The sequence below is a fragment of the Nocardia sp. NPDC041819 genome (assembly GCF_055590505.1).
Window position 1 is genome coordinate 947982 of sequence record NZ_JBVJAP010000002.1, and the last position, 54124, is coordinate 1002105.

60 protein-coding genes (2 of these 60 only partly in view) are annotated in these 54124 nt (G+C 69.2%); 36 read left to right on the top strand and 24 right to left on the bottom strand.

Annotation, left to right across the window (positions count from 1 at the left end; genetic code table 11):
* A protein-coding gene (puuE, locus tag ACZ6DL_RS11160) for an allantoinase PuuE (RefSeq protein WP_466050360.1) crosses the window boundary here: on the top strand, positions 1 to 526 show its 3' portion. The gene continues 425 nt to the left of window position 1, outside the view; 526 of the gene's 951 nt are visible here — the last part of the coding sequence; the start codon falls outside the window, past its left edge; its stop codon occupies positions 524 to 526.
* A gap of 74 nt (positions 527 to 600) precedes the next feature.
* On the opposite strand, the gene ACZ6DL_RS11165 is transcribed toward puuE, so the two are convergent.
* Positions 601 to 1041, bottom strand: coding sequence for a MarR family winged helix-turn-helix transcriptional regulator (locus tag ACZ6DL_RS11165; protein ID WP_466050361.1), 441 nt, complete (start codon positions 1039 to 1041; stop codon positions 601 to 603).
* Between the two features lie 70 nt (positions 1042 to 1111).
* Between ACZ6DL_RS11165 and ACZ6DL_RS11170 the strand changes: the two genes are divergently transcribed.
* From ACZ6DL_RS11170 to ACZ6DL_RS11195, 6 genes are all read left to right on the top strand, one after another.
* A complete protein-coding gene (locus tag ACZ6DL_RS11170; protein ID WP_466050362.1) occupies positions 1112 to 1948 on the top strand; it encodes an alpha/beta fold hydrolase in 837 nt (278 codons plus the stop codon).
* 432 nt (positions 1949 to 2380) lie between these two features.
* Positions 2381 to 3670, top strand: a complete 1290-nt coding sequence (aceA, locus tag ACZ6DL_RS11175; protein WP_062968103.1) for an isocitrate lyase — start codon at positions 2381 to 2383, stop codon at positions 3668 to 3670.
* Positions 3671 to 4054: 384 nt separating this feature from the next.
* The gene (locus tag ACZ6DL_RS11180; RefSeq protein WP_040870526.1) at positions 4055 to 4924 is read left to right on the top strand and encodes a 3-hydroxybutyryl-CoA dehydrogenase; all 870 of its coding nucleotides are present in this window, start codon (positions 4055 to 4057) and stop codon (positions 4922 to 4924) included.
* Positions 4925 to 5315: 391 nt separating this feature from the next.
* The gene (metE, locus tag ACZ6DL_RS11185) at positions 5316 to 7622 is read left to right on the top strand and encodes a 5-methyltetrahydropteroyltriglutamate--homocysteine S-methyltransferase (RefSeq protein WP_466050363.1); all 2307 of its coding nucleotides are present in this window, start codon (positions 5316 to 5318) and stop codon (positions 7620 to 7622) included.
* Positions 7623 to 7725: 103 nt separating this feature from the next.
* Positions 7726 to 8148 (top strand): VOC family protein, encoded by a 423-nt coding sequence (locus ACZ6DL_RS11190; protein ID WP_466050364.1) that lies wholly within the window; start codon positions 7726 to 7728, stop codon positions 8146 to 8148.
* Positions 8148 to 8714, top strand: coding sequence for a TetR/AcrR family transcriptional regulator (locus ACZ6DL_RS11195; protein WP_466050365.1), 567 nt, complete (start codon positions 8148 to 8150; stop codon positions 8712 to 8714). The genes ACZ6DL_RS11190 and ACZ6DL_RS11195 overlap by 1 nt, the downstream gene beginning before the upstream one ends.
* Here ACZ6DL_RS11195 and ACZ6DL_RS11200 read toward each other — a convergent pair.
* The 3 genes from ACZ6DL_RS11200 to ACZ6DL_RS11210 all read right to left on the bottom strand — a co-directional run bounded on the left by ACZ6DL_RS11200 (position 8695) and on the right by ACZ6DL_RS11210 (position 12459).
* A complete protein-coding gene (locus ACZ6DL_RS11200; RefSeq protein ID WP_466050366.1) occupies positions 8695 to 10038 on the bottom strand; it encodes a tetratricopeptide repeat protein in 1344 nt (447 codons plus the stop codon). The genes ACZ6DL_RS11195 and ACZ6DL_RS11200 overlap by 20 nt on opposite strands.
* A gap of 104 nt (positions 10039 to 10142) precedes the next feature.
* On the bottom strand, positions 10143 to 11333 hold the full coding sequence (locus ACZ6DL_RS11205; RefSeq protein ID WP_466050367.1) for an AI-2E family transporter: 1191 nt from the start codon (positions 11331 to 11333) through the stop codon (positions 10143 to 10145).
* Between the two features lie 73 nt (positions 11334 to 11406).
* A complete protein-coding gene (locus ACZ6DL_RS11210; protein ID WP_466050368.1) occupies positions 11407 to 12459 on the bottom strand; it encodes an NAD(P)-dependent alcohol dehydrogenase in 1053 nt (350 codons plus the stop codon).
* A 160-nt stretch (positions 12460 to 12619) separates the two neighbouring features.
* Here ACZ6DL_RS11210 and ACZ6DL_RS11215 point away from each other — a divergent pair, with 160 nt between their 5' ends.
* Positions 12620 to 13744 carry a S1C family serine protease gene (locus tag ACZ6DL_RS11215; protein ID WP_466050369.1) on the top strand — a complete coding sequence of 375 codons (1125 nt, stop codon included), beginning with the start codon at positions 12620 to 12622 and terminating at the stop codon, positions 13742 to 13744.
* A 6-nt stretch (positions 13745 to 13750) separates the two neighbouring features.
* Here ACZ6DL_RS11215 and ACZ6DL_RS11220 read toward each other — a convergent pair whose 3' ends face one another.
* From ACZ6DL_RS11220 to ACZ6DL_RS11230, 3 genes are all read right to left on the bottom strand, one after another.
* Positions 13751 to 14317, bottom strand: coding sequence for a vitamin K epoxide reductase family protein (locus ACZ6DL_RS11220; RefSeq protein WP_466050370.1), 567 nt, complete (start codon positions 14315 to 14317; stop codon positions 13751 to 13753).
* Complete coding sequence (locus ACZ6DL_RS11225) at positions 14314 to 15093, bottom strand: DsbA family protein (protein ID WP_466050371.1); 780 nt, start codon at positions 15091 to 15093, stop codon at positions 14314 to 14316. The genes ACZ6DL_RS11220 and ACZ6DL_RS11225 overlap by 4 nt, the downstream gene beginning before the upstream one ends.
* Positions 15094 to 15273: 180 nt before the next feature.
* Complete coding sequence (locus ACZ6DL_RS11230) at positions 15274 to 15849, bottom strand: TetR-like C-terminal domain-containing protein (RefSeq protein ID WP_466050372.1); 576 nt, start codon at positions 15847 to 15849, stop codon at positions 15274 to 15276.
* A 94-nt stretch (positions 15850 to 15943) separates the two neighbouring features.
* Between ACZ6DL_RS11230 and ACZ6DL_RS11235 the strand changes: the two genes are divergently transcribed.
* Together ACZ6DL_RS11235 and ACZ6DL_RS11240 are read left to right on the top strand one after the other, a co-directional pair.
* Complete coding sequence (locus ACZ6DL_RS11235; protein ID WP_466050373.1) at positions 15944 to 17281, top strand: carboxylesterase family protein; 1338 nt, start codon at positions 15944 to 15946, stop codon at positions 17279 to 17281.
* 159 nt (positions 17282 to 17440) lie between these two features.
* The gene (locus tag ACZ6DL_RS11240) at positions 17441 to 18304 is read left to right on the top strand and encodes an LLM class flavin-dependent oxidoreductase (RefSeq protein WP_466050374.1); all 864 of its coding nucleotides are present in this window, start codon (positions 17441 to 17443) and stop codon (positions 18302 to 18304) included.
* Positions 18305 to 18324: 20 nt separating this feature from the next.
* Here the strand turns inward: ACZ6DL_RS11240 and ACZ6DL_RS11245 are convergent, their stop codons facing one another.
* From ACZ6DL_RS11245 to ACZ6DL_RS11260, 4 genes are read right to left on the bottom strand one after another with little or no spacing between them, the layout of a single operon-like run.
* Positions 18325 to 19170: a polyphosphate kinase 2 family protein gene (locus ACZ6DL_RS11245; RefSeq protein ID WP_466050375.1), complete on the bottom strand. Its 846-nt coding sequence runs from the start codon at positions 19168 to 19170 to the stop codon at positions 18325 to 18327.
* A 34-nt stretch (positions 19171 to 19204) separates the two neighbouring features.
* Positions 19205 to 19930: an ESX secretion-associated protein EspG gene (locus ACZ6DL_RS11250; RefSeq protein WP_357034572.1), complete on the bottom strand. Its 726-nt coding sequence runs from the start codon at positions 19928 to 19930 to the stop codon at positions 19205 to 19207.
* Positions 19927 to 20589, bottom strand: coding sequence for a hypothetical protein (locus ACZ6DL_RS11255; protein ID WP_466050376.1), 663 nt, complete (start codon positions 20587 to 20589; stop codon positions 19927 to 19929). The genes ACZ6DL_RS11250 and ACZ6DL_RS11255 overlap by 4 nt, the downstream gene beginning before the upstream one ends.
* A gap of 41 nt (positions 20590 to 20630) precedes the next feature.
* A complete protein-coding gene (locus ACZ6DL_RS11260) occupies positions 20631 to 21023 on the bottom strand; it encodes a hypothetical protein (RefSeq protein WP_393232828.1) in 393 nt (130 codons plus the stop codon).
* Between the two features lie 183 nt (positions 21024 to 21206).
* On the opposite strand from ACZ6DL_RS11260, the gene ACZ6DL_RS11265 reads away from it, so the two are divergent.
* The 5 genes from ACZ6DL_RS11265 (at position 21207) to ACZ6DL_RS11285 (ending at position 24420) form a co-directional block, all read left to right on the top strand.
* Positions 21207 to 21953, top strand: a complete 747-nt coding sequence (locus ACZ6DL_RS11265; RefSeq protein WP_466050377.1) for a GntR family transcriptional regulator — start codon at positions 21207 to 21209, stop codon at positions 21951 to 21953.
* Between the two features lie 61 nt (positions 21954 to 22014).
* Positions 22015 to 22206, top strand: a complete 192-nt coding sequence (locus ACZ6DL_RS11270) for a hypothetical protein (RefSeq protein ID WP_062968136.1) — start codon at positions 22015 to 22017, stop codon at positions 22204 to 22206.
* A 430-nt stretch (positions 22207 to 22636) separates the two neighbouring features.
* The gene (gene sigM / locus ACZ6DL_RS11275; RefSeq protein ID WP_466050378.1) at positions 22637 to 23233 is read left to right on the top strand and encodes an RNA polymerase sigma factor SigM; all 597 of its coding nucleotides are present in this window, start codon (positions 22637 to 22639) and stop codon (positions 23231 to 23233) included.
* A 29-nt stretch (positions 23234 to 23262) separates the two neighbouring features.
* Positions 23263 to 24045: a helix-turn-helix domain-containing protein gene (locus ACZ6DL_RS11280; protein WP_466050379.1), complete on the top strand. Its 783-nt coding sequence runs from the start codon at positions 23263 to 23265 to the stop codon at positions 24043 to 24045.
* 219 nt (positions 24046 to 24264) lie between these two features.
* A complete protein-coding gene (locus ACZ6DL_RS11285; RefSeq protein ID WP_466050380.1) occupies positions 24265 to 24420 on the top strand; it encodes a hypothetical protein in 156 nt (51 codons plus the stop codon).
* Here the strand turns inward: ACZ6DL_RS11285 and ACZ6DL_RS11290 are convergent.
* The 4 genes from ACZ6DL_RS11290 to ACZ6DL_RS11305 all read right to left on the bottom strand — a co-directional run bounded on the left by ACZ6DL_RS11290 (position 24372) and on the right by ACZ6DL_RS11305 (position 28668).
* Positions 24372 to 25028 (bottom strand): class I SAM-dependent methyltransferase, encoded by a 657-nt coding sequence (locus ACZ6DL_RS11290; protein ID WP_466050381.1) that lies wholly within the window; start codon positions 25026 to 25028, stop codon positions 24372 to 24374. The two genes, ACZ6DL_RS11285 and ACZ6DL_RS11290, sit on opposite strands and share 49 nt — an antisense overlap.
* A 34-nt stretch (positions 25029 to 25062) precedes the next feature.
* The gene (locus ACZ6DL_RS11295; RefSeq protein WP_466050382.1) at positions 25063 to 26313 is read right to left on the bottom strand and encodes a saccharopine dehydrogenase family protein; all 1251 of its coding nucleotides are present in this window, start codon (positions 26311 to 26313) and stop codon (positions 25063 to 25065) included.
* A gap of 37 nt (positions 26314 to 26350) precedes the next feature.
* Positions 26351 to 27763 (bottom strand): ABC1 kinase family protein, encoded by a 1413-nt coding sequence (locus tag ACZ6DL_RS11300; RefSeq protein ID WP_466050383.1) that lies wholly within the window; start codon positions 27761 to 27763, stop codon positions 26351 to 26353.
* Positions 27764 to 27984: 221 nt separating this feature from the next.
* Entirely contained in the window at positions 27985 to 28668 is a 684-nt protein-coding gene (locus tag ACZ6DL_RS11305; RefSeq protein WP_466050384.1) for a TetR/AcrR family transcriptional regulator, read from the bottom strand.
* Positions 28669 to 28885: 217 nt separating this feature from the next.
* On the opposite strand from ACZ6DL_RS11305, the gene ACZ6DL_RS11310 reads away from it, so the two are divergent.
* The 5 genes from ACZ6DL_RS11310 (at position 28886) to ACZ6DL_RS11330 (ending at position 33022) form a co-directional block, all read left to right on the top strand.
* Positions 28886 to 30220 carry a DUF445 domain-containing protein gene (locus ACZ6DL_RS11310; RefSeq protein ID WP_466050385.1) on the top strand — a complete coding sequence of 445 codons (1335 nt, stop codon included), beginning with the start codon at positions 28886 to 28888 and terminating at the stop codon, positions 30218 to 30220.
* 104 nt (positions 30221 to 30324) lie between these two features.
* Positions 30325 to 30831, top strand: coding sequence for a helix-turn-helix domain-containing protein (locus tag ACZ6DL_RS11315; RefSeq protein ID WP_357034552.1), 507 nt, complete (start codon positions 30325 to 30327; stop codon positions 30829 to 30831).
* Complete coding sequence (locus tag ACZ6DL_RS11320) at positions 30828 to 31514, top strand: heparin-binding hemagglutinin (protein ID WP_466050386.1); 687 nt, start codon at positions 30828 to 30830, stop codon at positions 31512 to 31514. Before ACZ6DL_RS11315 ends, ACZ6DL_RS11320 begins: the two co-directional genes overlap by 4 nt.
* Positions 31515 to 31595: 81 nt before the next feature.
* A complete protein-coding gene (locus tag ACZ6DL_RS11325; protein WP_040870424.1) occupies positions 31596 to 31886 on the top strand; it encodes a DUF2516 family protein in 291 nt (96 codons plus the stop codon).
* A gap of 92 nt (positions 31887 to 31978) precedes the next feature.
* Positions 31979 to 33022: an alpha/beta fold hydrolase gene (locus tag ACZ6DL_RS11330; RefSeq protein WP_466050387.1), complete on the top strand. Its 1044-nt coding sequence runs from the start codon at positions 31979 to 31981 to the stop codon at positions 33020 to 33022.
* Positions 33023 to 33046: 24 nt separating this feature from the next.
* Here the strand turns inward: ACZ6DL_RS11330 and purU are convergent, their stop codons facing one another.
* On the bottom strand, positions 33047 to 33937 hold the full coding sequence (gene purU, locus ACZ6DL_RS11335) for a formyltetrahydrofolate deformylase (protein WP_466050388.1): 891 nt from the start codon (positions 33935 to 33937) through the stop codon (positions 33047 to 33049).
* 155 nt (positions 33938 to 34092) lie between these two features.
* Between purU and ACZ6DL_RS11340 the strand changes: the two genes are divergently transcribed.
* Together ACZ6DL_RS11340 and ACZ6DL_RS11345 are read left to right on the top strand one after the other, a co-directional pair.
* A complete protein-coding gene (locus ACZ6DL_RS11340; RefSeq protein WP_466050389.1) occupies positions 34093 to 34344 on the top strand; it encodes a FitA-like ribbon-helix-helix domain-containing protein in 252 nt (83 codons plus the stop codon).
* On the top strand, positions 34341 to 34757 hold the full coding sequence (locus ACZ6DL_RS11345) for a PIN domain-containing protein (RefSeq protein ID WP_466050390.1): 417 nt from the start codon (positions 34341 to 34343) through the stop codon (positions 34755 to 34757). Before ACZ6DL_RS11340 ends, ACZ6DL_RS11345 begins: the two co-directional genes overlap by 4 nt.
* 67 nt (positions 34758 to 34824) lie before the next feature.
* On the opposite strand, the gene ACZ6DL_RS11350 is transcribed toward ACZ6DL_RS11345, so the two are convergent.
* Positions 34825 to 35376, bottom strand: coding sequence for a GNAT family N-acetyltransferase (locus ACZ6DL_RS11350; RefSeq protein WP_466050391.1), 552 nt, complete (start codon positions 35374 to 35376; stop codon positions 34825 to 34827).
* Between the two features lie 155 nt (positions 35377 to 35531).
* On the opposite strand from ACZ6DL_RS11350, the gene deoC reads away from it, so the two are divergent.
* A complete protein-coding gene (deoC, locus tag ACZ6DL_RS11355) occupies positions 35532 to 36200 on the top strand; it encodes a deoxyribose-phosphate aldolase (protein ID WP_466050392.1) in 669 nt (222 codons plus the stop codon).
* Positions 36201 to 36283: 83 nt separating this feature from the next.
* Here the strand turns inward: deoC and ACZ6DL_RS11360 are convergent, their stop codons facing one another.
* A complete protein-coding gene (locus tag ACZ6DL_RS11360) occupies positions 36284 to 37006 on the bottom strand; it encodes an LmeA family phospholipid-binding protein (protein ID WP_466050393.1) in 723 nt (240 codons plus the stop codon).
* A 99-nt stretch (positions 37007 to 37105) separates the two neighbouring features.
* On the opposite strand from ACZ6DL_RS11360, the gene ACZ6DL_RS11365 reads away from it, so the two are divergent.
* Positions 37106 to 37714 carry a hypothetical protein gene (locus ACZ6DL_RS11365; protein WP_062968373.1) on the top strand — a complete coding sequence of 203 codons (609 nt, stop codon included), beginning with the start codon at positions 37106 to 37108 and terminating at the stop codon, positions 37712 to 37714.
* Between the two features lie 11 nt (positions 37715 to 37725).
* Here ACZ6DL_RS11365 and ACZ6DL_RS11370 read toward each other — a convergent pair whose 3' ends face one another.
* The 3 genes from ACZ6DL_RS11370 to ACZ6DL_RS11380 all read right to left on the bottom strand — a co-directional run bounded on the left by ACZ6DL_RS11370 (position 37726) and on the right by ACZ6DL_RS11380 (position 39630).
* Positions 37726 to 38532: a class I SAM-dependent methyltransferase gene (locus tag ACZ6DL_RS11370; protein WP_466050394.1), complete on the bottom strand. Its 807-nt coding sequence runs from the start codon at positions 38530 to 38532 to the stop codon at positions 37726 to 37728.
* Positions 38502 to 39023 (bottom strand): DUF2505 domain-containing protein, encoded by a 522-nt coding sequence (locus tag ACZ6DL_RS11375; protein WP_062968166.1) that lies wholly within the window; start codon positions 39021 to 39023, stop codon positions 38502 to 38504. The genes ACZ6DL_RS11370 and ACZ6DL_RS11375 overlap by 31 nt, the downstream gene beginning before the upstream one ends.
* Positions 39024 to 39144: 121 nt before the next feature.
* The gene (locus ACZ6DL_RS11380) at positions 39145 to 39630 is read right to left on the bottom strand and encodes a DUF2505 domain-containing protein (RefSeq protein ID WP_466050395.1); all 486 of its coding nucleotides are present in this window, start codon (positions 39628 to 39630) and stop codon (positions 39145 to 39147) included.
* Between the two features lie 200 nt (positions 39631 to 39830).
* On the opposite strand from ACZ6DL_RS11380, the gene ACZ6DL_RS11385 reads away from it, so the two are divergent.
* Together ACZ6DL_RS11385 and ACZ6DL_RS11390 are read left to right on the top strand one after the other, a co-directional pair.
* The gene (locus tag ACZ6DL_RS11385; protein ID WP_466050396.1) at positions 39831 to 40925 is read left to right on the top strand and encodes a UDP-N-acetylmuramate dehydrogenase; all 1095 of its coding nucleotides are present in this window, start codon (positions 39831 to 39833) and stop codon (positions 40923 to 40925) included.
* An 83-nt stretch (positions 40926 to 41008) separates the two neighbouring features.
* Entirely contained in the window at positions 41009 to 42232 is a 1224-nt protein-coding gene (locus ACZ6DL_RS11390; RefSeq protein ID WP_466050510.1) for a L,D-transpeptidase, read from the top strand.
* A 6-nt stretch (positions 42233 to 42238) separates the two neighbouring features.
* Here the strand turns inward: ACZ6DL_RS11390 and mscL are convergent, their stop codons facing one another.
* Both mscL and ACZ6DL_RS11400 read right to left on the bottom strand, forming a co-directional pair.
* Complete coding sequence (gene mscL, locus ACZ6DL_RS11395; RefSeq protein ID WP_396988076.1) at positions 42239 to 42712, bottom strand: large conductance mechanosensitive channel protein MscL; 474 nt, start codon at positions 42710 to 42712, stop codon at positions 42239 to 42241.
* 139 nt (positions 42713 to 42851) lie between these two features.
* Positions 42852 to 43586: an SDR family NAD(P)-dependent oxidoreductase gene (locus ACZ6DL_RS11400; protein ID WP_393232879.1), complete on the bottom strand. Its 735-nt coding sequence runs from the start codon at positions 43584 to 43586 to the stop codon at positions 42852 to 42854.
* Between the two features lie 73 nt (positions 43587 to 43659).
* Between ACZ6DL_RS11400 and ACZ6DL_RS11405 the strand changes: the two genes are divergently transcribed.
* The 8 genes from ACZ6DL_RS11405 to ACZ6DL_RS11440 all read left to right on the top strand — a co-directional run bounded on the left by ACZ6DL_RS11405 (position 43660) and on the right by ACZ6DL_RS11440 (position 52492).
* The gene (locus ACZ6DL_RS11405) at positions 43660 to 44481 is read left to right on the top strand and encodes an alpha/beta fold hydrolase (protein ID WP_466050397.1); all 822 of its coding nucleotides are present in this window, start codon (positions 43660 to 43662) and stop codon (positions 44479 to 44481) included.
* Between the two features lie 77 nt (positions 44482 to 44558).
* Positions 44559 to 46004 carry a D-inositol-3-phosphate glycosyltransferase gene (gene mshA, locus ACZ6DL_RS11410; protein WP_466050398.1) on the top strand — a complete coding sequence of 482 codons (1446 nt, stop codon included), beginning with the start codon at positions 44559 to 44561 and terminating at the stop codon, positions 46002 to 46004.
* 5 nt (positions 46005 to 46009) lie between these two features.
* Complete coding sequence (locus ACZ6DL_RS11415) at positions 46010 to 46504, top strand: type III secretion system chaperone family protein (protein WP_466050512.1); 495 nt, start codon at positions 46010 to 46012, stop codon at positions 46502 to 46504.
* A gap of 79 nt (positions 46505 to 46583) precedes the next feature.
* Positions 46584 to 47474 (top strand): ROK family protein, encoded by an 891-nt coding sequence (locus ACZ6DL_RS11420; RefSeq protein WP_466050399.1) that lies wholly within the window; start codon positions 46584 to 46586, stop codon positions 47472 to 47474.
* An 81-nt stretch (positions 47475 to 47555) separates the two neighbouring features.
* Positions 47556 to 48293: a phosphoglyceromutase gene (locus ACZ6DL_RS11425; protein ID WP_040870406.1), complete on the top strand. Its 738-nt coding sequence runs from the start codon at positions 47556 to 47558 to the stop codon at positions 48291 to 48293.
* A gap of 217 nt (positions 48294 to 48510) precedes the next feature.
* Positions 48511 to 50568 carry a CocE/NonD family hydrolase gene (locus tag ACZ6DL_RS11430; protein ID WP_466050400.1) on the top strand — a complete coding sequence of 686 codons (2058 nt, stop codon included), beginning with the start codon at positions 48511 to 48513 and terminating at the stop codon, positions 50566 to 50568.
* Positions 50569 to 50755: 187 nt separating this feature from the next.
* On the top strand, positions 50756 to 51175 hold the full coding sequence (locus ACZ6DL_RS11435; protein ID WP_040870403.1) for a YciI family protein: 420 nt from the start codon (positions 50756 to 50758) through the stop codon (positions 51173 to 51175).
* Positions 51176 to 51190: 15 nt separating this feature from the next.
* Positions 51191 to 52492, top strand: a complete 1302-nt coding sequence (locus ACZ6DL_RS11440) for an RNA polymerase sigma factor (RefSeq protein WP_466050401.1) — start codon at positions 51191 to 51193, stop codon at positions 52490 to 52492.
* Between the two features lie 11 nt (positions 52493 to 52503).
* Here the strand turns inward: ACZ6DL_RS11440 and ACZ6DL_RS11445 are convergent, their stop codons facing one another.
* Positions 52504 to 53163, bottom strand: coding sequence for an NADPH-dependent F420 reductase (locus ACZ6DL_RS11445; RefSeq protein WP_466050402.1), 660 nt, complete (start codon positions 53161 to 53163; stop codon positions 52504 to 52506).
* Between the two features lie 90 nt (positions 53164 to 53253).
* Between ACZ6DL_RS11445 and ACZ6DL_RS11450 the strand changes: the two genes are divergently transcribed.
* Complete coding sequence (locus tag ACZ6DL_RS11450) at positions 53254 to 53661, top strand: winged helix-turn-helix transcriptional regulator (RefSeq protein ID WP_466050403.1); 408 nt, start codon at positions 53254 to 53256, stop codon at positions 53659 to 53661.
* 141 nt (positions 53662 to 53802) lie between these two features.
* Positions 53803 to 54124: the 5' end (the start) of a sensor histidine kinase gene (locus ACZ6DL_RS11455; protein ID WP_062968188.1), read on the top strand. It continues 914 nt past the right edge of the window; only the first 322 of its 1236 coding nucleotides appear in the window; its start codon is at positions 53803 to 53805; its stop codon lies beyond the right edge, outside the window.

A 54124-nucleotide genomic window follows, 5' to 3' on the forward strand; every position in this document is an offset into this window, starting at 1 on the left:
CTATCAGCTCACCGATCGCGATACCGAACGGGCACAGATGGCCGAGGCGGTGCGCGTCCTGACCGACCTGACCGGCGCGGCGCCGCTGGGCTGGTACACCGGCCGCGATTCGCCGCACACCAGGGAATTGGTCGTCGAGCACGGCGGTTTCCGCTACGACGCGGACTCCTACGCCGACGACCTGCCCTATTGGGTGCGTGTACACGGTCGCGACCACTTGGTGGTGCCCTACACGCTGGACACCAACGACATGCGCTTCGCCTCACCCGCGGGCTTCCCCACCGGCGAGCAGTTCTTCGCCCACGTACGCGACGCCTTCGACGTCCTCTACCGCGAAGGCGCCGAGGGCAGCCCGAAAATGCTCTCGATCGGCCTGCACTGCCGCCTCATCGGCCGCCCCGCCCGCACCGCCGCCCTCGAACGCCTACTGGACCACATCCAGTCCAACGACCAGGTCTGGATCACCCGCCGCATCGACATCGCCGACCACTGGCACGTGACCCACCCCCCACCCGCCTCCCCCTGACCCGATCGTTCACCCCGACGAGCGGCACATGGCGTGGCGAAACGCGAGTAGGGCTCTCGCTGATGTGCCACTCGTCAGGCGCGGGGGCGTGGTTCGCGGGGGCGTAGGTGGCGGGTGAGCGTCGCGAGCGCGTCGAGCACCTCGCGCACGGCGGCCGGGTCGTCGTCGGCCAGCGCTGCTGCCACCGCGTCGTCCACGGGTGCTGCTCGCACTTCGGCGACTCGTGGTGAAGCCTGCGCGGCCGCGCGGACCAGGGTGCGTCGGCGGTCGCGCGGGTCGACATCGGAGGTGATCGAGCCGGCCTCTTTGAGGCGGGCCACCGCGGTGGACACCGCACTCTGGGGAAGACCGGTGCGGCCGGCGATCTCGCCGACGGTGCTGTCGGGGTGTTCGAGGATGTCGCTCGACACGACGAGCACGGGTCGGTGGCCACCGCCGAGTCCCGCTGTCGGCAAGGCGTCCTCGCCGATCTTCATCAGCGTCCGGCCCAAGAGGAACAGTTCGACTCCGTCCACGAGGGAACAATACATCAATAAAGATGCATCACTCTTGATGTATCGAATTTGATGGATTACCGTCGGTGGCATGAGCACGATTTCCACCGGCACCCTCGAGGTCCCCGGAGCCGACCTGTACTACGAAGTTCGCGGCAGCGGTCCGATGTTGCTGATCGCGCAGAGCGGGGAGGGGGACGCGCGGCGCAGCGAGGATCTGGTCGCGCACCTCGAGCGGCGCTTCACCGTCGTCACCTACGACCGGCGCGGACTGTCGCGCAGCGTGCTGCGTGATCCCCTCGGGCCCACCTCGGTGGCGACGCACGCCGACGACGTGTTCCGCCTGCTCTCGGCGTTGACCGACCAGCCGGTGCGCATGCTCGGTTGCAGCATGGGAGCGGCCATCGGCCTGCACCTCGCGGTTCGGCATCCGGATCGGCTGCACACCCTCATCGCGCACGAGCCCGTCACGCCGTGGCTGCTCGCCGCCGCCGACCGCGCCGATCAGCTCGCCGAACTCGAAGACTGCCAGCGAGTCTTCGCCGAGCACGGCTGGCAAGCGGCGCTCGCGCCGATGGTGCGGACGCTGGGGATAGATCCGCGGAACCAGGATCGGGAACCCGGCGTCACCGCGCCTCCGCTCGGACCGGAGCGCGCCGCGAACTTCGAGTACTTCCTGGAGTACGACTTCACCGCGATCCGCGCCGACCAACTCGATGTCGCGCCGCTGCGGCAGTCGCCGGTGCGCATCGTTCCGGCCTGCGGGCGCACCACACCGCGGCAGGTCTTCGACTACAAGGCCGCACGGGAACTCGCGGCTCTGTGCGGCGAGCCGGCGGTGGAATTCCCCGGCGGGCACAACGGGAACCTGACCCACCCAGCCGCGTACGCCGCCAAGGTGTGTGAGGTCCTCGGGGCGCCGGAGTAGGCGGTTCGGCGCGCTCGTGGGTGGCCCTCCGCGCGTCGGCCCGCTCGCCGACGGGTGGCGTGGCCCACACGAAAGGCACCCGCCAGGACTTGTGAAGGTGCTCACAGTGGGGAATCCCGACCCCTGGCGAGGGAGGGCCGCCCGCCGATCGCTAACAGTACAAGCGTTACGCTAAAACCGCACGTCAGCGCTACCGGCCAGTAGATTGCACCTTTGCAATTCGGTGGCAAATTTTGCAGAGTTAGCAAAGGTGTCGGAAAACCTAGCTGAGATTCACACTAACAACAGGTAGACGCCCATTTCTCCGTGTGCCATCGTGTGAAAGTACACCCCAAGGGCCTAGCAAGCCTGCAAATTGCCGCTCCAGCAGTACGAGCTGCCTCGTAGCTCGGGACCGGGCGGCATGGACCGAACGAAGAAGTGGAGTCACAGATGTCGACCACCGGCACCCCGAGGACCGCCGCGGAAATCCAGCAGGATTGGGACACCAACCCCCGCTGGAAGGGCGTCACCCGTAACTACACCGCGGAGCAGGTGTCGAAGCTCCAGGGCACCGTCGTCGAGGAGGCGACCCTCGCCCGCCGCGGTTCGGAGATCCTCTGGGATCTCGTCAACAACGAGGACTACATCAACTCCCTCGGCGCTCTCACCGGCAACCAGGCGGTCCAGCAGGTCCGCGCCGGCCTGAAGGCCATCTACCTGTCGGGTTGGCAGGTCGCCGGTGACGCGAACCTGTCCGGCCACACCTACCCCGACCAGTCGCTGTACCCGGCCAACTCGGTTCCGTCCGTGGTCCGCCGCATCAACAACGCGCTGCTGCGCGCCGACGAGATCGCCAAGGTCGAGGGCGACACCTCCGTCTCCAACTGGCTGGCGCCGATCGTCGCCGACGCCGAGGCCGGCTTCGGTGGCGCGCTGAACGCCTACGAGCTGCAGAAGGCCATGATCGCCGCAGGCGCCGCCGGTGTGCACTGGGAAGACCAGCTGGCCTCCGAGAAGAAGTGCGGCCACCTGGGCGGCAAGGTGCTGATCCCGACCCAGCAGCACATCCGCACCCTGACCTCCGCGCGTCTGGCCGCCGACGTCGCCGACGTGCCGTCGGTGATCATCGCCCGCACCGACGCCGAGGCCGCCACCCTGATCACCTCGGACGTGGACGAGCGCGACCGCGAGTTCCTGGACGGCACCCGCACCCCCGAGGGCTTCTTCGGTGTGAAGAACGGCATCGAGCCCTGCATCGCGCGTGCCAAGGCCTACGCCCCCTACGCCGACCTCATCTGGATGGAGACCGGCGTGCCGGACCTCGAGGTCGCGCGCAAATTCGCCGAGGCCGTCCGTGGCGAGTTCCCGGACCAGCTGCTGGCCTACAACTGCTCGCCGTCCTTCAACTGGAAGGCCCACCTGGACGACGCGACCATCGCGAAGTTCCAGCGTGAGCTCGGCGCGATGGGCTTCAAGTTCCAGTTCATCACCCTGGCCGGCTTCCACTCGCTCAACTACGGCATGTTCGACCTGGCCTACGGCTACGCCCGCGAGGGCATGACCGCCTTCGTCGACCTGCAGGAGCGCGAGTTCAAGGCCGCCGCCGAGCGTGGCTTCACCGCGATCAAGCACCAGCGTGAGGTCGGCGCGGGCTACTTCGACACCATCGCCACCACCGTGGACCCGAACACCTCCACCGCGGCGCTCAAGGGCTCCACCGAAGAGGGACAGTTCCATTAGGCCGCGCCTCCGCGCGGCGTGTTCGCGGCCCCTGTGAGTCTCGTGTCCGAGCGCCCGCTGCTCGCGCCTGCGGCGCATGCGCATCGGACACTCGGACACGAGACGGGCCGCGAACGGCGCTCGATGGCCTCGCGCGTGGGCGGTTGCGTAAGCAGCCGAACTCACGAACGGATGCCTACCACTGGTGCTCGCTAGGGAAGTGAGGTTCCCGACGTGAAAACCGCCGATCCTCTACTCCGGTAGGGGTGTACTGCCCTCCCCGCTGAACAGCCCCGGCGGGGAGGGCATCCCTATACCTTGGACCATCGAAGGACGCGCTCACACCGGAGCGACACCTTCGCAGACCAGCCACCCCAGAGCCAGACAACCCAGCAGGAGCGGGACGTGAGCAGCGAAAAGATCCAACGCGTCGGCATTATCGGCGCCGGCCAGATGGGCGCAGGAATCGCGGAGGTGTGTGCCAGGGCGCACGTCGACGTGCTGGTGTTCGAGCAGACCCGGGAACTGGCCGCGGCCGGTCGCGCGCGCATCCTCCGGTCCCTCGATCGCGGCGTGAGCAGCGGCAAGATCACCGAGCGCGAGCGCGAACAGGCCGCCTGGCGTCTGCGGTTCACCTCCGACCTCGGCGACTTCGCCGATCGCCAGCTGGTGGTCGAGGCGGTGCTGGAGGACGAGAAGGTCAAGACCAGCATCTTCGCCGAACTCGACAAGGTCGTCACCGACCCCTCCGCCGTACTGGCCTCCAACACCTCGTCCATCCCGATCATGAAGATCGCGGTCGCCACGGCGAACCCCGAGCGCGTGGTCGGCATGCACTTCTTCAACCCGGTGCCGGTGCTGCCGCTCGTCGAGCTGGTCACCACGCTGAAGACCAGCGAGTCGGTCTCCGTACGGGCCGAGGCCTTCGCGGGCGAGGTGCTCGGCAAGCAGGTCGTGCGCTCGGCCGACCGCTCCGGCTTCGTGGTCAACGCGCTGCTGGTGCCGTACCTGCTGTCGGCGATCCGCATGGTCGAGTCCGGCTTCGCCACCAAGGAGGACGTCGACAAGGCGATGGTGCTCGGCTGCGCCCACCCGATGGGCCCGCTGGCGCTGACCGACCTGGTCGGCTTGGACACGGTCAAGTCCATCGCCGACTCCATGTACGGCGAGTTCAAGGAGCCGCTGTACTCGGCCCCGCCGCTGCTCATGCGCATGGTCGAGGCGGGACTGCTCGGCAAGAAGACCGGCGCGGGCTTCTACCAGTACCGGGCCTGATTGCAGCGCCTGCGGCGCTGCGTGTTCGCGGCCCCTGGAAGTCTCGCGTCCGAGCGTCCGCTGCTCGCGCCTGCGGCGCATGCGCAACGGACACTCGGACGCGAGACGGGCCGCGAACGGTGCTCGTAGGACTCGCACCCGGCGGGTCAGGCAGGCGAGTTCCGAACGATTGACCGACGCCACGGTGCGCGACCGGTGAGAAACGACACCGGCACACCTCGATGCGGAGTCGACCAGAAGTTGGTGTTGCCGAGCCGGTGACGGCAATCGGCATAAGCTGCACAACAGCCGGGCCATGTCGACGGCTCGGCTGGGTATCCAGAGCGCAGCGCTGGATCGTCCCGTCGATCTCGGCGGGCCGCGCAGGTGATCGAAAGGGGTTGTCCCGCTCATGGTGAACGTGACCGACGGCTACGGGTCGAGCATTCTCGGCTATCCCAGGATCGGGCCGCACCGCGAACTCAAGCGGGCGCTGGAGGCCTACTGGCACGGTTCGCTCGACCGCGAAGAACTGCTGGCGGTGGGTCGCGAGATCCAGGAGACCCAGTTCAACGAACTGGCCGCCACCGGCTTGACCCAGGTGCCGGGCAACACCTTCTCCTTCTACGACCACGTGCTGGACAACGCGCTGCTGTTCGGTGCGGTGCCCCGGCGGTTCGAGCCCTACCGCGACGGACTGCACCCGCTGGACTTCTACTTCCTGATGGCGCGCGGCCGCCCGGATCTGCCGCCGCTCGAGCTGGTCCGGTTCTTCGGCACGAACTACCACTACCGCCAGCCGGAAGTGGACGCGGGCACCGAGTTCTCGCTGCACCCCGAGGCGCTGCTCGACGAATTCGACCGCGCGAAGGCGGTCGGCATCGAACTGCGGCCGGTAATCATCGGCCCGGTGTCGCTGCTGCTGCTGTCCAAGGCCGGGCACATCCCCGGTGAGTCCGGCGGATTCGACACCCTCAGCCTGTTGGACAAGCTGCTACCGGTCTACGAGGAACTGTTCGAGATCCTCGCCAAGCGTGGCGCCACCTGCGTGCAGCTGGACGAGCCCGCGTTCACCAGCGAGCGCACGCCCGCCGAGCTGGCCGCGTTCGAGGCCGCCTATCACCGCTTGGGCAAGGCCCCGCTGCGCCCGCGCATCCTGGTCACCGGACAGTACGGCGATTTCGGCGAGGCGCTGACCATCCTGGCGGGCACCAATATCGAGGCGATCGGTCTCGACCTGGCCAGCTACCGGATGCGCCCGGAGGATCTCGCCAAGGTGCCCGGCATCCGCCGCAAGCGCCTGTACGCGGGTGTGATCAGCGGTCGCAACGTGTGGCGCGCGGACCGCTACGTCACGCTGGAATACCTCAACGAACTGGCCAAGGTGTGCCCGGACCTGGTCGTCTCGACCGGGACCACGCTGCTGCACGTGCCCTACGACCTGCTGATCGAATACGACATCGAGGGGCACGTCGCCGACCGGCTCGCGTTCGCGAAACAGAAGGTGGGCGAGGTGGTCTCGCTCGCGAAGGCGCTCACCGAAGGCCCGTCGGACAAGTGGCGCAAGCGCCCCACCGAGGTGCACTTCAAGCAGAAGCACGCGGTGCGGCAGCGGGTCTACGCGGTCACCCCGGACATGCGCTCGCGGGAGCCCTACGAGGTGCGCCGCGAAGCCCAGCAGCGCAAGCTGAACCTGCCGCCGGTGCCCGCGACCACGCTCGGTTCCTTCCCGCAGACCGACCGCATCCGCCAGGCGCGCTACGAACTGGGTGAGGGCCGCTTGTCCTACGAGGAGTACCGCAAGCGGATCGAGGCCGAGATCGAGGCGACGATCCGGTTGCAGGAGGACATCGGCCTCGATGTGCTGGTGCACGGCGAGCACGAGCGCAACGACATGATCCAGTACTTCGCCGAGCTGCTCGACGGCTTCGCGACCACCCGCTTCGGCTGGGTGCAGGTGTACGGATCCCGTTGTGTGCGGCCGCCGATCATCTACGGCGATGTGTCGCGCCCGGCGCCGATGTCGGTGGAGTGGATCAGCTACGCGCAGTCGCTGACCGACAAGCCGGTCAAGGGCATGGTCACCGGGCCGGTCACCATGATCGCCCGATCCTTCGTCCGGCAGGACCAGCCGCTGCACGAGACCGCCGACCAGGTGGCGCTGGCCATTCGCGACGAGGTGGTGGACCTGGAGAAGGCGGGTATCGCGATCATCCAGGTCGACGAACCGGCGATCCGGGAGATGCTGCCGCTGCGCCCGGAGGGCCGCGCCGAATACCTGCGCTGGGCGATCGGCGCGTTCCGGTTGGCCACCTCCGGGGTGCAGGCCGAGACGCAGATCCACACGCACATCGGATATTCCGGCCGTGCCGAGGTGGTGGAGGCGATCGAGGCACTCGACGCCGACGTCACCGCCATCGTGGCGACCCGCTCGATCGAGTGGGTGCTGCGGGCGCTGAGGGAGGACTGCGCCTCCGGGCACGGGCTCAGTCACGGCGTCGGCCCCGGCGTGTACGAGAGCCGGTCCGCGCGCATCCCGGACATCGACGAGCTGGACGAACTGCTCACCGCGGCAGCCGAAGCGGTGACGCCGCAGCGGTTGTGGGCCAATCCGGACGGCGGTCTGAAGACCCGGCATTACTGGCAGCTCGAGCCGTCGTTGCGCAACATGGTCGCCGCGGCGCGCCGCGTCCGCAGGCGGGTGGAGTCCACCGACTGAGGCGCAACCGCGCGCCGAGGGCCGTCTTCGTTCGACCGAACGCGGACGGCCCTCGGTCTGTCTCGCCTTATTTCAGTACGGTACGTACTGTAATATTCGCGTTATGCGCACCGATGACAACTGGCCCGACACCCTGCGCGTCGCACAGGTCCGGATCGCCCGCCCCACCGACCGGCTCGACGAGGTGGTGCGCTTCTACGTCGACGGACTCGGGCTGCGCGAGCTCTACCGATTCCAGAACCACGCCGGTTACGACGGGGTGATGCTCGGATTGCCCGGAGCCGGATACCACTTGGAATTCACCACGCATGTGGACGGCAGTCCCGGCGAAGCGCCGAGCGAGGAGAACCTGTTGGTGCTCTATTTCGCGGGTGAGTCGGACATGTACGACGTGGCACAGCGGCTCGGTGAGTTCGGCGTCGATCCGGTGCCTGCCGAGAACCCGTACTGGGCGGCCAACGGCGGCTTGACCTTTCCCGATCCGGACGGCTGGCGGGTCGTCCTGATGCCGCGGCCGGTCTTCTGATGGCGGGGCGAACCCGCGACGACCGCATCGACGCCGCGGTGCTCGGCGCCGCGCGTGAGTTGCTCGACGAGGTCGGGTACGCCGACCTGTCCATCGGTCAGGTCGCGGGCAGGGCGGGCCTGCACCGGCCCGCGATCTACCGCAGGTGGCCGTCGAAGCGGCACTTGGTGGTCGACGTGGTGGCCGGTCTGCTCGGCCTGCGACCGACTCCGGACACCGGCGACCTCCGCGCCGACCTGACCCGCGCCATGCGCGATCTCGTCATCGCACTGCGCGACACCTCGCTGCACCGGGTGCTGCCCGCGCTGGTCGCGGACCTGGCCGGCGACGAGCAGTTGCGCGCCCACTTCTTGGCCACCGTCTTCGAACCGCGGCGGCAAACCACGGCGACGGCCCTGCGCGCGGCCATCGCGCGCGGCGAAGTGGACCCCGGCATCGATGTGGATTTCGTGCTGGACTCGGTCGCCGCGCCGATCTACTACCGCGCGTTGTTCGGACACCTGCCGCTGACGGACGAACTCGCCGAACAGTCGGTCGCCGCGGTACTCAGCGCGATCGCCCGCTGACGGGAGGCAGGGCGCTCAACGTAGCGAGCAGGTCGGTGGCGGCGTCGGCCACCGCGTCGGCCTCGGCGACGGCCAGCGCGGCCGCCGTGGCGGCCCGCACGCGCGGCAGCAGCGCCAAGCAGTCCGCGGCCGCGGCGCGGTCGGCCGGGGTGAGTTCGGCGTCGTCCTCGGCGGCGGATTGCCATGCCGCGGTGGCGATCACCTCGTGCAGCCAGTTGAGCAGTTCCACCCGCAGCGGTTGCGGCTCGCGCAGCCAGGCGCGGGCGTAGGTCACCTCCGTGCGCTCGTGCAGCAAGGCGCCGAGCACGACTTCGGCGGCGGGCGCGGTGACGGAGTAGATCGACCCCTGATGCAGGACGGCGGAGAACAGGAAGACGACCCCGCGCACCTGGTCGTCGACATCCGCGCCGATCAGATCGGCGAGCATGGCCGGAGCGTCGCCCGCGGACCCGTGGGCGTGCGCGAGCGCCGCCCAGTCCGTCTCGCGCAGCACGGTCGCGGCGCGCTCGTGGTAGGTCGGAGCGAGCGCGGCCGCCGCCCGGGTGCGGGCTTCGGCATCCGCCGAATCCAGCGCACGCTGGAACGCCGCCAGCGCCACGTCCGGTTCGCCGAGCCGCTCGCTGAACACCCCGACCTCGAAGCTGGCCCGTGCGGCGACCGCGGGATCGTCCGATTCGGCCATGGACCGGCTGATTTCCCTGGCCCCCGCCCAATCGCCCGCCTCGCCGAGATGCTGCACCAGATCGCCCGCGACGATCAGCGCCTGATCCCCGGGCCAGTCGTCGATCACGGAGCGGTAGGCGGCCTTCACGCCCGCGAGGTCGTCCTCGGTGCGCAGAAGGTAGGCCAGGTTGGACAGCGCCAGCCGGGCGATATCGCCGGGTCCGGCGTCGATGGCGTTCTGGTAGGCCGTGCGCGCCGCGTCCGAGTCGCCGCGCTTGGCCCGCGAGTAGCCGAGATTGATCCAGGCCCGTGGTGCGGCGTCGGCATGGCCGGACGCGGCGGCGCGCTCGTACATCGCTTCGGCCGCTGCGGTGTCGCCGCGCTCGGCCAGCAGCAGGCCGAGGTTGTAGGCCGCGCGCGGCGCCGCGTCTTCGTGGCCGGAGTCGACCGCGACGTGGTAGGCGCCTTCCGCGGCAGGCTTGTCACCCGACGCGCTGAGCAGCCCGCCCAGCTCCGCGGCGGCCAGCGGCGCCCAGTTCGGATGACCGGAGGCGATCGCGATCTGGAACGCCTCGCGCGCGGCCGCCAGGTCGTTGCGCCTGCGGTGCATCTTGCCGAGGTCGAAGGCGAGGTCCGGCGGCCGCTTCAGCATTGTTCCCATCCAGCCTCGGCACCGAGTGGTGCGAATCGTTTCCGAGAAGTTCTACATCGGCGCGCGATCCCTGGCTACCCATGGCGTGGGATACGCCGGTCACCGGCGTGGACTCAGTCCGCGGGCGGGTTGTGACGGCCCGCCAGGCGGAGGGTCAACTGCCGTGCGAACTTTCGGCGCCGCTTGCGCGGACTCGTGCGCTCGATGTCGGCCTCCACGTCCGTGGGGACGTCGTAGCGGCGGATGTAGGCGCCGGCGAACGCCTGCACCGTCGCGGTGACCGGGATGGCCAGCAGTGCGCCGGTCGCGCCGCGCAGCGCGGCGCCCGCCAGCACCGCCCCGAACGCGACGGCCGGGTGCATGTCCAAGGTGGAGGCGGTGATCCGCGGTTGCAGCACGTAGTTCTCGAATTGCTGGTAGAGCACGATGAACCCGAGAATCCACAGCGCGGTGCTCGGGCCGTGCACGAGCCCGACGATCACCGGCAGCGCGCCGGCGAGATAGGTGCCGACCGTGGGGATGAACTGGGAGACCACGCCAACCCACAGCGCGAGGGCGAACGCGGACGGCACGTCGAGTACCCGCAGCATCACGTAGTGCGCCAGCGTCGAGACGAGGGCGAGCAGCCCGCGCGAGAAGATGTAACCGCCGGTCTTCGCCACCGCGATGTCCCACGCGCGCAATATGTGTCGCTGGCGCCGTGGCGGCAGCAGCGAACAGACGGCCGTGCGGATCCTGGGCCCGTCGGCGGCGAAGTAGTAGGTGAACAGCAGAATGCCGAGGCCCTGGAAGAGCGCGCCGAGCGCGGCGGTGCCGATGCCCCACACGTTGCCCGCCAACCCGGTGAGGTAGCCCTCCAGGGTCGAGCTCCAGTCGGTGGCGTACTTCTGGATGTCGGTACTGGACAGATCCTGATGGAAGGTTTGGTTGATCCACTCCACGCCCCGGTCGGCGTATTCGGGGGCGTTCTTCACCAAGGTGGTGACCTGCTCGACCAGCAGGGCGCCCAGCGTCCAGAGGAAGCCGAAGACGAGGGCCGCCAGGACGAGGAACACCAATCCGGTCGCGGGACCACGCCGCATGCCGCGCCGTGCCAGCCAGTTCACCGCGGGCTCGATCGCGAAGGCGAGGAACAGCGAGACCAGCAGAACCGTCAGCAGGCCCTGTAGCCGCTCGAGCACCCAGAAGGCCGCCAGCAACCCGGTGATCGTCGCCGCGGCGAGCAGGAACGCGCGCGGCAGCCACGGCGGCATGCCGCGGTCGCCGTCGGCGGGTGGCGTCTCGTCGTCGTCCTGCACAGACACACCGCCAAGGTACCCACGCCGCGACCGGTTCGCGGCCGGACTTCGCGGGGCCGCGCCGGTACGGCGAGCAGGCTCACATGGTCGAGACGTCGATGACGAAGCGGTAGCGCACGTCGCTGGCCACGACCCGGTCGTAGGCGCCGTCGATCTCGTCGGCGGCGATCAGCTCGATCTCCGCGCCGATGCCGTGCTCGGCGCAGAAGTTCAGCATCTCCTGGGTCTGCGCGATGCCGCCGATCATCGAGCCCGCCAGCGAGCGGCGGTACCCGGCGAGGTTCAACGGCTTGACGCTCATCGGGTTGTCGGGGAGGCCGAGGATCACCAAGGTGCCGTCCAGGTTCAGCAGCCGCAGGTAGTCATCGATCGGCAGGTCCGCCGACACGGTGTTGAGAATCAGGTCGAATCGGCCGCGCAGCTCGCGGAAGGTCTGCTTGTCGCTGGTCGCGTAGTAGGCGCTCGCGCCGAAGAGCTTGCCGTCGTCCTGCTTGCTCAGCGAATGGCTCAGCACGGTCACCTCGGCGCCCATGGCGGCCGCCAGCTTCACCCCGACGTGGCCGAGCCCGCCCATGCCGATGACCGCGACCTTCTTGCCCGGTCCGGCGTTCCAGTGCCGCAGCGGCGAGTACAGCGTGACGCCCGCGCACAGCAGCGGCGCGGCCACATCCAGGCCGATCCCCTCGGGGATGGCGACCACGAAGTTCTCGGTCACCACGATCTGCGTGGCGTAACCGCCGAGGGTGTGCCCGCCGGGCTGCACCGCCGGGTCGACCGTGCTGTTGTAGGTCATGGTCGCGCCCGCGGTGCAGTACTGCTCCTCGTCGGCCAGGCAGGGCGCGCAGACCCCGCAGGAATCGACCATGCAGCCGACGCCGACGCGGTCGCCGACCTGATGCCTGCTCACCGCGGCCCCGACCGCGGCGACCACACCCGCGATCTCGTGGCCAGGCACGCAGGGGTAGCGGGTTCTGCCCCACTCGTTACGGGCGGTGTGGATGTCGGAGTGGCAGATGCCCGCGAATTCTATGTCGATCAGCACGTCGTGCGGGCCCAGGTCCCTGCGCTGGATCGTGACCTTCTCGAACGAGCCATCAGGGGTGGACAGGGCGTAGGCGGCGGCTGTGCTCATGAGGACATGCCTACCGTCGCATGGGTGCGATTGCCAACCGTGACCCGAAAAAGACCCGCTCACGGCACCTTTTCCGGCGCGGTCGCCGGATCGATGATCTTCGGCGGCGTTCTCCGGCGACAATGGATTCGGTGAGCGGTTCGGCCGAGGCGGGAGTGCCATGGACGAAGAACGGCAACAGTGGACCGGAGCGCGGCGCACGCCGCGTGGTGGCCGGGTGTTCGTGCTCGCCGTCACCCTCGTGCTCGCGGTCGCCGCGTTCCTCGGATATCGCGGCGAACCGGCCGGTAGCGACCGGACCGGCCCCGCCGGGACCGCGGCCCCGGTCGCGTTCGCTCCGCCCGAGCCGCTTGACCTCGGGCTCGTCACCGCGGCGGTGCGACCGGCGCTGGTCAACATCAATGCCTCGACCGAGCGGTCCGGGCCCGGCGCGGCGGGATCCGGCATCGTCCTCACCGCCGACGGCGAGGTGCTCACCAGTCATCACGTGGTCAAGGGCGCCGACACCGTGACCGTCACCGACGTGGGCAACGGCAAGGTCTACGACGCGGAGGTGCTCGGCTACGACGCCGAGGCCGACATCGCGCTGCTCGACCTGGCCGCGGCCAGCGAACTGCCCACCGCGACCATCGGCACGTCGGCCGGACTGCGCGTGCGCGAGGAGGTCCTGGCGATCGGCAACGCGGGCGGGACCGGCGGCACGCCGACCGCGGTGCACGGCCCCCTCACCGACCTGGACACCGCGATCGTGGCGGTCAACGCCGCCGATCTGTCGCGCAAAGCGCTAAACGGGATGCTGGAGGTCGCGGCGGCGGTCACGCCGGGACAGTCCGGGGGAGCGCTGGTCGATCGGAAGGCCGCCGTGGTCGGCGTCATCGCGGCGGCGTCGGGCGAGGGAGCGCGGGCGGCCGACCACCCCGCGAACGGCTACGCGGTGCCGATCGACGCCGCGATGCGGGTGGTCGATCAGATTCGATCCGGCACCCCGACCGACACCGTGCACATCGGACCCACTGCCACTCTCGGCGTGCTGGTCTCCAACGCACTGCCGGCCGGTACCGGAGCCCGAGTGGACGCGGCGCTGTACGGGTTGCCCGCCCATGCCGCCGGTCTGGCCGCCGGTGACGTGATCACCTCGATCGACGACCGCACCGTCACCAACGCGCAGTCCCTGCGCAGTGCGCTGAACACGCACAAGCCCAACGACACCATTCGCTTGGGCATCACCGGCGCGAGTGGCCGGCGCACGGTACCGGTGGCGCTGGTCGCAGGCCCGCCGAACTGATCCGGATCAGACCAGCGACAGCCAGTAATCCTGGAAGCGCAGGAACACCAGCAGCAGCACGACCGCGAAGAACAGCGCGACGAGCGTCCAGCGCCATTCGGCGAGCACGCCGAGCGGACCACGGGAACGCCCCCACAGCTGATCGGTGCTCACCGCGAGCAGCGGCGTGATGATCGCCCAGACCACCATGCAGTACGGGCACAGCGCGTTGATCCGGTACAGGCTCTCGAAGATCAGCCAGCAGACGAAGGCGAGCCCGAGCAGGTTGCCCAGCCACAGCCCACCCCAGACCCAGCGCGGGAAGCCGACCCCGGCCACCGACAGCGCGGCCAGCGTGACGACGACCGTGAACCCGACGATGCCCATCAAGGGGTTGGGGAACCCGAAGACCGCGGCCTGGTCGGTCACCATCACCGACCCGCAGGACAGGATCGGGTTGATGCTGCACGACGGCGTGTAACCGGGATCGGTGAACAGCTTGAACCGTTCCACGGTCAGCGCCACCGCGGCCAGCCAGCCGGCCAGCCCGCCGACCAACAGGACCCAGGCCGCCCGGGGCCCCGCGGTGATCATCGGCCCGCGGCGGCGCTGATCAGGGGTGCGAGAGCGCCGTTACCGAAGATCTCCTGGCTGGACTCGACCTTCTTACCGTCGACGAACACCGAGGGCGTCGACTGGATGCCGCTGTCGAGCACTTCCTTGGTGCGGGCCTGGATGTACTTGTCGTACTTGTGGTCGGTGATGCACTGGGCGACGGCGTCATCGGTGTAGCCCGCGCTCTTGGCGATCTGGACCAGCTGGTCGTCGGACAGACCCGCGCCGCCCTCCGGTGGCTGCTGTGCGAACATCGCCTTCAGCCAAGCCTGGTACTTCGACGGGTCGGCTTCGGCGACGCAGTAGGAGGCGCTGCCGGCGCGCGAGGAGTACCGCGTGGTGGAGGCCTTGTCCAGGAAGGCGATCACGTTGTATTCGACGGCCGCGGTGCCGTCGGCCACCGCGTCCTCGAGCACCTGTCCGTTGGCCGCCTCGAAGGCCTTGCAGGCGGGGCACTGGAGGTCGGCGACGACGCGCACGGTGACCTTCGCGTCCGGCTTGCCGATCCGGATGGCGCCGTTGTCGGTGATCGAGGCGGGCACGGGGCCCGCGTTCGTGGTGCCGGTCGCCGCGATGGACGGGGTGGGGCCGGGATCGTCGTTGCGGGCCTTCTTCACCGCGATGCCGATGCCGATCGCCGCGATCAGCGCGACGAGCACGGCGGCGACGGCCACCTGGATCAAGATCTTGCGGTTGCGGTCGGCGCGTTCCGCCGCCAGCAGCGGGTTCGACTTCCCACCCTGGTTTTTGCTCACCGTGCGCTCACCACGCCTTTCGCTCGCCGGACGGTTCCTGCCGCCACGATCGTAGATCCGCAGGCCACCTACCCGCGTGATCGGCCCACAGTGGTCATCATGGTCGGCTTTCCTGAGAGATTCCGAAACATTCGTCCCGCCACCGGTGATACCGGCCGGATCACCCCGGCGGCGGCATGGTCAGCGCGGTTCGATGCCGGTGAGGATCAGATCGACGGCGTGACGGGCCAGGCCGGGCGGCAGCTCGCCGCCGAGCTGCGTGACGTGCAGATGGACCAGGCCGCCCAGTGTCAGCATGGTCAGCCGGGGGTCCACCGTCGCCGCCACGTCCCCGCGGGCGATACCGCGCCGGACGATCTCTTCCGACGACGACAGCCGCCGCAGCCAGAATTCGCGCCGGATGGCCTCCACCTCGGGATCGGACTCGGCGATCACGGTGCCGCGGATCAGGGCCCGGCCCGACGGAGTCTCCGCGAAGCGAATGAGATCGGTCATGAACCGCTCCAGATCGCCGCGCAAGGAACCGGTGTCCGGGAGCTGGATCTGTTCGCCCACCCGGGACAGCAGCGCGTCCAGGAGCAAGCGGGGCAGCGATTTCCACCGACGGTAGATCGAGGTCTCGTGCACGCCCGCGTCCGCGGCGACATCGGCGATCCGCACGTCGCCGATGCCGGCCGACTCGATGCGGGCCAGCGTCGCGTCGAGCACGGCCTTCTGTAACCGCGCACCGCGGATCTGTGCGGGGGAATCGCCCATGCGGCGATTATCGCAAGTCATCTTGCGTTTCTTCGATGTGGGGCCTTAGCGTGGTGCTATCGCAAGTCGACTTGCGATGGAAGGCGGGAGTGGCATGGAGCAGGTGGTGGCGTCCTCGGGACGCTGGCGTGGCGAGGCTCGCGGTGCGGTCGCGGTGTTCCGCGGGATTCCCTACGCGCGGGCCGAGCGATTCGGCGCGCCGGAGCCGGTCGAAGCCCATGACGGGGTCTACGACGCGACGCGCCGGTACGCCATCGCACCGCAGTTGCCGGGACGGCTCGAGGGTGTGATGGGGCGGGCGGAGGCCCTGGAGCAGTCGGAGGACTGCCTCGCCCTCACCGTCACCACCCCCGTGAGCGCCGAACCGGGCAGCTGTCCGGTCCTGGTGTGGCTGCACGGCGGCGCCTATCTCGCGGGCAGCGGGCAATGGAACCTGTACGACGCGGACCGGCTGGTGCGGCAGACCGGCATCGTGGTGGTGTCGGTGAGCTACCGCCTCGGCGTGCTGGGCTACCTCCGCGCACCGGGTGTCTCGGCGGGAGACCTCGGTCTGCGCGACCAGATCGCGGCGCTGTGGTGGGTGCGGGAGCACATCGGAGAGTTCGGCGGCGATCCGGAACGCGTCACCGTATCGGGACAGTCGGCGGGCGCGCAGTCGGTCGTCGCGCTGCTGGGGATCGCGGAAGCGAGGCCGCTGTTCGCCCAGGCCATCGTGCAGAGCGCACCGTTCGGCGTCGGCTTCCAGAGCCATCGGCGCGCCGAGCGGGTCGGGGCGATGTTCCTCGCCGAACTCGACGCCGATCCGCGCACCGCTCCGGTACCCGACCTGCTCGCCGCGCAGGGACGTACGGTCCGCCGGGTGGCCGGGCCCGCCGCGCTGAACCCCGCGCCGCCCTTCTTGCCCGTGGCCGACGCCGGCCCACTGCCCGACCGGCACGCTTGGCGGCGAGCGGTACGAGACGCGGCCACCGATCTGCCGGTGGTGCTCGGGTGCACGGCCGAGGAGTCGCGAGCGTTCTACGGCGGCCCGCATCCGGTTTTCGGCAGGTTACGGCGACTGCCGGTGACGGGCGCGCGGCTCGACGCGGCGGTACAGCATCTCATCGGGCGAAAGGCGTTCGAGCACGGGTTGTTTCGTTTCGCCGACGAATTGGCCGATGCCGGGGCGCGGGTGTACTGCTACCGCGTGGAGCAGCTTCATCCCGCGAATCCGTACGGCGCATGCCACTGCATCGATCTGCCGCTGCTGTTCGCCGACGGCGACACCTGGCGCGACGCTCCGATGCTCGCGCCCCTGACCGCCGCGCAGATCGACGCGCTCGGCCACCGAACTCGGGAGTATTGGGGCGAATTCGTGCGCACCGGACGGATCGCCGACGCCGGCTGGACGCCCCACCGTCCCGGCTCGCGTATCGTCCGTCAGCTGCCCTGAGCAGGCACACGCGTAAGCGGCGCCCCCGCGGCGTCGGCCTGCCTCGTCGCCTGTGAGCAGGCGGCCACCGTGCGACCGGACCGACTTCCGGCACGATGCCGCCGCACGCCGTCGCGCGATTGATCCGCCTCCGCCGAGCACAACCGGTAGGAAGATGGGATGACTGTTCTAGGTGCCGTGTTCCGCCCGCAAAACCCGCCCGAACTGTTGCGCGAGGCGGCCCGCATGGCCGAGGCGACGGGTCTGGAAGAGCTGTGGTTGTGGGAGGACTGCTTCTTGGAGAGCGGAATCGCCAGCGCGGCAGCCGTGCTCGCCTGGACCGAACGGGTGCGAGTCGGCATCGGGCTGCTGCCCGTGCCACTGCGCAACGTCGCGCTCACCGCGATGGAAGCGGCGACGCTGCACCGGCTGTTCCCCGACCGGCTGATACTCGGTGTCGGGCACGGCGTGCAGAGCTGGATGGCGCAGGTCGGCGCGCGCGTCGAATCGCCGGTGACCTTGCTGAGTGAACATTTGGCCGCGTTGCGCGCGCTACTGTCCGGTGAGCAGGTCACGGTCTCGGGTCGCTACGTGCGTCTCGACGCCGTCGCACTGGACTGGCCGCCCGGGACGCCGCCGAAGGTCTACGCGGGTGCGCGCGGGCCGCGCTCGATCCGGCTGTCCGGGGAGCACGCCGACGGCACGCTGCTGGATTCGATCGCCGACGCCGACGGCGTCCGCGCCGCACGCACGCTGATCGAGGAGGGGCGCGCCGCGTCCGGCCGTACCGACCGCCACCACGTGGTGGCGAACCTGCTGGCGGTCACCGGCTCGGATGCCGAAGCTCGCTTGGCCGCCGAACGCACTCCCGAGCATGCGCCGGGGGCGGGAGTGGCGGGTGACGCGCAGGCGATCGCCGCGGCCGTGACCATGCTGGCCGAAGCAGGCGCGGACACCGTCGTACTCCAGACCACCGCCGACGATCCGGATCCCGCCGCTTACCTCCGGTTCGTCGCCGAGGAAGTCCGGCCCCTGGTCGCCTGAGCACCACGTGCGCGAATGACCTACGCCTGCGCCAGGCGCCGCTTCTGCTGCTCGACGTCGAACGTCGGCAAGGGCCAGTCCAGGTCCAGCCGTTCCAGGGCCGCGATCAGCAGTTCGGTGACCGCGAGCCGGGAGAACCACTTGCGGTCGGCGGGCACCACGTGCCAGGGCGCGTACTCGGTGGACGTGCGGTCCAGCATCGCCTGGTAGGCCTCCTGATAGGCGGGCCAGTACGCGCGCTCGTCGATGTCGGCCGGGTTGAACTTCCAGAACTTGTCCGCGCGTTCCAGCCGCTCGGCCAGCCGCCTCTTCTGTTCGTCCAGCGAGACGAACATGGCCACCTTCACCAGCGTGATGCCCTCGTCCACCAGTTCCCGCTCGAACGCGTTGATCTCGTCGTAGCGTGGCTCCCACACCGTCGGCGGCACCAGGTTGTGCACCCGCACCACGAGCACGTCCTCGTAGTGCGAGCGATCGAACACGCCGAGCTGACCCGCGCGCGGCAGCGCCTCGCGGATGCGCCACAGATAGTGATGGCGCTGCTGCTCTTGCGTCGGCACGCCGAACGCGGCGTGATCGACGCCCTGTGGGTCGACCGAACCGATGACGTGCCGGACGATGCCACCCTTGCCCGCGGTGTCCATGCCCTGCAAGACGAGCAGCACGCTGCGCCGGTCGCCGGAACGGCCGTTGGCGTACAGCTTCTCCTGGAGATCCGACAGCACCTGGCTGCGTTCGGCGAGCAGTGCGACGCCCGCCTTCTTGCCGCCGGTGAACCCCGGCGTCGCGGAGGTGTCCAGCTCGGCTACTCGCAAGCCGTCGGCCTTCATGGCCTCGGCCGGACCCACCGTCCACTGTTCAGGCATAGCCCCACCCTAACCACGCGGTGGTTCGCCCCGGTCACACTTGCGCGAGCCGCAGCAGCTGGGTGGCGAACTCCTCGTCCGACACGGGAGCGAGGGTGAGATCGTGCGCGGTGGTGAGCAGGTAGCGACCGTCGCCGGTGAAGTCCAGCCAGGTGCGATGGCGGGTGGGCGGGGACATCGGGTTCTCGGGCTCCACCGTGACGGTGATGAAACCGCGTCCGTCCACCGGCTTGCGCAGTGTCTGACGGAATTTCGCCGCGCCGCGATGGCCGTTGGTGACGAACGGCTCGGTGCGGTCGGGGCTGAGCACGGCGTCCTGCGGCTCGCGCATCGGGGCGAGCTTGCCCGGCCGCGCCGAACCGATGATCTGCACCAGGCGTTCGCCTATGGCACGGGCATGGCACATCTGTACGGTCACTCGGTCCGGGGTGGCGACCAGGATGCCCGCGTGGTTGTGCACCACCGCGGCGAACGCGAGAATCCGTTCGGTCTCGCTTTCGCTCCCATTGCGCGCGAGCGCCGAGCGTTCGCCGGAGACGGTGATGGTGGTCGCGTCGTTGCGCGCGCAGAGCACCAGCGCGGCGGCCAAATCGGGCTCGGCCTGCCGGGCGAAGCGCTGCGGCAAACGCAAGGCGTGGTACTCCGATTCGGTCCGCGCCGTGGCCGAGGGGACCATGTTGACCGGGTAGGGCCTACGGTCCAGGCTCGTTTCGTTCGTCCAGACATGCGTGAATTCGTCCGGGGTCAGCACCCATTTCACCGTGCGCCGCCTCCGCGGACGGAACTCGGATCGCCGGATGCGTTGTCGGCCGCCGAACCTTCGTGCGGCCGGGGGAATCGGGGAACACAGTCGCCGGTGGCCGGCATCGTCGGGGTATAGACGTAGGTCATCGTGTCCCGGACATCCGCCTCGATGTCTGCCGCCGCACTATCGTGTTCCATCCTACGTTTTCCACCGTAAACCGCTTCGGCGGCCGGGTCCGCCAGCGGCCGATACCGCTGCGGCGGCGCGATCGCGCCCCGGACCGTTTGCGCGGCATCGCTATTCAACTCCATCAGCCGAGCGACCGCCCGGCACACGTCCTGCGCGTCCCCGCCCGCGCGGACGAACTGCCTGGTCGCGCCTACGGCGGCGTCGGCTGCGCGGCCGGACCAGCGCGCGAATTCCCGGTTGGTGGCATCGGAGAAGGCTTGGAACGCGTCGGCCACCGCGGCCGCGTTGGCCTGCCATGCCTCGGCGATCCGGCCGAGCGCCGCCGGGTCGAGCGCTTCGTGCACCAGATCCCAGATCTGCTGATGGGTATAGGCGCCGAACAGTTCCCGATCCGGCGCGTAGGCCGGATCGGTCGCCCCGTCGGCGAACCCGGCCAGCTCCTGCCGGATGTCGTCGGCGGCGGCGCGTGCCGCGGAGTCTGCCATCCGTCGTCCCCCTCAGTCGGTCCCGGCGCGCGGGTGCGTGCTCAACTGGGCTCCAGGTATTCGGCGATCAGCCGCAGCGCGGCCTGATTCGCCGCCTCCGCGTCGGCCAGCCGGTTGGCCGCGGCGAGATACGCCGCCTTGAACAGCAGCGCAGTCTCCTGGAACGCCGCCAGGGTGTCCAGGTACTGCCGGCCTTTCGCGGCGAAACCGCGGGACAGGCCCTGTCCGGTGGGCAGGTCGGGAAAGCCGGTCACCTCGGTGACGAGGTGTTCACCGGCCATCGCGCGACGTAGATCGTCGACCAGCTGGTCGCACGCGGCGGCCAGATTCTCCGCGACCGCCGTATCCAGCTCGAACTTCTCGCCCCCGCCCGCGCCGACGGCCGCCGCGTACAGCTCTCGCGCCGTCCCCTGTCCGGTATCGGGTACCGCCACGTGGAAGCCCCCTTCCGCTCGGTCCTGTTCGTACCGCGCTGTACTGGATCCGCACTTTACCGCTCGGTTCAGCCCGGCGGACCGCCTCGGTATGCGCCTTGTGCCGAGCCAACGGAACTCGCATCCGCCGTTGTTACACTGACCAGCGGTCGGAGGGGCGGTATCCGCAGGGGAAGGCGACCGGTGGCCGAAAACGACGACGTAGTCCCGAAATACCTGCAGATCTCGGGTCATCTCCGTGCGCTGATCGAACGCGGTGAGCTGGCGCCCGGCGCCGAGGTGCCCTCGGAGCGGGAGCTCGCCGCACGCTGGAAGGTGGCCCGGCCCACCGCCGCCAAGGCGCTGAATACGTTGCGCCAGCAGGGGATCGTCCGGTCCCGCCGCGGATCGGGCACCTATGTGGCCGAACAGCCTGTGTTGCTGCGGGAGAGTGCGCCCCGGTACGGACCGTCTTCGCCCAAGAGCCGGTCGGTGTCCGTGCTGCGAGCCGGAGTGGTGGAGGGGCCGCGGGAGGTCACCGACCCGCTCGGGCTGCCCGATCCCAGTTCGGTGATCGTGCGAAAGACGTTGCATGAGGACATATCCGGATATGCCCGACTGGCCACCTGCTGGTATCCGGGCGGTTTCGCCGAGACCGCAGCCCTGTTGCTCGAATCCGAGGCGGTGCCCGGTGGAGTCGCACGGTATCTGGAAGACGCGACCGGACGCGCTCTCACCGTCGTGCGCGAGAGTGTCGGCGCCCGGCTGGCCACCGACGACGAACGCCGCCACCTCACGCTTCGGCACCCGGCGGCGGTGCTGGTCGTGCGCCGCCTCGGTCTGGACGCTCAGGGCGTCCCGCTCGAGTACCGCGAGACCGTCCACCCGCCCGGCCGGTGGATCATGCCGCACGAGTATTTCACCAGCTCAACGGCCGATTCCCGCCGTTGACACCCCGCTGCCACAACTGGCATAGTCCACTTGTCGGAAGTGTCGAAGGGTGGGAGGGGCGATGTCCGATCGGTTGACCGTCGGCGGCTGGGTGATCGTGGGAGAGCAATGCTCGGTCCGCCTGGCCCCGGTACCGCGCGACGACTACCTCGCGTTCGTCTTCGAAAGCAGCGGAACCGAATTCGAATTGGCCCTGGCTCCCGCGATCCTGCACCGCATGGTCGATCTCGGCTCCGGGCCGCCGGTGCCGTGACAGCCGGTGCCGGGATGTCACTTCAGCCGAGCGCACCTTCCGCTCCGGCAAACCTTCGGGCATGCCCGTGCGCGTCGCAGCAAACACCAGCCGTAGCAGGCGGAGGTACCTGAGAACCGGGTATGGCTGCCGAATAACTGTCACTCACCAGTGCCTATGTCAATCTTCGCACTATAAAAGAACTTTGAGATTTTCGGCGCTGAGATTTCTCGCCGGAGGCAGTTAGGCTCAGGCAACGCACTGCCGAGCCGCACAGGGTGGCCTCGGGGCAGGGCAGAGGATGTGACATGGCAGCGGCGGAATCGATCGGTGAAATGCGCTGTCAGAGGGGTTGGCATTGTCATCGAGTCTGAACAGAGGATCGCACAGCGGGACGTCGCGGCCGGTTACGTGCCATGAGCGCTCGTTCGTTCCCGACGAGTACACCGATGTGGAGTTGCTGCGGGCCCACGTGCGGGGCCGGCGGCACGCGTTCGCGGCGTTGCTGCGCAGGCACAACGATCATCTGTGGCAGATCGCGTTGCGTACGTCCTACACGCGAGAGGATGCGGCCGATTCGCTGCAGGATGCGTTGCTATCGGCTCATCGCACGGCCGCCTCGTTCCGGGCCGAGGCAGAGGTGCGCAGCTGGTTGCATGCGATCGTGGTGAACGCCTGCCTGGACCGGATCCGGCGCAACACGGCCAGGCGGGTGTTGTCGCTGTCGGTGGAGACGATACCCGAGCCGGCGAACGCCCGCGACGAGATCGCAGAGCTGGAGACGTCCTTGGTGATCGACCGCGCGTTGTTCTCGCTACCGCCGGATCAACGGACGGCGCTGGTCGCGGTCGATATGGAGGGATACAGCGTGGCCGAGGCGGCCGCACTGCTCGGTGTTCCCGAGGGTACGATCAAGAGCCGCTGCGCTCGCGCGCGGCGGCGGTTGAAAGAGAGCCGAGACCTTGTTTCGCTCGGCGCCCGATCGCCCAACGCTGCCGGTACCGCGCCGGGCGAGGAATGTGGGTCGGCCTTGGCGGCTGCGGGCTGATGGCGACGAGACCATCAGGAGTGAGCGCTATGCGCAGTGGCGAGTCGAACTTCGCCCGCTTGCTACGTACGTGGCGAAAAGACCATGGTTTGACACTGAAGACCGCGGCGAAGCGCAGCAATGTGTCGTCGCAGGCTCTGTGGTTGCTGGAAAGCCGCAATCACATACCGACTCTGCCCATCATCTCCGCTGTCCTGGACGGACTGCGCGTGCATCCGTGGCGTCGGCCCGCCTTCTTGGCCCAGATGCCGCAGCAGCAACTGCTCAACCAGCTGCGCTGGAACCTGCCGAAGACTGTGCCGCCGAGTGACCAGGTCGGCCTGGACCAGATAGGCGATCCGGCCTGTTACCACGATCCCGGGTTCGATCTATACGCGGCCAATTCCCTCTTCCTCGAGGTATTTCCCGGCCTCGAACCACCGCAGCCCGAGACGATCGGCCGCTCCAATCTGCTGACCTACGTGGTGACCGATCCCCGCGCCAAGATCGCGATCCGTAATTGGCGTCAGCGCGCAGCGGTCATGGTGGACGCGTTCTTGACTGTGGCGCCCGGACGGATACCCGAGGAGCGGTTCGACGAGATCGTCGCCGTGTGCGAGCAGGCGCCGGAGTTCGCGGAGCTGCGTGCGTTCAAGGCCACCGACAGCGACATCTTCGACCAGACGATCATCCTGCGCAATCCCCGGCGCGGCAGATATGAGAACCGCTCGGTTGTCGCCTGGACGCCCAAGTACCCGCCACGCCCGTGGGACATCCTGATCTTGCAATCCGCGACGGACACCGATCAGGACGTCGAGCCGCGCGCCCGATGAGCTCCATGTCCTGGTGAAGACATCCCGCTTCGCGGCACCTCGACTTTCGCCGCGTTCCGGCGCTGGACCACTACTCCCACACTGCGGCGCCACTACTTCCCGGGCGGCAAAGCGCAGCTGGCGGCCGAAGCCGTGCGCTTCGCCGCGGCGTCGGCCGCCCGCAAGCTCGGGAAAGGGCTGTCCGCCGGGCCGGTCGCCGGTTTGCGATCGTTCGCGGACATGTGGCGGAAGGTACTGGTGGAGAGCGTTTTTCAGGCAGGCTGCCCCGTGCTCGCGGTCTGGATCGAGGACCCCGGCGAGGACGACCAGCCGCAGCGGGCGGGCTGTCACCCGCGATTGATCACCGCGCCGGTCGCCGTCTTCTTCGCCGCCTGAGCGGGTTTCGTCGCGCTGACGTACTGGAACAGGCGATGGACCCGCTGGTCGATCTCCACCAAGCCCTGTTCGGCGAAGAGGGTCGGGAAAGTCCGCGTGCCGAATACCCGCAGACCGCTCAAACCGCCGACCACGCGGCTCACCTCGCCGATGGGGTTGGCGGCCCGATGGCTGGTGGTGATCGCGATGCGGCCACCGGGGGCGAGGACGCGAATCATCTCGCGGGCGGCGACGAGCGGGTCGGGAATGAGGTAGAGCGCGCCGAAACAGCAGACGGCGTCGAAGGCGCCGTCCGCGAACGGGAGTGTGCGCGCGTCGCCGCGCAGATATCCGACGCGCGGTCCGGCGTTGTCGGCGACGGCGCGCGCCAGCATCGGCTCGGAGTAGTCCAAGCCGATCGCGTAGCCGTCGCCCGACAGCGCCTCGCTCAGGTATCGGGTGAAATTGCCCGGACCGCAGGCGATGTCGAGCACCTTCTGCGCGCCGCCGAGCCGCAGGGTGGCGACCGCGTCACGCCGGTCCGCCGCGGTCGTCCGCCCACTGGCGAGATAGAACAGCGTCGGCCGCCAGGCTCGCTCGTACACCGCCGCGAGCGCGGGGGCATTCATCGTTTTTCGTGCGAGGTTCACCGGTGTGCGTCTCTCAGGCGCGGTCCACGGTAATGGTCATGCCCGCCGCGCGCAGCCGCTCGGTGAGCGCGTCGCCCATCGCGGCGGCGGGTGTGAGGATGCCCGCGAGCCCGGGTTGGTTGTCGGTGTCGAACGCCAGGCACAGGCCGCTCTGGCCGAGCAGCACCGCGGTGGCCTGGTAGCCGGGATCGCCGGTGCCGGAGAAGGTGGCCACGTACTTCGCGCCCGAGGTGGTGTGCGCGAACGTCTTCATGGTGAACCAGCCACTCTTGCGCGCCTTCTCGTCCGGCCCGGTGCCCGGCTTGGGCAGCACGCGGTCCAGCAGCTTGCGGCCCGCGGCGGCCCGCGACAGCAGCGCGCCCGCGGTCAGGCCCGCCACGATGCCGCCCGCCATACCCACCGCGACCAGCGGCGCCATCCGCGACCTTCCCGCGCTCATCACTTCGCGGTAGCGGAAGTTCTTGCCGTAGACCCAGCCGAGCAGGCCGTTGGTGCGCCGCACGACCTTGGTGTTGTGCGCGGCCATGACGAACGTGCTCACCCACCCGTCCAGGCTCGGGTCGACGGCACTCGCCCGGGACAGCGCCTGATCGGACTGGCGGCCGACGTCGGGATCCATCGACTTGTCCGGGCTCAGCGAGTACGGGTGCGAGAGAACCTTGCCCTTGGCCGGATCGGCGGCGACCGCCTCCATCATGGCCCGGCCGGAATCGATGGTGCCGCCGCTGACGCCGCCCTTGAGCGAAGCCACCAGCGTGGTGTCGACGAGCTCGCCGGCGTTGTCCTCGACCGTGCGGCGGTAGAGCTGGTAGACGCTCAGATCGGACGGAATCGAGTCGTAGCCGCACGAATTGACGATTTTCGCGCCCGTGGCGACGGCCTGTTCGTGGTAGGCGTCGATGGCTTCGCGGATGAACAGCGGCTCACCGGTGAGGTCGGCGTAATGGGTGCCTGCCTTGGCGCACGCCGCCACCAGCGGCAACCCGTAGCGCAGGTAGGGGCCGACCGTCGTGACCACGACCTTGGTGCGCGCCGCCAGCTCGTCCAGTGCGGCCTGGTCTTTCGAGTCGGCCACCACCAAGCCCCAGCTCGCGGCCTTCGGGCCGAGGTCGTCGCGCACGGCGGTCAGCTTGTCCAGCGACCGTCCCGCCAGCGCGATCCGCGCGGATTCCGGGGCGGCCCCGGTGAGGTACTCGGCGGTGAGCTTGCCCACGAAACCGGTCGCGCCGAATAGGACCAGGTCGTATTCCCGAGTGTCTGCCATGGGTCTTCCGTTCTGCGGTCGTGTCGCCGTTCGGCGACTACTTCGTGGTCTTCTTGCGCGGCCGTTGCGGCGCTGCCTGCGGGCGGCCGTCGAGCCAGGCGTGATGGGCGCGGCCGAGTTCGGTGGCCGGTGGTTCGTCGTAGAGCCATTCCCGGGCGATGCGATGCCAGTTCGCGGTACAGCCGAGCTGGCCGAGCATGCCGAAGGTCAGGAAGTCGGCGCGGCGGGAGAAGAGATGTTCCGGCGGCAGGTTCTGCTGCTTCATGCCGGTGAACTCGCTGGCCCTCGGGTCCACCGCGAGTAGGAAGGCGCCGCTGGCCAGCTCCGGGGTGATGGTCAATTCCTCGTCGAGCAGACACCATTCCGAGGCGGCGAGCACGTATTCCAGGCACTCCTCGGCGCCGATCTCCTCCGGTGAATCGATGACGCCGCGCCGGATCATCAACTCGCGCAGATCTTCCGCGCGGTCTTCGGCGGCGGCGCGCAGACAGACCAGCTCGAACTGCACGTGCTCGGGATCCATCCGGTTGAACAGCCCGAAATCCAGGAACCCGACCCGGCCGTCGGCGGCCAGCAGGACGTTGCCCGGATGCGGGTCGCCGCAGAACTCGTTGAAGGTGAACAGCGACCCCATGTAGAACCGGTAGATGATCTCGCCGATCCGGTCGCGCTCCGCCTGGGGCAGCTGCCGGATCTCGTCGAAACCCTTGCCCTGGACGTACTCGGTGACCAGGACCCGCGTGGTGGAGAACTCCGGCAGCGAGCGCGGCACGATGACGAACGGGTGCTCGGCGTAGAGCTCGGCGATCTGCAACTGGGTGGCCGCCTCGGCCCGGTAGTCGAGTTCGGCCTCCATGTTCAGCCGCAGCTCGTCCAGTACCGCGGGCGTCACCCACGGCATCGCGGACTGTAGTACGCGCCGGAACATGGCCAGATTCTTCAGGTCCGCGCGCACCGCGGCGTCGATGCCCGGGTACTGCACCTTCACCGCGACCTGGCGGCCGTCGTGTAGTCGCGCCCGGTACACCTGGCCGATCGAGGCGGCGGCGACGGGCTCGGCGTCGAACTCGGCGAAGACGGCGTCCAGCGGCTTGCCGAAATCGTCCTCGATCACTTGGCGCATGGCCGCGAAGGACACCGTCGGGGCCGCGTTGCGCAGTACGGCCAGGCGTTTCTGGAACCGCTCCCGGTGGTCCTCGGGAACCAGGTCCAGATCGAGCACCGACATCATCTGGCCGAGCTTCATCGCGACGCCCTTCATGGTGCCGAGCACCATGACCACCTGCTCGGTGGTGCGGATCATGGATTCCTCGGCCATCTTCGCCCGGACGGCCTCGGATCTGCCCCGCATGGTCAACCGCGTGCGCTGGGTGCGAAGCACCGAACTGGCTGCCACCGCACCCAGCTTGGTGCCACGAGCAAGCCGAGAGGTCGGTACTTGCTTCGCCATCGAGGTACCTCCGTTGGTGCCGCGGTCGGAGCGACGGACGCGCAGGCGGCAGCGTGCGGGCCGTCGTGTCCCGCGCGGACCGCCGTCGAGTACGGCGCCGGCGGTGACGCAGCGCACTCGGCGCACCGCTCGGGTTCAGACTAGCCAAGGTTCCGGCAAAGTCGACAGTGCCGGTGAACTTCAGCAAGCGGTCCAGCTAGCACCTGGGCCGACGGCCCGAGTCAGTCCTGCGCGGGCGCCTCGGGGGCGGGCAGCACGTGCTGCTGCGCGTTGAAGGTCGCGGGCGAGCCGCCCGCGCGGGCCATGCCCTCGATGGCGCTCCAGGCCAGCATGGTGAGGTAGTCGATCACGTCCTCGCGGGACAGCGACTTGTTGGTGGTCCACCAGTGCGTCGCCAGCTGAATGCCGCCGACCAGCACGTACGACGCCAGCGCGGCGCCCTCGGTCGCCACGCCCCGCTCCCGGGCGCGCTCGGTGATGACGGCGCACACCACCTCGGCGAACAGCTTCTCGAACTCGGCGAGCGAGGACTGGTCGGCCGAGCCGTTGCCCATGATGAACCGGTAGACCTCCGGGTCCTCGTCCACCGTCCCGACGTATTCGGCGAGCGCCGAGCGCACCAGCTGGTATTCGTCGGCGTCCAGGCTGATCGCGCCGTACACCCGCGGCATCAACGTGGTCTCGATGAACCGCTGCATGGTCGCGTGGACCAGGTCGTTCTTGTCGGAGAAGTAGCGGTAGAGCACGGTCTTGGAGACGCCGATCTCCGCGGCGATCTCGTCCATGCCCGCGTTGCTGCCGCGGGCGCGCACCGCGGCGAGGGTTCCGTCGACGAGTTCCTCGCGGCGGTCGATCTTGTGTTGCCGCCACCGGCGCTTGCGGCCGTCCATCCGGCCGCCGCGCACCGCCGACGGTCGCTCGCCGATATCGACAAGGTCTTCGGTGGACAGCGTGGGCTCCCTTGTTCGTTTGGGCTCGGTGGCTCCAGCTTAGGTCCCCGCTACCCGTGATATGCGCTTTTGAGCCCGGATGCGGTAGGAACCACAGCTTCGGGCGCGTCCGGCGTGGCCACATCGCGCTCGCCCGCTCGCCCACTTCGCCGCGCACAGCAGAATGGGAGGCATGGAGAAAGCTCCCGGCAACACCGCGGTGGCGGATGCCCCCGCCGGGCCTGCCGCCGCGCCCTTCGGCTTAGCCGCCGTACTCGACGAGGCGGCCAAGCGTCGTGACCTCTGGCGGATGAAGGCGTTCGCCACCGGCCTGCTCGCCCTGGCCACCGCGATCTATCTGTTCTGCCGCTGGACCGAATCGCGGGGGGCGGGTGGCGACTGGGTCGGCTACCTGCGGGCCGCGTCGGAGGCGGGCATGGTCGGCGCGCTGGCGGACTGGTTCGCGGTGACCGCCCTGTTCCGTCATCCACTCGGCCTGCCGATTCCGCACACGGCGATCATCCGGCGCAAGAAAGACCAGCTCGGCGCCAGCCTCGGTAGCTTCGTCGGCACGAACTTCCTGGCGCCGGAGGTGGTGTCGGCGAAGGTGAACTCGGCACAGGTCTCCTGGCGCGTCGGGCGCTGGATGGCCGATCCCGGTCATGCCGCTCGCGTGGCGCAGGAGAGTTCGACGATCCTGCGGGCCGTCGTCGGCGTGCTGCGCGACGAGGACGTGGAGCAGGTCATCGACAACACCATCGTCAAGCGGATCGCCGAGCCGCTGTGGGGTCCGCCGATCGGGCGGGTGCTCGCGGAACTGCTCGCCGACAACCGGCAGCTGGCGCTGCTGGATCTGCTCGCCGAGCGCGCGCACCAATGGGCGCTCGGCTCGCAGGAGACGATCGATCGGATCGTGCTGCGGGACGCGCCGCAATGGGCGCCGAAATTCGTCAACATCCTGCTTTCCGAACGGATCTACCGGGAACTGGTCGAGTTCACCTGGAAGATCCGCTCCGATCCGGAGCACGAAGTCCGCCTCGCCGCGAATCGTTTCCTGGAGGAATTCGCCGAGGACCTGCAGAACGACGACGCCATGATCAAGAAGGCGGAGCGCATCAAAACGCAGATCATGGGCAGAGAGGAAATCACCGGACTCGCCTCGGCCACCTGGCGCGCGGCGAAGCGGCTGATCCTGGAGTCCGCCGACGATCCGCGCAGCACGCTGCGGCGCAAGGTCGCCGAGAACGTGCAGCAGCTCGGCGAGCGATTGCGCGACGACGCGGACATGCGCGCCAACGTGGACGGCTGGATCGACCGCGGCGCGCGCTACTTGGTGGAAAACTATGCCGGTGAGATCAGCACCCTGGTCACCGACACGGTTGCCAGGTGGGATGCCGAAGAGGCGAGCAAGAAGATCGAATTGCAGGTCGGCCGGGATCTGCAATTCATCCGCATCAACGGAACCGTCGTCGGTTCGCTTGCCGGACTGGCGATCTACACGATTTCCCATTTGATGTTCGGCGGTTGAGCCGCGGCGCGCGGACTGTTTGCCCGAACACTGCTAGCAGACTGCTTGCAATAGCTAGCACCCTGTCCTAGAATCGAACTCGTACAACCGCCAGAAGGTGAGTGATGGCAGACCAGCCCGAGGTTTCCGCCGAGTACACCGACAGATCGGACGAGCACTCGTCCGGCGTCGGCGAACGAGGAGGGCGCGTCGTCAATGCGGCGCACGACATCGGAGGCTTCATCAGGGCGCAGCGAGAAGCCGCGCAAGTCTCGCTGCGTCAGCTCGCCCAGCTGGCGGGGGTGAGCAATCCGTACCTCAGCCAGATCGAGCGCGGACTGCGCAATCCGTCCGCCGAGGTGCTCACGCAGATCGCGAAAGCGCTGCGGGTCTCCTCGGAGGTCTTGTACGTACGGGCCGGCTATCTCGAGCAGCGGCCGCACAGTCCGGTCCGGGATGCCCTGCTCGCCGACACGTCTATCAGTGAGCGGCAGAAGCAGGTGCTGCTGGACATCTATGAATCGTTTCGCCGGGAAAACGGAGGAAACGAGGCAGGGGGGGACGTATGGGACAGCGACGTTCCGCGCACGACAACCGACACTCCGCCACGCCAGGAGAACGAAACATCATGACCGAGAAGAACGCCACCGTCACCAAGCCCTTGCTCGCCACCGTCGGTGCGGGCGACGCCCTCTACGCCGCCGTCAACGACGTGGTCGCGCAGGTGCGTGAACGCGCGGTCACCACCGACGTGCAGGCCCGGGTCGAGGAGGCGCGCGAGCGCTTCGCCACCGTCCCCGCCGACGTCCAGGCGCAGTTCGAGTCGCTGCGCGAGCGGCTGTCCGGGCTGCCGTCGGAGCTGCCGGAGGACCTCGCCGAGCTGCGCGAGAAGTTCACCGCCGAGGAGCTGCGCACGCTGGCCGAGAAGTACTACCGGCAGGCGCTGGACCTCTACGCCGACCTCGCCGTCCGCGGTGAGGAGGCCATCGAGCGGCTGCGCGCCAACCACTTGGTCGAGGAGCGGATCGGCAAGGTCGAGACCATCTACGGCGACGCGGTGAGCCGGGCCGAGGACGTGTTCGGGCGCGTCAACGGGCTGCTCGGCCGCCCGGCCAAGGTCGAGGACGCCGAGGCCGCGCCGGTGGCCGAGCCCGCGCCGGTCGTCGAGGCCGAGGTCGTCGAGGTGACCACCGAGGCCACCCCGGCTCCGGTGACGAACGGTGCGCCGAAGAAGGCTCCGGCCAAGAAGGCGGCCACCCCCGCCGCCGCGGCCAAGAAGGCTCCGGCGAAGAAGGCCGCTCCCAAGAAGGCCTGACCGCCCGCCGCCGAAGCTGTCCGACGCCCCCGCGCACCCCTGGTGCGCGGGGGCGTTGCTTCTATGATGGGTGGGGTGAATATGGTGCACGGATTGACCGGGATGATCCTGCTGGTGTTGTGGCTGGCGGCGCTCGGTGCGACGATTTTCGCGCTGATCCACGCCGTTCGTCAGCGTCCCGACGCGTTCACCGCGGTGGACAAGCTGACCAAGCCCATCTGGCTGGCGATTCTCGGGGCGGCTGTGCTCGTGCTCCTCCTCTCGCCCGCGGGTCTGGGCCTGCTTTCCTTCGCGGCGATCATCGCGACCGGCGTCTACTTGGCCGACGTCCGGCCCAAGGTCGACGAAGTGCAGCGGGGTCCACGCTGGTGAGGGCGGAGATCGCCGACCGGTAAGGGTGCTTGCGCTAGCAAGCGGTGCGAATCGGGGTTACTGTATCTAGCAGTAACACAAAGGAGTGTCCGATGCGTGCCATGCTGCCGACCGCGTTGACGAGCTTCCCGGGGCTGCTCCGGAGCTTGCGCGACGCGCACAGCGCCGACTTGCGTTCCCGCACCTACCGGGTCGCGGCGTTCAACCCGCCGACCGTGCCCCATGAGGTGATCCCGGTCCGCGCCGGGGACGGAGCCCGGCTGCGCGTCCACGCCTACGGTTCGTCGGACAAGCCGGTCATCGTGCTCGTGCACGGGTGGACCTGCTGCCTCGAATACTGGAATCCGCAGATCAACGCGTTCGCGGGCGAGTACCGAGTGATCGCCTACGACCAGCGTGGCCACGGCGAGAGTGAATACGGGTCGAGCGAGTTGACCATGGACCTGCTGGCCGACGACCTGGCCGCGGTGCTCGACGCGGCGCTCGCGCCCGGACAGCGTGCCGTGCTCGTCGGGCACAGTCTCGGCGGCATGACGCTGCAGGGGTGGGCGGGACGCTACCCCGAGCGGGTCGCGCGCCAGGCGCAGGCGGTGCTGCTGACCAATACCGCGGCCGATCGGCTGATCCTGGAGACCACGGTGGTGCCGCTGCTGAACCGGCCGTGGCGGATGCTGCAATTGAAGGTGCCGCTGCCGTTCCTGTTCGGCAGGCTGGGGCTCGGCGCCCCGATGGTCTTCCCGCCCATCGCGCCGGTGCGCTGGCTGTTCGCGCGCCAGATCCTCAGCACCGCGGCCAAAGGCGAGCTGCTGGACTTCAGCATGGCCATCGTGCGGTCCTGCCCGGCCCGGGTGCGTTCCAGGTTCGGTTTCCTGCTCGCCACGATGGATGTGGGGGAGTCGGTGCGCAATCTCGTGGTCCCCACCACGGTGCTCTCCGGACAATTCGACGACATGACGCCACCGGTCCACTCCGAGCGGATCGTCGAGCTGCTACGGGAGACCGGGAGCCTCGTGCGCTACCAGATGCTCCCGACCGGCCATCTCGGCAATGTCGAGGCTTACGAGCGGTTCAACGAGGAACTCGGGCGCCTGCTCGCCGAGGTGGGCAAGCGCGCCCGCGCCGACCTCGCGGGCTGACGCGCCGGGGTGGCGTTCGCCCCGTCAGGAGAAGACGACCGTCCGGCGGCCGTGCACCAGCACGCGTCCCTCCAGATGCCAGCGCAGTCCGCGCGCCAGGACCACCCGCTCGATGTCGCGGCCCTGGCGGACCATGTCGCGCACTTCGTCCGCATGATCGATGCGGATGACGTCTTGCTCGATGATCGGGCCCGCGTCCAGTTCCGCGGTCACGTAGTGACAGGTGGCGCCGATCAGCTTCACGCCGCGGGCGAACGCCTGGTGGTAGGGGCGAGCGCCGACGAACGACGGCAAGAAGCTGTGATGGATGTTGATGGCCTTGCCCGCCCAGTGCTCGCACAGCTCGGCGGGCAGCACCTGCATGAACCGCGCCAGCACCACCGCGTGCGGGTTGTGCGCGTCCACCAGAGCGCGGACCTCCTCGAACGCCCGACCGCGCTCGGCCGGGTCCTTCGGGAACGGCACGTGATGGAACTTCACCCCGTGCGCCTCGGTCATCGCCGCGAGATCCGGGTGGTTGCCGATCACCGCCTCGATGGTGGCGGGCAGTTCACCGCTGGCGGCGCGCCCGAGCAGATCGTGCAGGCAGTGGCCGTCCTTGCTGACCAGCAGCACCGCGCGGCGGCGGGCGCGGGAGTCCAGCAATTGCCATTCGGTCTGCGGACCCAGGTCGGCCGCCACCCCGGCGAACCGGTCGCGCAGTTCCTCGATCCCGAACGGCACCGTCGCCGCCTTGATCGCCTGGCGAGTGAAGAACCAGCCCGTCTCCACGTCGGAGTGGTACCCCGCCTCGACGATCGAGCCGCCGAACTCGGCGATGAACGACGTGATCCCGGCGATGATGCCCGGACGATCCGGGCAGCCGAGCGTCAGCACGTAGCGGCGGTCGTCCAGGACGGGTGGAGCGGCACTCATGCGTTCATCCTCCCAGGTGCGCCAGGCGGGACGCGCCGCGCCTTCGCCCCGCCATCGAGAGGCGGCCAAGGTTTCCACGGCAGGACCGTCGACCTATGCTTGAAGGCAATGAAGGCAATGGCGCTATTGCTGGCACACGAATTGGGTGAGTGGATATGGCCAGACTGACGGTTCGGGACCTACCCGACGAAGTACGCGAGGCGCTGCGTGTCCGCGCGGCGCAGCACGGGCGCAGCACCGAGGCCGAGGTTCGCGCGATCCTCATCGAAGCCGTCACCCCTGCGGCGCAAGTCGAACTCGGTACATTGCTGGCGGAGATCGGTCGCGAGATCGAACTCACCGACGACGAGTTCGACGCGCTCACCGCGCGTGACCGCCGACCGGTCATCCCCTTGGAGTTCGAGTGATCGTTCTGGACACCAACGTCCTTTCCGAACCACTTCGCAAGGCGCCGGACCCCCGTGTAGTCGCCTGGATCGATGCGCAGCCTTCGCGCACCCTGTACCTGTCGGCGATCACCGTGGCCGAACTGCGGTTCGGCATTGCCGCGATGCCAGAGGGCAAGCGACGAGAAGTTCTGCGCGACAGGCTGGAGACTCGGGTATTGCCGCTGTTCGCGGGGCGGGTTCTCGCTTTCGACCTGGCCGCGTCCACCGCGTACGCCGAACTCATGGCCACCGCCCGTGCCGCCGGGGCCGCGATCGGCACCGCCGACGGCTACATCGCCGCGACGGCGGGCGCCGCAAACATGGCCGTGGCCACTCGCGATACCGCGCCCTTCCGAGCTGCCGGAGTACCCGTTATCGATCCGTGGGCTTAGTGCGTGCTTTGCGCTCGGCTCGGCGGGCTGAACTACACCTGGTCGGCATCGACTATTCGTGTCGTGCTCAGAGGTTGTAAAACGGCTCCGCGTAGTGGAATTCGCCGGCGATCCGGGAGTCGTAGGCCGACAGGGAGCGGACCTGGAAGTGGCTGATCCAGGCCGGGTCGTCCGGGGTGATGCCGAGACGGGCGGCGGGGACGAAGCCGAAGCGCGGGTAGAACTCCAGGCTGCCGAGAAGGCCGATCAGGGGTTCGTCGAGGGCGTCGGCGGCGCCGAGCGCCGCGTGCATGAGGGACGAACCGACCCCGGAGCCTTGATGATCGGCGAGCACACCGATCGGGCCGAGCGCCAGCACCGGGAACGGGCCGACGGCGGCTCTGGTCAGGCACAGGTGACCGACCACGCTGTCGTGCTCGATCGCCACCAGGGAGAGCGTCGGGATCCAGCCCTCGTCGCTGCGCAACCGCGTGATCAGGTTCACCTCGGGCGGATCGGCGCTACCGGGAACACCGGCGCCATCTGTATCGCCGGCACCGGCATAGCGCGGTGCGAATGCGCTGCGGTGCACCGCCGCGATCGCAGCGGCGTCGTCGGCGCGTTCGCGACGGATCAGCACGGTCGTCTCCTCCCGAACGAAGTAGGGTCCATCCGCACACGTTAGTCAGTCGACCGTGGCGAAACGTTCTCCGATGCGCCATCAGCTACGAGTGTGCGGGAAGTGCCGCCAGGCGCGCAACGGAATTCGCCTCCGGTGTGCCAGACTCTCACCCCATGGCAAGTTCCGCGTCGCTGACCAGGGCCGAAGTGGCCGCCATGATCGATCACACGCTGCTCGCCCCAGAGGCGACGCCCGCCGAGGTCGACGGGTTGATCGAGGACGCGCGGGCATTGGGCGTGCTCGCGATCTGTGTGTCGCCGTCCATGTTGCCGGTGCGCGCGCCCGGACTGGTGGTCGCGACGGTCGCCGGATTCCCTTCGGGGAAGCATCATTCGCTGGTGAAGGGCGCCGAGGCGCGGCTCGCGGTGGACCAGGGCGCGGCCGAGGTCGACATGGTCATCGATGTCGGCGCGGCGCGCGCAGGGGATTACACGGCGGTGCTCGCCGACATCGTCACGGTGCGCGAAGCGGTGGGCGATCGGACCCTGTTGAAAGTGATCATCGAATCCGCCGCCCTGCCGGACGAAGCGATCGTGCAGGTGTGCCGGGTCGCCGAGCGCGCGGGAGCCGATTTCGTGAAGACCTCCACGGGGTTTCATCCCGCCGGCGGCGCGAGCGTCCACGCCGTGCGGTTGATGGCCGAAACAGTCGGCGGGCGGCTCGGCGTCAAGGCCAGCGGCGGGATCCGGACCGCCGAGGCGGCCGCGGAGCTGATCGCGGCGGGCGCGACCCGGCTCGGGCTGTCGAGATCCCACGAGGTGCTCGACGGCTTCGCGCCCTGATCGGCAGCCGAGAAGCGTTCGCGGATATCCGGTCTTCCCCCGAGTGCCTCCGCAACGCCCGAAGACGTTGTGGCTGGGCGTGTTCAGCAGCGCATGTCGGAGCTGTCGCCCGCGGGCTCGAGCTGGGTGCGTCCACCCGACAGGTGGACCGCGACGCCGGAGTCGGTGACCTGTAGTTCGGTCGCCGCCATGCCGAGCGGGTAGCTCTGTAAGCTCTGGGTGAACAGGTCGACGATGCCCTGCACCAGGTCGGCGGGCAGGCCCATGCCGAGCAGCTCCGCCGACATCGTCTCCACCTGCACCGTCCCGTTCACGATCTGGGGCTTCAGCTGGAGCTGGGCGAGGCCGCCGAGCACCGACAGGGTGAGCAGGCCGGTACTCGCCGAGGAGCTCACGTCACTGACCATGCTGCCGAGGGTCTCCTTGATCCCCTCGTTGCTCCACGTGACATCGGCCGAGGAACCGCCGATCTCGCCGCCACCGTGGTCGGTGAGGTCGACGTCCCGGAAGACGGCGTGCACCACCATCCCGACGGCGGGACCGAACTTGGTGTCGTCGCTGTTCACCCGCACCGAGGGCACCTTGCCGTCGATCCAGGTGATCAGCATCGGCTTGGGGCCGAAGCCGACGTCGATCTTCGATCCCATCTCCTTCTCGAACTGCGAACTGATGCACTTCGACACCGTGTGCCTGGCGTAGGCCTCGCCGCCGACCAGGATCGTGGCGAGCAGAACAGCTACCACGGTCAGGGCGATCAGCAGGGCTCGCCGGTTGATCGTCTTGGTGGAGGTTGTGTTCGTACTCATGGCCAAAATTCTTCCCGACCTTTCTGTGCCGTCTCTGAGGAGGCAGTGAGGGGTTCGAATGTGACATGCAGCACAAAATCCGAGCGTAGCCTGATGCCCATGGCTGGCGATGTGGCAAGCCGCGCGATCGGATCCGCGGAACAAGGATGGCGTGTTCTGCGCCGCTGGGCCGGTCGGCACGCCGGTTTCTTCACGACTCGGCAGGTACTGCGCACGGGGTGCGGGGCGCGAGTGCGGGCAGGCCTCGGCGACGGTTCGGTGACCAGGGCAGGAATCGGCATGCTGCGGTTGGCCGGGTGGCCGGAAGGTCCGCTCGACGAATACGCGATGTGGGCTGCCTGGTTCGACGGCGCCGCGGTGGTCTCCCATCAGAGTGCGGCGGAGCTGCACGGGCTCGGCAGTCTCGGCCCGCGGTTCCTGCACCTGTCCGTGCGCGCGGGACGTCCACCGGTGACGCCGCGGCTGGCGGTCGTGCGCCGGTCGCTGGCCGGCGCCGATGTGGAATCGGCAGGCCCGTTCCTGGTGACGACGCCGGTGCGCACAGTGCTGGACCTGGCCGAGGGCGATATCGGGCAGGCGGCGTTGAACGAGGTGGTCGCCGACGCGGTCGCCATCGACCGCTGCGCGGGCCGGGAGATCACCGACGCGGGAGCGCGCCTCTCGCCCCGCGCAGCCAGACGGGTGTACCAGGCGCTAGCCGTAGCGTGACGAAACTCTGGCTAGCTCGGATCGAGCGGCGCGACGGCCGACCACGGCACCGAGAGCACATTGTCGCGCAGGCGGCGGCGGCAGGGGCGGATCGGGAAGCCCTCCGCGCGCAAGGCCTGAGCAGCCGCACGCCAGCGGACACGAGGACCGAAAGGCGCCATCGGCGCGGCGTGGGCCCACGCACGATCGGCTGCCGCGAGCAGCGCGTGGATGGGTTCCCCGGGGACATTGCGGTGGATCAGCGCTTTGGGCAGGCGTTCGGCGAGCTCGGAGGGCCGCTCGACGGTGAACGGATCCCAGGCCAGCGTGAGCGAGCGCGGCCCGTCCCGGTCCAGCAGGATCCACGCGCAGCGCCTGCCCAATTCGTCGCAGGTGCCGTCGACCAGCAGGCCGTCCGGCGCCAGCCCCGCCAGGACGGTCGACCACGCGTCCGGGACCGCCGATTCCGGATACTGCCGCAGCACATTGAAGGCGCGAACGAGGACCGGCCGCAGCCCCGCCAATTCGAAGCCGCCGCGTGCGAAGGTGACGCCGTCGCGGCCGGGCACCACGCGCTGCGGGTCGATCTCGAGCCCCACCACGCGCACGTCGGCGCGGATCGTGCGCAGGCGCTCCGCCAGCTCGAAGGTGGTCCACGGGCTCGCGCCGTACCCGAGGTCGACCACCAGCGGATCGGGTGCGCGGACCAGCCGGTCGGCGACGAGGTCGTCGTTGATCAGCCGGCGGTCGCTGCGGCGGAGGCGGTTGACGGCGGTGGTGCCACGGGTGATGTTGCCGACCGGTCTGGTCAGCGAGTGGGGTGCTGTTCTTCCAGCCACTTGACCGTGAACTCGGCCTCGCCGCGGAACAGGTCGACCAGGTTCACCAGCATCAGCTGCTCCAGGCGCGGCCCGACCATCGGGATGAACACCTTCGCCTCCGAGGAGAAGCGCATGGTGCAACCGGTGTCGGTGGGGAAAAGGCGGATGGTGCCGCCGAGGCTGCCGGGACCCGCCGGAATGGCCGCCGAGTACTTGCCGGTGACCTCGTCCGGGGCGAACGGGCTGTAGGTCTCCTTGCGGGTGATCACCATGTCCTTGCGGATGACCGTCTGGGCGATCTCGGGCAGCATCTCGCGGGGCAGGATGTGGTGCAGTTCGACGTCGATCCCGCCGTCGCCCGCCTCCAGCCGGACCACCTCGTTGCCGGGCGAGTACTTCCTCATCTCCTGCATCCGCGCGTCCCAGTAATCGCGGTTCGACAGCGCCGCGTACAGCTCTTTTGTGGTGTGCAGCGGATAGCGGGCGGAGTAGTCCAATCGGCGTGCCATGGGCTCACACGTTACTGGGTGCGGCGCCGCCGACCTCGGCGGGCGGGTGGAGTGCGGACCTGCCACGAACGCGGGGACCGCACGGTGTGACGTCGAACAAAGTCCGCATTTCCCGCGTGGATCAGTGCTCCGCGAGCCAGCGGCCGGTGAATTCCGCCTCGTTCTTCAGCAGCTCGGTGAGGTGCTCCGCGATCGCCTTCTCGATCTTGCTGCCGAACAGCGGGATCTTCACCTCGATGGTGCCCTCGACGGTGGCGACGGCGCCGAAGCCGTCGGCGGCCAGCGTGACGGTGCCGCGCACCTCGGCGGGCGCGCCCTCGACGCGGGCTTCGAAGCCGGCCCGATCGCCGGTCCAATCTTCGACGCGCGGGATGATCAGATCACCGGGACGCACCGCGGTGACCGCGGCGGGCAGCTGTTCGGCGGCGATGGCCTGCACCATCTCGACGCGCACCTGATCACCGCTGACGGTAACCGAATCCAGCCGGGCATTGGGGCCGCCGACCGCCGCGATGCGATCCTTCCAGTACTGATCGTTCGCGAACGCCGCACGCACCGCGGCGGGCGGATGAGAGTAGCGGGCCGTGTACGCCAGCGGTGTAGCCATGGGTGCACACGCTACCGTGCAGCGCCGGAGCCACACGAATGGTGTTGTCCGATCCGCTCGCGGGCCGAACGACGCCCCCGCGGCCATCGGCGCGCCTGCTATCGGGGGGCACTCGTGCTGTCCGAGTGGTGCCATCCGATCCGCCGCGAGAGGAATACACCAGCGTGTAGCCGTCAGCACGCACGCTACCGTTTAGCACCGTGCGAACTTCACGAGTTGTGCCGTCGGAGCTCCTCGCCGGTACCGGTGCGCGGCTGCGCGCCGACGTGCGGCTGGCGGAGCTGACCACACTGCGGGTCGGCGGCCCCGCCCTGGTCGCCGAATGCGCGACGACCGAGGCCCTGGTCGCGACGGTGCGCGCGCTCGACACGGCGGGTGTCCCGGTCCTGCTGCTCGCGGGTGGCTCCAATCTGCTCGTCAGCGACGACGGCTTCGACGGTGTGGTGGTCCGGGTCGCCACCACCGGCGTCGAGATCGGCGACGGCGGTGTGATCGCCGAGGCGGGCGCGAACTGGGACGCCGTGGTGCGTGCGACGGTCGACGCCGGTCTCGGGGGACTGGAGTGCCTGTCCGGCATTCCCGGTTCGGCGGGCGCGACGCCCGTGCAGAACGTGGGCGCCTACGGCGCGGAAGTGGCGGGCCTGCTGCGCCGGGTGCGCCTGCTGGACCGCGCGAGCGGGGAGATCCGCTGGGTGGAGCCCGGCGAACTCGGCTTCGGTTATCGCACCAGCGTGCTCAAGCACCGTGCCGACGCCGTCGTGCTCGCGGTCGAGTTCGCGCTGCGCCCGGACGGTTCCAGCGTGCCGCTGCGTTACGGCGAACTGGCCTCGGTGCTGGGCGCCGGGGACGGGGAGTCCCGGCCCGCGGCACAGGTCCGGGACGCGGTGCTGCGGTTGCGCGCGGGCAAAGGCATGGTGCTCGATCCCACCGACCACGACACCTGGAGTGCGGGCTCGTTTTTCACCAACCCGGTCGTCGCGCCGGAGCGGGTGGCGCAAGTGCGCGCCGCGATCGCCGCGCACCTGGGCGATGTCGCGGTGCCGACCTATCCGGCGCCGGACGGGGTCAAGTTCTCGGCGGGCTGGCTGATCGAGCGTGCGGGTTTCGCCAAGGGCTTCCCCGGCGCCGGAGCTCCCGCTCGGCTGTCGACGAAACACACACTGGCGCTGACCAATCGCGGCGCCGCCGGTGCCGCCGATCTGGTGGCGCTGGCCCGGACGGTCCGCGACGGCGTCGCCGAGCGCTTCGGGATCCGGCTGGAGCCGGAGCCGGTCACCGTGGGTGTCACGCTCTGACGCGCTGAGGCCGACACCACACGCCGCGGAAATGAGACCGGCCGCGCGCCGCGCGTAGATTCGACGAAGTGAACCACCGTCCGATGATCCGCCGATCGGTTGCCGTGGCGTCGGCCGTCCTGCTGGTGGTCGTCGCCCTGGTGGCCGGTTGCACGATAGACCGTGACTCCGGCCCGTCGAGTCGCGACACCGGCCCGATCGCCACAGTGAACTTGACCCCCGCCGCCGACGACGCCGACGTCAACCCGACCGCCCCGGTCTCGGTGACGATCAGCGACGGCACCATCGATCAGGTCGCGCTGACCAACGCCGCGGGCAAGCAGGTCCGCGGTGAGCTCGCTCCGGACCGGCGCGGCTACACCATCACCGAGCCGCTCGGCTACGACGCCACATACACCTGGTCGGGCACCGCCGTCGGCACCGATGGCAAGCCGATCCCGATCGATGGCTCGTTCCGCACCCTCGCGCCCAAGAACACCGTCCCCGCGACCCTGAACATCGGTGACAACCAGGAGGTCGGCATCGCGGCGCCGATCATCTTGCAGTTCAAGTCCTCGGTCGTGAACAAGGCCGCGGTGGAGAAGGCGCTCACGATCACCACCGACCCGCCCACCGAGGGCGCGTGGGCCTGGTTCCCGGACGACGGCGGCTCACGCCTGCACTGGCGTCCGAAGAACTACTGGACCCCCGGGACGAGCGTGCACGTCTCGGCCCGGCTCTACGGACTGGACCTCGGCGCGGGCAACTACGGCGATTCCGATCTGACCACGGATTTCCGCGTCGGCCGCAGCCAGATCGTCAAGGCGAGCGCTCCCAGCCACCGCATCCAGGTGGTGCGTGACGGGCGGACCGTGTTCGATCTCGCGGCCAGTTACGGCGAGGGCAACGAACCGCGCAACGTGACCCGCTCCGGCGTTCACGTGGTCACCGAGAAATACGAAGACTTCATGATGTCGAACCCGCCGTACTACACCAACGTTCGCGAACGCTGGGCGGTACGCATCTCCAACAACGGCGAATTCATCCACGCCAACCCGGAATCGCTGTCGGCGCAAGGCTCGGCGAATGTCACCAACGGGTGCATCAACCTGTCGCCCGCTGACGCCCAGGCCTATTTCCCCACGGCTTTGTACGGCGATCCGGTGGAGGTGACCGGAACCTCGATCCCGCTCTCGGCGGCCGACGGCGACCTCTACGACTGGACCATCGACTGGAGCACCTGGAAGACCATGTCGGCGTTGCAAGGCGCGCCGTCGCCCGTGGTCTCCGCCACGCCCCTGCCCCCGCAGCCCGCGGGAGCGCGCTGACCGGTTCTAGCGCGCCTTCACGTTCTGCGCCTCGAACTCGCTGTCGTCGGAGTGTTCCGCTTCGATTCTGCGGTCGGCGGATTGTTGCGCGCGGACCGCTTCGTGCCGCTCGGCGAGCAGGTCGCGGATCTCGGTCAGCAGCTCGATCTGGGTCGGTTCGGCGGCCTTGGGGGTGCCGAAGCGGTTCTTGATCGTCTTCATGGGCAGGATCAGCACGAAGTACAGCACCGCGGCGACCATGACGAAATCGATGGCGGCCGTGATGATCGGGCCGATGGCGATGAAGGTGGCGGGCTTGGAGGGGATCAGCTGAACGCCGAGGCCGAGCGCGTTGGTGCTGCCGAACACCGCGAGCAGCGGGTTGACGACGCCTTTCGTCACCGAGGTCACCACGGAGGTGAACGCGGTGCCCATCACGACGGCGACCGCGAGATCGATGACGTTCCCGCGCATCAGGAACTCTTTGAAGCCCTTGAGCATGAGCCGAACCACTCCCATCCGATGTCCTCGAGCTGACGACTCCTCGGATGCTAACGGCTCGAGACGCACAGCGAAGACCGAGCGATCCGCGAGCTGGCTCAGGTCGCCGAGCGAGTGATGCGATTCGGCTATGAAATGTTCAGGTGCGGCGGGCGAACCGCCCCGCGTCGGCCTGGTCACGCGGCTTGATGATGATCTGGTCCAGGTTGACGTGCGCTGGCCGCGACGCGACGAATCCGATGACCTCCGCGATGTCCTGGGCGACCAGCGGGTCGATGCCCTCGTACACCTTTGCCGCCCGCTCGGCGTCGCCATCGAATCGCACCAGCGAGAACTCGGTTTCCACCGCGCCGGGAGCGATCTCCGTCAGGCGTACCGGCTGCCCGAGCAGCTCACCGCGCAGGGTGCGGTGCAGTACGGCCTGCGCGTGTTTGGCGGAGGTGTAACCGGAACCGTTGTCGTAGGCGGTGAACGCGGCCACCGAGGTGACGGTGACGATCAATCCGTCGCCGGAGGCGATCAGTTTCGGAAGCAGGGTTTTGGTGACACGCAGCGTGCCGAGCACGTTGGTCTCCCACATCCAGCGCCAGTCGTCCAGGTCGGCCTCGGCCACCGGCGCCAGGCCCTTGGCGCCGCCCGCGTTGTTGACCAGCACGTCGACGCGTTCGACCGCTTCGCCGAACGCGCGCACGGACTCGTCGGAGGTGACGTCGAGTTCCAGTGCGGTGCCGCCGATCTCCTCGGCGAGGCGGTGCAGCCGATCGACCCGGCGCGCACCGACGTAGACGTGATAGCCCTGCTTCGCCAGCTCCCGGGCGGTGGCCTCGCCGATGCCCGAGCTGGCTCCGGTGACGACGGCGCTGCGAGTGCTCATGCCGTTAGATCCTAGGTGCGCGAGGTTTGCCCGATCGTCCGCGGTCACCGGAACGACGGTTAGCCTCGGTGGCATGGCTATTCGGGACGTGGTGAGCGCGGACGGAACGAACATCGTCTATCGGGTGAGTGGTCCGGCGCACGGTCGCCCGTTGCTCCTGGTGCACGGCTGGTCGGCGAATCTGCGCTGCTGGGGTGCGGCCGCCGACGACCTCGCCGCGCGCTTCCGGGTTATCGCCGTCGACCTGCGTGGCCACGGCTACTCCGACGCGCCCGTGACGGGCTACGACGATCCGAAGAACTGGGCGGCCGACCTCGCGGCGGTACTGGCGGCAGAGGACATCGCGTCCGGCGCGGTGCTGCTCGGCTGGTCCTACGGGGGGATCGTGCTGTCGGACTACTTGACCGCCTACGGCACGGGCGCCGTCGCGGGCGTCGTCTACACCGGCTCGATGGCGAACATCGGCCCCGGTGTGCCGGGCGCGGCGACCGGCCGCATGATGGGCGAGGCCATACCGGGCGTCTTCGAGGAGAGCGCGGGGCGGGCCGTGCGTGCCTTCGGTGTGTTCGGCAACGCCAACACCGGACCGGGCGCGGACAAGGGGCCCGACGCGCAGCGCCTGTTCGGTGCCAGCCTCGCCACCCTGCCCGCGGTGCGCAAAGCGCTGTTCTACCGGACCGTCGACAACACCGAGACACTGCGCACGCTGGACGTTCCCGTGCTCGTCCTGCACGGCACGGCCGACCAGGTCGTGCCGATCGAGAACGGCCGCTACATCGCCGAGGCTGTCCCGGACGCGCGCGCGTCGTTCTGGGAAGGGGCCCAGCACGGGCTGTTCATCGAGGACCGTTCCCGTTTCGTCACCGAGGTGAGCGCGTTCGTCGACAACCTGTGATCGGATTCACGTCCGCCCTGTGATAGCTCTCACTTGCCGCGGATAGCGTGTCTGGGCCGGGGAACGCAACGTGCACTATGGATAGTGTGAGCCAGCGCCCGGGCCTACGGCCGAACCGTATCGCCGTGTTATCGGTGCACACCTCACCACTCGCGCAGCCGGGCACCGGCGACGCGGGCGGCATGAACGTCTATGTCTTGCAGACGGCCGTCGAGTTGGCCCGGCGCGGCACCGAGGTGGAGATCTTCACCCGGGCCACGTCGTCGAACGTCCCGCCCGTCCAGGAGGCCGCGCCCGGCGTGCTGGTGCGCAACGTGGTGGCAGGCCCGTTCGAGGGGCTGGACAAGCACGATCTGCCCACCCAGCTGTGCCCCTTCACCGCGGAGGTCCTGCGGCAGGAGGCCCGGCATCTGCCCGGTTACTACGACCTGGTGCATTCGCACTACTGGCTGTCCGGCCAGGTCGGCTGGCTGGCCAGGGACCGGTGGCGGGTGCCGCTGGTGCACACCGCGCACACCCTGGCGGCGGTGAAGAATTCCGCGCTGGCCGAAGGCGACTGTCCCGAACCGGTGACCCGCGAGATCGGCGAGAAACAAGTGATCGCCGAATCCGATCGGCTGGTCGCCAACACCGCCGAGGAGGCCCGTCAGCTGGTCGAGCTCTACGGCGCCGACCCGGAGCGCATCGACGTCGTACCGCCCGGCGCCGACCTGAGCCGCTACCACCCCGGTGACAAGGCGGCCGCCCGCGCCGAACTGGGGCTGGCCACCGACGAGCGGATCGTCGCGTTCGTCGGCCGGATCCAACCGTTGAAGGCGCCCGACGTGCTGGTGCGCGCCGCGGCCGAGGTGTTGCGCGCCGACCCGGAGCGCAAGCTGCGCGTGCTGATCGTGGGCGGTCCGTCCGGCAGCGGGTTGGAGCGGCCGCACGCGCTGATCGACCTGGCCGCCGAGCTGGGCATCGCCGAGCGGGTCAGCTTCCTGCCCCCGCAGCCACCGCAGCGGCTGGTACAGGTCTACCGCGCCGCCGACCTGGTCGCGGTGCCGAGCTACAACGAGTCCTTCGGCTTGGTCGCCATCGAGGCGCAGGCCAGCGGCACGCCGGTGCTGGCCGCCGACGTCGGTGGTCTCGGCACGGCCGTGCGGCACGATGTATCCGGTCTGCTGGTCCCTGGGCACCGCACCGCGGCCTGGGCGAACGCGCTGGGCATGCTGTTGGACGACCCCGACCGCCTGCACCGGATGAGCGAGCAGGCCGTCACGCACGCGGCCAACTTCTCCTGGGCGCACACCGCCGACGGGCTGCTGGCCAGCTACGCCGCGGCCCTGGCCGGTTTCCGGGAGGAGCGGACGGGGCTGGGCGGCCGCGGCCTGGCGCACAGCGTCGTGCGGGAGGATGCGTACGATTCGGACTCCGCCGCCCGCACCGGCCCGGCCGGAGAGCGGACGGCGGCCCTGCTCGGTGAGACCAGCCAGGCCAGATCACGGGCGCTGTGGCGGCGCCGGATGGGAGTACGCCGGTGAACGAGGTGCAGGCGACCGCGCAGCTCATCGACGAGACGCTGCGCGACAGGGAGATCGAGTACACCCGCCCGGGTGAGGAGACCTTCGTCGTCGTCCTGCCCGGTGAGCGCAAACTCAAGACCACGGTGATGCTCACGGTGGGCAAGCACGGTGTCCGGGTCGAAGCGTTCGTCTGCCGCAAGCCGGACGAGAACTTCGAAGGCGTCTACAAGTTCCTGCTGCGCCGCAACCGCAGGCTCTACGCCGTCGCCTACACCCTCGACCGGGTCGGCGACATCTATCTGGTCGGCCGCCTGTCCACGCATGCCGTCACCCCCGACGAACTGGACCGGGTGTTCGGGCAGATTCTCGAGGCCGTCGACGCCGACTTCAACGTACTGCTGGAACTCGGCTTCGCCGAATCGATTCGGCGGGAATGGAAGTGGCGCGTCTCGCGCGGTGAATCGTTGCAGAACCTGCGCGCTTTCGAGCATCTGGTCGACTCCGCCGACAAGCCCTGACCGGTCGCCGGATCCGGGCCGCCGTGGCACCGACCGGGTGACAATCGCAGGTGGCTCGGATCGGCGAAGGGACACGACGTTGGCGATTCTCGCTCTGGACATCGGCGCGACCAAGTTCGCGGCCGGAGTGGTGGGACCCGGTCCCGAGGTGCGCGAAGTACGCCGGGTGGACGTGCCGGACGCGGGTGTGTGGAGGGCCTGTCGGGAACTGCTGCTCGCGGTGGCGGGGGCAGAACCGGTCAGCGCCGTGGGGATCGGTGCGGCCGGTCCGGTGGACGTGCGGGCCGGCGTCACCGGTCCGTTGAACATTCCCGAGTGGAAAGCGGGCTTCCCGGTGGTCGCCGCCGTGCGAGAGCTGTTCCCGGCCGCCACGATTCGCTTCGCCATCGACGGCGCCTGTCTCGCGCTGGCCGAACACCGCCTCGGCGCGCTGCGCGGAGTGCCCGACGCGCTGGCCATGACGGTGTCGTCGGGGATCGGCGGTGGGATCGTCGCCGGCGGAAAGGTGCTGCTCGGGCGCACCGGCAACGCGGGCCACGTGGGGCACGTCGTCGTGCCCGGCTGGGACACCCCATGCGGTTGCGGCGGCCGCGGCTGCGTCGAGGCGATCGCCAGCGGCATGTCGTCGGTGCGCTGGGCGCGCGAGCAGGGCTGGTCCGGCGGCACGGGTGCGCGACTGGCCGCGGACGCGCACGCGGGTGACGAGATCGCGGTCGCCGCCCTGCACCGGGCGGGCACCGCCCTCGGCGCGGCGATCGCCTCGGCCGCCGCCCTGCTCGACGTCGACCGGGTGGTGATCGGCGGCGGGTTCGCGCAATCCGGTGCGCCGCTGTGGGATCCGCTGCGCGCCGCGGTGGACGCGCACGCCGGGCTGAATTTCCTGCACGGCCTGCGGGTGGAACTCTCCGGGATCACCGAGGGCGCGACGCTGGTCGGCGCGGGCGTGCTCGTCACCGATGAACCGGTCTGACATCGCGCTTTGCCGCGTAGGCGGTGGCGGCGGGGCGGGAACCGATGCGACCCGCCCGGGCGCGCATGGGAGGATGGCGGCATGACGTACACCCTCGTGCTGCTGCGCCACGGCGAAAGCGAATGGAACGCCCTGAACCTGTTCACCGGCTGGGTGGACGTGCATCTGACCGACAAGGGCATCGCCGAGGGCAAGCGCGCCGGGGAGCTGCTGGCCGAGCACGGCATCCTGCCGGACGTCGTCTACACCTCCCTGCTGCGCCGGGCGATCTCCACCGCGAACATCGCGCTGGACGCCGCCGACCGGCACTGGATCCCGGTGATCCGGGACTGGCGGCTCAACGAGCGCCACTATGGTGAGCTGCAAGGCAAGAACAAGGCGCAGGTCCGGGAGAAGTACGGCGACGAGCAGTTCATGCTGTGGCGCCGCAGCTACGACACCCCGCCGCCGCCGATCGACCCGGCCAACGAGTACAGCCAAGAAGGCGATCCCCGCTACGCGGGCATCGATGTCCCGAAGACCGAATGCCTGCTCGACGTGGTCAACCGGATGGTTCCGTACTGGGAGTCGACCATCTCCAAGGACTTGCTGTCCGGCAAGACCGTGCTGGTCGCGGCGCACGGCAACTCGCTGCGCGCCCTGGTCAAGCACCTCGACCAGATCTCCGACGAGGACATCGCGGGCCTGAACATCCCCACCGGGATCCCGCTGCGGTACGAGCTGGACGAGGACCTCCGCCCGGTGCGCCCGCACGAGTACCTGGACCCCGAGGCGGCCGCCGCGGGCGCCGCCGCCGTCGCCGGTCAGGGCGGCAAATAGCCGGCACATTCGCGAACTCCGCAACGCGCTGTCACCCGTTCGGGTGGCAGCGCGTTGTCGTTTCGGGCGCGGGCGCAGGGTGTTGCGGGCGACACGCCGGTAGCGGGGGCATCGAACGGTGCTACAGCATCCGCCGATTAAGTTACCCACTGTTTTTACCGGCAAGTAGGTCGGTACACTCTGGTCGTTCGACCAGCCGAGAGGTGGATCACGTCCGATGAAGCACGCGTTGCGGGCCACGGTGGCGGCAGTTGCCGTCACGATGCTCGTCCCCTTCCTCGCAGGCGGCGCGGATGCCGTCGCGCCGCCCACCGGCCCGGACGGCGGCGCCGCCGGAGCGGACTGGGCGGCCACCCAAGACGGCCCCCAGCAGTACCCGGGCATCAACATCCAATGGGATGTCCCCATCACGATGAGTGACGGGACCGTCCTGAAGGGCAACGTCTACCGCCCCGCGGACGCCTCCGGCCGGCCCATCGACACGCCCACGCCGACGATCGTCAACCTCACGCCCTACACCAAGCTGGTGTCGAACCTGGCCGATCACGCGCAGTCGATTCCCGGCCTGTCCGACGCGCTGATCGAGCTGTTCCGCCAGATCGACATGAGCGGCACCCCGCTGTCCGGCGTCACCGATCTGACCAAGGCGTTCGGCGGCGGCGAACTGCGCAACTTCACCGTCGACCGGCAGCTGATCAAGAGCGGCTACTCGCAGGTGGTCGTCGACGTGCGCGGCACCGGTTTCTCCCAGGGCGTCTGGGACATGCTGCGCGACCGCGAGCAGCAGGACACGGTCGAGGTGATCGACTGGGCGTCCCGGCAGCCGTGGTCCAACGGCCGGATCGGCATGAACGGCATCTCCTACTCCGGGATCAACCAGGTGCAGGCCGCCCAGCAGCGCCCACCCGCCTTGCAGGCGATCTTCCCGGTGGTGCCGGGCAGCGACCTGGTCAACGACGTGCTCGCGCCCGGCGGCGGCTTCGGTTTCAACTTCATCCCGCTGTGGCTGACCGCGATCAACGGTCTCAAGCTGATTCCCGATCTGGCTTCGGTGCTCAACGGGCAACTGGACACCACGTGGCTGGCCGACCGCGCCCGAGATCCGTTGACGTTCATGGACGTCCTGCTGAACGTCTACACCACCGCGCGCATCGAGGATCTCGACCCGCGCGCCAAGGAACTGCTGACCGACGGTTCCCGGCCGCGTCGAGACTGGCTCGGTGACCCGAGCGGGATCCGGACGCCGACCTTCGTCACCGGCGGTTGGCACGACCTGTTCGCCTACTCGGAATCCAAGATCTACAACGAGATTCCGCTGCCGCCGGGCCAGAAGCAATTGCTGATGGGCAACACCTACCACCTCAATTCGGGCAACGAGTACGGCCGGCCGGGGCTGCCGCCGAGGCTGGACGTGTTGCAGCGGGCGTGGTTCGACAAATGGCTCAAGGACGTCGACAACGGCATCGACCGGTACGGCCCGATCACTCTGCGCCAGCAGGGTGGCGGCTGGATCACCACCGACTCGTTCGCCGCGCCTGCCCCCGCGGCGGAGGCGCAGCAGGCGGTGCACCGCAGGATGTATCTGTCCGCCGCGCCCAGCGGCACCGCCAACAGCGTCCACGACGGTTCGCTCAGCCCCGAGGACAGCGGCGAACCCGCCCGCCTGACCGTCGCGCCCGGCCTGACCAGCCTGTGCTCCAACGACGCCGCGCAGGGCACCGCCGGTGTGCTCTCGGTGATCGACGGTTGCGCCAAGGATTCCAGGGTCGAGGAGCTGAACGGCCTGACCTTCACCAGTGCCCCGGTCGCCGAGCCGACCTCGATCTCCGGGCGGATCGCGGTGCGGCTCAACACCGTGCAGGACGCGGCCGACGGCTACTGGGTGGTCACCGTGAACGACGTCGCGCCGGACGGCCAGTCCAGCGTGCTGTCGTCGGGGCAGCTCATGGCTTCGCTGCGGGCGATCGACGACGCGAACAGCAGCAAGTCGGCCAACGGCGACTACACCGATCCGCGGCCGTTCACCTCGCTGGAGCAGCGGCAGCCGACGGTCCCCGGCGAGGCGACCACGCTGTACATCGCGCTGCCCGCCACCGAGGCGCTCTTGCAGCCGGGCCACCGCCTGCGCGTGGACGTGTACGCGGGCAACTTCCCCAAGGGCCTGCCCATCCTGCCGATGCTGATCGACACCGGCCTGCGGCCACAGCATCTGGAGCTGGATCCCGGCCGTCCGAGCTTCGTCAACATCCCGGTCAGAGGAAATCCGGGCTGGTAGATCCGGGCGTGTGCCCTTCGCGCATCATGATCGACGCCGCGGGGTATGGGCGAGGGCACACGCTCCGATCGAAATCTGGCGAACCGGATCGAAAAAATCTCGGCGCGTCTGTCGATCTCCGAAGGCCCTCGTTCGACCTTTGGGTGAGAGGGTCCGGAGAGGGACCCGGACAGCCAGGGAGACAACCATGAAGTACATGCTGATCATGCGCGCCACCGACGAGGCCTACGCGGGGATGGTGAACACCGACTTCGACCAGCTGCTCGACACGATGGGCAAGTTCAACGACGAGCTGATCCGGGCGGGCGTGTTGCTCGCGGCGGAGGGGTTGGAGGACGCCGCCGAGGGCGTGGTCGTCGACTACTCCTCCGAGACACCCGTCGTCACCGACGGCCCGTACGGCGAGACCAAGGAGCTGTTCGGCGGGTTCTACATTCTCAACGTGGCCTCGAAGGAGGAGGCGATCGAATGGGCCAAGCGGATGCCGATGACCGGTCCCGGCTTCAAGACCGAGATCCGCCGGGTTCCGACGATCGACGAGTTCCCGCAGGACAACGTGTGGATTCAGAAGGAGCGGGCGTGGCGCGAGGCCACCGGCCAGCTCTGAGCGGATCGAGCGGCGATGGGCGACCACACCGGCCGTGAGGCCGTCGCCGCGGTCTGGCGGATCGAGTCGGCCCGGATCGTCGGTGCGCTCGCGCGGTATACCGGCGACTTCGGGTTGGCCGAGGATCTGGCGCAGGAGGCGTTGGCCGAGGCGCTCGTGACCTGGCCGCGCGACGGCGTGCCGCGCAATCCCGCCGGGTGGTTGCTCACCGTCGGCCGCCGCCGCGCGATCGACGCGTTCCGGCGGCGCTCCGCCCTCGACGAGCGGTACACCGCCTTCGCCCGCGTTCTGGGCGAGGGCGGCGCCGTCTCGGGAGGAGTGCCTGCCGATCCGGCCCGGGACGCCGAGGATGTGCTGTGGGATCCGGACCGGATCGATGACGACCTGCTCGCGCTGATGTTCATCTCCTGCCATCCCGTGCTGTCACGGGAGGCGCGGGTCGCGCTCACCCTGCGTGTGGTCGGCGGTCTGACGAGCGACGAGATCGCCAAGGCTTTCCTCGTTCCGGCCGCCACCGTGCAGGCCCGGATCACCAGGGCGAAGAAGACCCTCGGGGCGGCCCGGGTGCCTTTCGAGGTGCCACCGGCCGAGCAGCGCACCGAGCGCCTCGGCTCGGTGCTCAGCGTGGTCTATCTGATCTTCACCGAGGGGTCATCGGCCAGCTCCGGCGCGGACCTGATCCGACTCGACCTCACCAGCGGGGCGCTGCGCCTGGCCCGGGTGCTGGCCCGGCTGGTGCCGGAGGCGCCCGAGACGCACGGCTTGCTGGCGCTGCTCGAGCTGACCACGGCGCGATTCCCCGCCCGCACCGGCCCGGACGGCGAGCCGGTGCTCCTCGAGCACCAGGACCGCCGCCGCTGGGACAGCGCCGCCATCCGCCGGGGCCGAGCCGCCTTGGCCCGCGCCGAGCAGGTCGGCCGGGGACTGGGCGCCTACGGGTTGCAGGCGGCGATCGCCGAATGCCATGCCGTCGCCCCGTCGGTCGAGGCGACGAACTGGGAGCGGATCGTGCTCATCTACGAGGCGCTCGGCAGGCTCGCGCCCTCGCCGGTGGTCGACCTCAACCGGGCGGTCGCCGTCTCGATGGCGCGCGGGCCCGCCGCGGCGCTGCCGATCGTGGACGAACTCGCCGCCGCTGCGGCGCTGTCGCATTGGCACTTGCTGCCGAGCGTTCGCGGGGAACTGCTCGTCCGGCTGGGACGCACGAAGGAGGCGCGCACCGAACTGGAGCGCGCCATCGGTCTGTGCGGCAACCAGCGCGAGCGGGCGGTGCTGGAGCGCAAGCTCGCCGACCTCGGCTCGGTCGATCCGGCCTGATTCCCGGCCGGTCAGTCGGTGACGGCGAACGCGGCGTCCACCGGCGGGAACATCGCGCGGACGTCGTGTCCGGCGAACCAGAGACCGACGGTGAACACCGATACAGCCTCCAGATAGCGGGCCCGGTGCAGTCCGCCCGCCGGGATCGGTTGCAGCCCGAGGTCTTCGGCCAGCGCCGCGACCGCTCGCACCGCCGCATCGTCATCGCCGCACAGCGGCATCGCCAGGCGGCGGCCGTCGAAGATCCGCTCCTTCGCCTCCCATACCTCGGCGGCACAGAGGTTGAACGCCTTCACCACGTGCGCACCGGGCGCTTGCGCCGCGATCCCCTCCGCGACAGCGTCTTCGGCGAGTACGAACGCGGTGGTTCCCTCGGGCGCCGCGGCATCCGGTGCGAAGGCGTTCGTACAGTCGACGATCGTGCGGCCGGCCAGCAGGGGCCCGACGGCGTGCAGCACCTCCGGCAACGCCTGGACCGGCAACGCGAGCACGACGACATCGCCGAATCCGGCCGCCTCCTTGATCGTTCCGGCCCGCGCGCCGATCGTGGCGGCCAGTTCTCCTGCTGCGGTGGCGGACCGGGCGCCGACGAGCACCTCGTGACCGGCCGCGCTCCAGCCGCCGCCGAGCGCCCGCGCCATCGCGCCCGCGCCGATGATTCCGATTCGCATTCCAACTCCTGACTCGACAGTGTTCGCTCACCACGCTAGGAATCCCGATGGGCACTCCGGGGTGCGCGACGGCGCTGGCAAGCTGGAACGGTGAGCACGGCACCGATCGAACCGGTCACCGCCGAGCGGGTGGAGTTCGCGCCGTACGGCGACTTCGAATCCGATTGCCCCGCGCGGATGGGTGTGGACATCTTCGGCAACTCCTGGTTGCCGGTGATCGTGTACATGCTGCGCGAGGGGCCCATGCGGCCCGGCGAGCTGCGCGCGGCCATCGGCGGGATCAGCCAGAAGATGCTGACGCAGACGCTGCGGCGGATGGAGCGGATGACGTTGGTGCGCCGTCACCGCTACGCCGAGGCGCCCCCGCGAGTCGAATACGAGCTGACCGCCGCGGGCGCGGACCTGCTGATCCCGATCTACGCCCTCGGCGACTGGGTGGACAAGCACGGTCACGCCGTGAACGAGGCGCTCGCCGACGCCGACGACGAAGCAGACTGACCGCCCGGTGAATACGTTGCCAGTACCCCATGCCGAACAGTGCGTAAACATGCGGCTAACGGGGCCGGAAGGGCCTGTGACCTGCGCGAAACTTCACGTACCCGGCGGTGGCCTACTGGCCGGCGACCGTACGATTCAAGTGTGAGTGTTCCCCAGGCCGTGCTGCTGGCCATCTTGGCGGCTGTCGTCGGCCTGGCAGTCGGCGGGCTATTGATCCCGTATGTGAATGCCAGGCAGGCCGCGCGCAGGCAGGCCGACTCCGGTCTCACCATGTCCCAGGTCCTCGACCTGATCGTGCTCGCCTCCGAGAGCGGTATCGCGGTAGTCGACGAATACCGCGACGTCGTGCTGGTCAACCCGCGCGCGGAGGAGCTCGGGCTGGTCCGTAATCGCCTGCTCGACGAGCGCGCCTGGGCCGCGGTGGAGAAGGTGCTGGCCACCGGCGAATCCGCCGAGTTCGACC

Excerpts from the sequence above, each read along its gene's own strand:
- ACZ6DL_RS11170 (WP_466050362.1), top strand. The coding sequence starts at position 1,112 with ATGAGCACGATTTCCACCGGCACCCTCGAGGTCCCCGGAGCCGACCTG.
- aceA (WP_062968103.1), top strand. The coding sequence starts at position 2,381 with ATGTCGACCACCGGCACCCCGAGGACCGCCGCGGAAATCCAGCAGGAT.
- metE (WP_466050363.1), top strand. The coding sequence starts at position 5,316 with ATGGTGAACGTGACCGACGGCTACGGGTCGAGCATTCTCGGCTATCCC.
- ACZ6DL_RS11190 (WP_466050364.1), top strand. The coding sequence starts at position 7,726 with ATGCGCACCGATGACAACTGGCCCGACACCCTGCGCGTCGCACAGGTC.
- ACZ6DL_RS11195 (WP_466050365.1), top strand. The coding sequence starts at position 8,148 with ATGGCGGGGCGAACCCGCGACGACCGCATCGACGCCGCGGTGCTCGGC.
- ACZ6DL_RS11200 (WP_466050366.1), bottom strand. The coding sequence starts at position 10,038 with ATGGGAACAATGCTGAAGCGGCCGCCGGACCTCGCCTTCGACCTCGGC.
- ACZ6DL_RS11210 (WP_466050368.1), bottom strand. The coding sequence starts at position 12,459 with ATGAGCACAGCCGCCGCCTACGCCCTGTCCACCCCTGATGGCTCGTTC.
- ACZ6DL_RS11215 (WP_466050369.1), top strand. The coding sequence starts at position 12,620 with ATGGACGAAGAACGGCAACAGTGGACCGGAGCGCGGCGCACGCCGCGT.
- ACZ6DL_RS11220 (WP_466050370.1), bottom strand. The coding sequence starts at position 14,317 with ATGATCACCGCGGGGCCCCGGGCGGCCTGGGTCCTGTTGGTCGGCGGG.
- ACZ6DL_RS11230 (WP_466050372.1), bottom strand. The coding sequence starts at position 15,849 with ATGGGCGATTCCCCCGCACAGATCCGCGGTGCGCGGTTACAGAAGGCC.
- ACZ6DL_RS11235 (WP_466050373.1), top strand. The coding sequence starts at position 15,944 with ATGGAGCAGGTGGTGGCGTCCTCGGGACGCTGGCGTGGCGAGGCTCGC.
- ACZ6DL_RS11240 (WP_466050374.1), top strand. The coding sequence starts at position 17,441 with ATGACTGTTCTAGGTGCCGTGTTCCGCCCGCAAAACCCGCCCGAACTG.
- ACZ6DL_RS11245 (WP_466050375.1), bottom strand. The coding sequence starts at position 19,170 with ATGCCTGAACAGTGGACGGTGGGTCCGGCCGAGGCCATGAAGGCCGAC.
- ACZ6DL_RS11255 (WP_466050376.1), bottom strand. The coding sequence starts at position 20,589 with ATGGCAGACTCCGCGGCACGCGCCGCCGCCGACGACATCCGGCAGGAG.
- ACZ6DL_RS11270 (WP_062968136.1), top strand. The coding sequence starts at position 22,015 with ATGTCCGATCGGTTGACCGTCGGCGGCTGGGTGATCGTGGGAGAGCAA.
- ACZ6DL_RS11280 (WP_466050379.1), top strand. The coding sequence starts at position 23,263 with ATGCGCAGTGGCGAGTCGAACTTCGCCCGCTTGCTACGTACGTGGCGA.
- ACZ6DL_RS11285 (WP_466050380.1), top strand. The coding sequence starts at position 24,265 with ATGTGGCGGAAGGTACTGGTGGAGAGCGTTTTTCAGGCAGGCTGCCCC.
- ACZ6DL_RS11290 (WP_466050381.1), bottom strand. The coding sequence starts at position 25,028 with ATGAATGCCCCCGCGCTCGCGGCGGTGTACGAGCGAGCCTGGCGGCCG.
- ACZ6DL_RS11295 (WP_466050382.1), bottom strand. The coding sequence starts at position 26,313 with ATGGCAGACACTCGGGAATACGACCTGGTCCTATTCGGCGCGACCGGT.
- ACZ6DL_RS11300 (WP_466050383.1), bottom strand. The coding sequence starts at position 27,763 with ATGGCGAAGCAAGTACCGACCTCTCGGCTTGCTCGTGGCACCAAGCTG.
- ACZ6DL_RS11310 (WP_466050385.1), top strand. The coding sequence starts at position 28,886 with ATGGAGAAAGCTCCCGGCAACACCGCGGTGGCGGATGCCCCCGCCGGG.
- ACZ6DL_RS11315 (WP_357034552.1), top strand. The coding sequence starts at position 30,325 with ATGGCAGACCAGCCCGAGGTTTCCGCCGAGTACACCGACAGATCGGAC.
- ACZ6DL_RS11320 (WP_466050386.1), top strand. The coding sequence starts at position 30,828 with ATGACCGAGAAGAACGCCACCGTCACCAAGCCCTTGCTCGCCACCGTC.
- ACZ6DL_RS11325 (WP_040870424.1), top strand. The coding sequence starts at position 31,596 with ATGGTGCACGGATTGACCGGGATGATCCTGCTGGTGTTGTGGCTGGCG.
- ACZ6DL_RS11330 (WP_466050387.1), top strand. The coding sequence starts at position 31,979 with ATGCGTGCCATGCTGCCGACCGCGTTGACGAGCTTCCCGGGGCTGCTC.
- purU (WP_466050388.1), bottom strand. The coding sequence starts at position 33,937 with ATGAGTGCCGCTCCACCCGTCCTGGACGACCGCCGCTACGTGCTGACG.
- ACZ6DL_RS11340 (WP_466050389.1), top strand. The coding sequence starts at position 34,093 with ATGGCCAGACTGACGGTTCGGGACCTACCCGACGAAGTACGCGAGGCG.
- deoC (WP_466050392.1), top strand. The coding sequence starts at position 35,532 with ATGGCAAGTTCCGCGTCGCTGACCAGGGCCGAAGTGGCCGCCATGATC.
- ACZ6DL_RS11360 (WP_466050393.1), bottom strand. The coding sequence starts at position 37,006 with ATGAGTACGAACACAACCTCCACCAAGACGATCAACCGGCGAGCCCTG.
- ACZ6DL_RS11365 (WP_062968373.1), top strand. The coding sequence starts at position 37,106 with ATGGCTGGCGATGTGGCAAGCCGCGCGATCGGATCCGCGGAACAAGGA.
- ACZ6DL_RS11375 (WP_062968166.1), bottom strand. The coding sequence starts at position 39,023 with ATGGCACGCCGATTGGACTACTCCGCCCGCTATCCGCTGCACACCACA.
- ACZ6DL_RS11380 (WP_466050395.1), bottom strand. The coding sequence starts at position 39,630 with ATGGCTACACCGCTGGCGTACACGGCCCGCTACTCTCATCCGCCCGCC.
- ACZ6DL_RS11390 (WP_466050510.1), top strand. The coding sequence starts at position 41,009 with ATGATCCGCCGATCGGTTGCCGTGGCGTCGGCCGTCCTGCTGGTGGTC.
- mscL (WP_396988076.1), bottom strand. The coding sequence starts at position 42,712 with ATGCTCAAGGGCTTCAAAGAGTTCCTGATGCGCGGGAACGTCATCGAT.
- ACZ6DL_RS11400 (WP_393232879.1), bottom strand. The coding sequence starts at position 43,586 with ATGAGCACTCGCAGCGCCGTCGTCACCGGAGCCAGCTCGGGCATCGGC.
- ACZ6DL_RS11405 (WP_466050397.1), top strand. The coding sequence starts at position 43,660 with ATGGCTATTCGGGACGTGGTGAGCGCGGACGGAACGAACATCGTCTAT.
- mshA (WP_466050398.1), top strand. The coding sequence starts at position 44,559 with ATGGATAGTGTGAGCCAGCGCCCGGGCCTACGGCCGAACCGTATCGCC.
- ACZ6DL_RS11425 (WP_040870406.1), top strand. The coding sequence starts at position 47,556 with ATGACGTACACCCTCGTGCTGCTGCGCCACGGCGAAAGCGAATGGAAC.
- ACZ6DL_RS11430 (WP_466050400.1), top strand. The coding sequence starts at position 48,511 with ATGAAGCACGCGTTGCGGGCCACGGTGGCGGCAGTTGCCGTCACGATG.
- ACZ6DL_RS11435 (WP_040870403.1), top strand. The coding sequence starts at position 50,756 with ATGAAGTACATGCTGATCATGCGCGCCACCGACGAGGCCTACGCGGGG.
- ACZ6DL_RS11440 (WP_466050401.1), top strand. The coding sequence starts at position 51,191 with ATGGGCGACCACACCGGCCGTGAGGCCGTCGCCGCGGTCTGGCGGATC.
- ACZ6DL_RS11445 (WP_466050402.1), bottom strand. The coding sequence starts at position 53,163 with ATGCGAATCGGAATCATCGGCGCGGGCGCGATGGCGCGGGCGCTCGGC.